This is a genomic window from Haloflavibacter putidus (assembly GCF_006546625.1).
GTDB classification, from domain to species: domain Bacteria; phylum Bacteroidota; class Bacteroidia; order Flavobacteriales; family Flavobacteriaceae; genus Mesonia; species Mesonia putida.
In genome coordinates, this window is record NZ_VIAR01000009.1 from 1 (window position 1) to 57,671 (window position 57,671).

Here is a 57,671-nt window from a genome sequence, read left to right on the forward strand (position 1 = left end):
CAAAGTCTATACTCCAAGTATCGTTGGGCTCGTGAGGAACTTCCAAGGGCTCTTTTATCCTGGCAGGCAGTCGTTTTTTTACCTTTCTTCTCAAAGGCAACCCCAAGGCGACATATACCCTGTGGACACGCTTGTGGTTCCAAGGTTTTCCTTCGTTGCGCAATCGGTTATAAGCCTTCCAAAACCCTTCTTCCGAATGATCTTCTGCTTTTTCTTTTAAGGCTTCTTCGATTGGACTATCATTTTTCGGTAGGGGTTTATAATAGAAAACACTCTTGCTCATATTCAGTACGCGGCACGCCCTGCTGATACCGTAATGGATAAGTTCTTTGGTGATCGCTCGCTTTCGGCAGGGCTTCAGAGCTTTTTTTTGATAATCTCTTTTGCCATGTCATAGTCCAGCGATAGGCTTGCATACATCTGTTTAAGCCTACTGTTCTCCTCTTCGAGTTGCTTTAGGCGTTTTAACTCCTTTCCATTCATACCGCCATAACGCTCTCGCCATTTATAAAAGGCAGCAGTACTGACGCCATGTTCACGGCTGATTTCAACGGCCGTTTTTCCGTTATCAAATTCTTTGAGGATCTTAGCGATCTGTTGTGGGGAAAATTTACTCTTTTTCATACTGTTTAAATTTAAGATAAATATTCTACTTTTAAACAGTTCGGTTTTAAGGGAAGCTTACAATTGCATTGGAGCTATAAATAAATTTGAACTAATTAACGAGCTTGGCAGTATTAATTTTCTTTCTTGCGAAAACGCAGAATTAACCGTACACTCCAACATAACTTCAGATAGTTTATCGTATAAGTACAAAATAGGATTAAAAGCGTTACAAGCCGGAGATTATATAATAAGCTGGCAAAACAGCAAACTTACCAACCATAATAGAAATACGTCTATTGCTCACAATTACCCTATAGAAGACCATCAAAATCAAATAGGATTTAATAAATGCGGAAATGTCTCGTGGCGATATTTAAACGAATCGGAAAGGGAATATTATTTTACCGTAGAATAAATAATAAAGTAAAATAGCAATAAAATGTTTATCTCGAAAGCCCACATTTATTAGAAATAAAAGTATAAGAAAGGTGTTTTTATCCGTAAATTACTATCTTTAAAAGATAAATAAAAAATAGTAGTAAAAGTCCTTTACGGAAATAATAAAGGCTTATTTAAAAAAAGTTGTACAAGTTTTAATAAGAACTTATACAACTTTTTTATATTTATTGTACAATATTTTATAAAACTGCTAAGAGGTTTCCGTAAAGAGCTTAGCAAAGCCAGAAAAGACCTTATCAGAATCATACAATATATAAGTGGTATGCCGTATAGATTAACTTCTATTTTAAAATATTCTGTGCATAATGACACAGAGTTTCTAAATGTGAAATTTTTCCTATCTTAGTTTTTAATCAATTAAAACTAACGCTTAAACCAAACTAAAAAACCTATGAAAAAGAGTTTACTAATTGCAATACTGGGAATTTTAATTTCTTCGTGCGCTACCACAAATAATTATGATAATCATTTGCAATATTTCGATGAGAATAATCAAGAGATAAGCAAGGCTAAATTCCAGCGAAAGCGGGAAACGAGAAAATTTTTAGCTATTCCGGGAGACTCTGTTAATCAGAAAAAATTGACGGTACGCGAAAAACGCGGAAAAATTACCAACCGCACTAATTTAGAAGCATTGTTAGAAAAAGAAATAGGGAGGGGAATAGCTGCCAACAAACCAATAATAATAGTTTATTATCCGGGTAAAGATCGTTGTAATTCTAGTGGTTCGGCCACCAAAGAATCTAGAAAAAAATGGTTTGGAGAATTAGAGGAAGGAACAGAGCAGTTAGTAAACACTACGCCTATTTATATTTATAAAGATAGTGAGGGTTTGGGCAAATATGATGGCGTCTTAACCTGGCATAAAGATCCGCAAGGGATGGTAGAAAATCTATTTTTTGAACATCATTATCCCTGTAATAGCTTTGTAGTTATTTCTAAAAATGGCGATTATATAAGCTATTTTGGAGAATTTAGTAAAGCATACCTTTGGGAAGCAGCAGAAATTATGGGGAGGTAAATAAACTTTTTAAGGGTTGAAGATTTTGAGAAACCTGCGCCTTTAAAAAAAACGCTAAAAACATTTTTAGATTTAAAATAAATAACTTTATATTTGTCCTGATGTTAAACAACGCGATAAATAAAAACAACTGGTGGCTTAAATATTTTACTATTTAAGGAAGCCGTTATATATAATAAAAAAAAGACCTGCTTCCTGCAGGTCTTTTTTTTAAAATAAATTTAAAATGAATACGATAAAAATTAACAATACTTGGTGGTGGTGCTTTTTAGAATTTGAATTCTGAGAAGTCGCTATAGAGTATATAATTATTTCTAAAAGCCTGCTTCTTGCAGGCTTTTTTTATTCCTAAACTTTAATAAAATGAAGTACACCATACAAACCCATTACAAAAAAATAGTAGCAGATTTGCATACGCCGGTTGCTATTTATAATAAACTTAGAGACCATTTTCCTAACGCCTTTTTGCTAGAAAGTGCAGACTATCACGACCGTACAGATAGTAAGAGTTTTATTTGCTTAGAGCCACTTGCCGGCTTTGAAGCCAAAGCAAATACTTACCGGTATAATTTCCCAAACGAAGAAATTGCAAGCAAGAAAGTAGAGCAACCTAGAGAGGTTTTTACGGCTTTTCAAGATTTTGTTTCGCAATTTGAAAACACCCCAACCAATTTGCCCTTTAACGTACAAGGTTTATGGGGTTATTCTGCTTTTGAAGCGGTACAATATATGGAAGATATTGTGCTGGAAAATCCTACCAGTACCTTAAAAGATAACCCCGATTTAAAGTATCAATTTTTTAAGTACGTATTGGTTTTTGATCACTTTAAAAACGAGCTCTATATTTCGCAAAACGAAGTAAACCAAGCGGAAATCTCTTATGATGGAATCGATTACATACTTCAACTATTGCAAATAAATAATTTACCAAATTTTAGTTTTGAAGTGGTAGGAAAAGAAACTGCCAACACGAGCAACGAAGAGTATAAAGAAATGGTTCGCACGGGAATAGAGCATTGTAAACTTGGCGATACGTTTCAAGTTGTTCTTTCGCGAGAATTTCAGCAAAAATTTAAAGGAGACGATTTTAACTTGTACAGAAGTTTAAGAAGCATTAATCCTTCGCCTTATCTTTTTTATTTTGATTATGGCAATTTTAAAATCTTTGGCTCTTCGCCAGAAGCACAACTGCAAATAAGCAAAGGCGTTGCGTCTATTAATCCAATTGCCGGCACTGTGTTGCGTAGCGGTAGTCAAAAAGAAGATGCAAAACGCGCAGAAAAATTAAAGCAAAACGCCAAAGAAATGGCGGAGCACGTGATGTTGGTAGACTTGGCCAGAAACGACTTGAGCAAAAATTCTGAACATGTAGAAATAGATAAGTATGCAGAAATTCAATATTTCTCGCACGTTATTCATATGGTAAGCAAAGTTTCCGGAAAAGTTTTTAAAGATAAAAACGGACTGGATATATATGCAGACACCTTTCCGGCCGGCACACTGTCCGGTGCTCCTAAATATAAAGCTTTAGAAATTATTGCTGAAAACGAAAACGTAAAAAGAAATTTTTACGGCGGTGCAATTGGCTTTATAGGTTTTGACGGCAGTCTTAACCACGCAATAATCATACGGTCTTTATTAAGCAAAAACAACACCTTGGTTTACCAAGCCGGGGCAGGAATTGTTACAGATAGTACGCCAGAAGGCGAATTGCAAGAGGTAGATAATAAAGTTGCAGCCATTAGAAAAGCCATTAAAAAAGCAAAAGAATTATGAGAATAGCAGTAATAGATAATTACGATAGTTTTACCTACAACTTGGTGTACATTTTACGGCAAGAGTCAGAAGAAGTTGAGGTGTTTAGAAACGACAAAATCACCCCGCAGCAATGTTTAGCATACGATGCTATTGTACTTTCTCCCGGACCGGGCATTCCTGAAAATGCCGGTAATTTAAGCGCAATTATAGCAACTTGCGCAGGTAAAGTTCCTTTGTTTGGCGTATGTCTGGGGCATCAAGCTATTGCAGAATATTTAGGCGGCAAGCTTAGAATATTAGATAAAGTTTACCACGGCGTGCAATCTGCCATTACTCTAAATGCGGAAAGCAGAATTTTTCAAAACCTCCCGCAAAGCTTTCAGGCGGGGAGATACCATTCTTGGGATGTGGCTACTGCCAGTAATCCAAATTTTGAGATTACGGCTGTAGCCGAAGATAAAAGCATAATGGCTATTCAAAATATAGAGCAAAACCTTTACGGAATACAATTTCACCCGGAGAGCGTCTTAACACCCGAAGGTATTTTAATCGTACAGAATTTTTTAAGCATTTGTAGAAACCAACAGCAATGAAGAAAATATTAGAAAAATTATTTAATCAGCAATATTTAAGCAAAGAACAAGCCCACACTATTTTGGGAGAAATTTCTGAAGGAAAATACAATCCATTTGAAATTACTGCTTTTCTAAGCGTATTTAAAATGAGAAATATAAGTGTAGAAGAGCTTACGGGCTTTAGAAATTGCCTGCAAGAACGCTGCATTAATATAAATTTGGAAGAATTTGACCCCATAGATCTATGTGGCACCGGCGGCGATAATAAGAACACCTTTAACATAAGTACTTTAGCTTCTTTTCTGGTTGCCGGGGCAGGATACAAAGTTGCCAAACACGGTAATTATGGCGTGAGCTCTACGTGCGGTTCTTCTAATGTGATGGAGTATTTGGGCTATCGTTTTACAAAAGATCAAGACAAATTAAAAACGCAATTAGATAAAAGCGGAATTTGCTTTTTGCACGCTCCGCTTTTTCATCCTGCTATGAAAGAGGTTGCTCCCATCCGTAAAGATATTGGCGTACGTACTTTCTTTAATATGCTTGGGCCAATGGTAAATCCTTCTTTCCCTAAAAGACAACTGGTAGGCGTTTTTTCGTTGCAATTGCAGCGTTACTACAAATATATTTATGAGCAAGAAGCTATTTCTTACCGTATTGTACATTCTTTAGATGGTTATGATGAAATAAGCTTAACAAATTCCGCCAAGGTTATAAGTCCGGAGAGAGAATATCTACTAAATCCTTTAGAAGTTGCAGAAAACAAACTAAGCGGCAACCAACTAAAAGGTGGCAGAGATGTTAGAGAATCTGCAGAAATGTTTGTTGCTATACTGAAGGGAGAAGGTACGCAACCACAAAACGCGGCAGTAATTGCAAACGCGGCAATGGCAATACAATGTTATCATAAAAACCAAGACTATGCGACTGCGCTAGACATAGCAACCCAATCTTTACAAAGCAAAGCAGGCTATCAATCTTTTAAAACACTACTAGCCTTATGAGTATTTTAGACACAATTGTAGCCTACAAAAAAACAGTAGTGCAAGAAGCAAAAGCACTAAACCCAACAAAACGTTTAGAGCAAAGTATCTTTTTTGACTCGCAACCTATTTCTATGAAATCTTACCTACAAAGAGAGGATAGGTTAGGAATTATTGCCGAAATAAAAAGGAGCTCTCCTAGCGCCAAAGTGATAAACGATAAAATTGATGTAGAAAAACTGAGCATTGCTTATATGCAGTCTGGGGCTTCGGCACTATCAGTGCTTACTGACACAAAATATTTTGGAGGCTCTAATAAAGATTTAGAAATAGCGCGAAAATTTAATTACTGCCCAATTCTAAGAAAAGATTTTATTATTGACGAATACCAAGTGCTAGAGGCAAAAAGTATTGGTGCAGATTGCATTCTGCTTATCGCTGCTTGTTTGAGTCCGCAACAGTGTAAAGAGCTTGGTGCTTTTGCAAAGAGTCTAAGTTTAGAAGTGCTGTTAGAGGTAAGCAATAAAGAAGAAATTGCTAGCCATACCAATGCGTATGTAGATATTATTGGCGTGAATAATAGAAACCTGAATAATTTTACTACAGATATCGCCAAGAGTATGCAATTGCTAAAACATTTACCTAAAGAGCTTTTAAAAATTAGTGAAAGTGGAATAGCAGAAGCCGGTCAGATTCAGGAATTAAAGGCGGCTGGATACGATGGTTTTCTTATAGGCGGTTTTTTTATGCAACACGAAGAACCGGGGAGAGCTTGCAAACAATTAATAGATAACTACAATTCTTTAGAAAAATGAAAATAAAAGTTTGCGGAATGAAATATCCGGTTAACATACAAGCAATTCAGCAAAGTGAACCGGATTTTATGGGGTTTATTTTCTTTACGGAATCTCCTCGGTATGTAGGAGAAAAACTCTCGGCTTCTCTTCTAAATAAAAGCGACTGCAAAAGTGTAGGGGTTTTTGTGAATAGTTCCGTAAAGGAAATTACAACTTTAGTAGAAAAGTATGATTTAGACTATGTGCAACTTCACGGAGATGAGTCGTTGAATTTTGTTAAGGAACTTTTTAAAACCGATATCAAAATTATTAAAGCAGTACGTATTCACACTGCTTTCGATTGGAGCAGTATTCGTCCATTTGCAGCTTTTGTACATTATTTTTTATTGGACACACAAGGAAAAAGCTACGGCGGAAATGGGTATAAATTTGATTGGCAAGTTCTAAAAAACTATAAAGAAACCAAACCCTTTTTTTTAAGCGGAGGCATAGGTTCTAATGATGTAAAAAGAATTAAAGCTTTAGAAATTCCGCAATTGGAAGCAATAGACATCAACAGCAAATTTGAAATAGACCCGGGCCTAAAAAATGAAGAATTAGTAAGTACAATGATAAACAAACTAAGAAATGAAACAGACCTATCAAGTAAATAAAGACGGATTTTACGGCGAGTATGGCGGAGCTTTTATCCCCGAAATGCTTTATCCTAATATTAAAGAACTGCAAGAATCTTATGAAACGATAATAGAATCGCAAGAATTTCAAAAAGAGTTAAAGCAACTTTTGCAAGATTATGTTGGCAGACCTACACCGCTATACTTTGCTAAAAGATTAAGTGCACATTACGGCGCAGCTATTTATCTTAAAAGAGAGGATTTATGCCATACGGGAGCGCACAAAATAAACAATGCTTTAGGACAAATACTTTTAGCTAAAAAGTTAAACAAAACCAGAATTATTGCAGAAACAGGAGCCGGGCAACACGGGGTAGCAACTGCAACGGCTTGTGCTTTAATGGGGTTAAAATGTTTTGTTTATATGGGGGCAAAAGATATTAAAAGACAAGCCCCTAACGTAGCGCGTATGAAAATGCTGGGAGCCGAAATAATACCGGTAAACAGCGGCAGCAAAACCCTTAAAGATGCTACTAACGAAGCTATAAGAGATTGGATTAACAATGCAACAGATACGCATTATATCATCGGTTCTGTAGTGGGGCCGCATCCATACCCGGATATGGTAGCACGATTGCAGTCGGTTATTAGTGAAGAAATTAAAAAGCAGTTAAACCAAAACCCTACGCATATTATTGCTTGTATAGGCGGCGGAAGCAACGCGATAGGTGCTTTTTATCATTATTTAAACGAAGAAAATGTACAACTTATTGGAGTAGAGGCTGCCGGAAAAGGAGTTGACACGCAGGCTACAGCTGCAACTTTAGCTTTAGGAAATCAAGGCGTATTGCACGCGTGTATGACTACCTTATTGCAAACCGCAGATGGGCAAGTTATAGAACCTTACAGTATTTCGGCGGGATTGGATTATCCCGGTATTGGACCACAACACGCGCATTTGCACAAAATCCAACGTGTAAACTATGATAATGTAACCGATAAAGAAGCTTTGGAGGCAGCACATTTTTTATCAAAAACAGAAGGCATTATTCCGGCGTTAGAATCTGCGCATGCTTTGGCTTACCTCAATAAAATGGAGATAAAACCAAGCGACAGGATTGTAATAAACCTAAGCGGTAGAGGCGATAAAGATTTAGAAACCTTAACTAAAAATATGTAGAGATGACTTTACAGGAATTATTCAACGATAAAAAAGAGGCTTTACTGAATATTTATTTTACAGCCGGCTTCCCGAAACTAAATAGTATGCCACAAATTTTATCTGCTTTAGAAGAAGCCGGAGTAGATATGGTAGAAATAGGATTGCCTTATTCAGATCCGCTAAGCGATGGACCAACAATTCAAGAAAGTAGTTCTATCGCTATAAAAAACGGAATTACAACAGATTTAATCTTTCAGCAATTAGAAAAATCTACTGCTAAAATTCCTAAAATAATGATGGGCTATTTTAATGCTGTATTGCAGTATGGAATTGAAGAGTTTTGTGAAAAATGTAAAAAAGCAGGAGTTGCAGGTGTGATTTTACCAGATCTTCCTATAAATATTTACCAAGAAAAATACCGAACAATTTTTGAGCAATATGGTCTTTCGGTAATTTTTTTAGTAACCCCGGAAACTAGCGAAGAACGTATTCGATATATAGATAAATGCAGTACTTCTTTTATTTATGCAGTAAGCAGTTCTAGCACCACCGGAAAAGAAACCGGTATACAAGCCGCCAAAGATTATTTAAGCAGACTTCAAACTATGAACCTCAAAAACCCGTTAATGGTAGGATTTAATATCAGTACCAAAAAAGATTTTGATTTTGCTGCAAGCTATACCGCCGGCGGAATTATTGGCAGCGCATTTATCAAGCATATAAAAAATAGTGACAATTTAATAGAGGATACAAAAACCTTTGTGCAATCTATCAGACCTAAAAAATAAATTATGATTATTCAGTTACAACAAAATATACAAGAAACAGAAAAACACACTCTTGAGCGAGCATTAGATAATTTGCAAATTGATTTTTATCCGGTGCAAACCCAAATAGGTATTTACTTTATTTGCACTCCTAAACAAGAATTTGACATTCGTAAAATAGGACATCTAAAAGGAATAAAAGACGTACATAGAGTAAGTGGAAAACACAAAATGGTAAGCCATAAATGGAAAGTAGACAGCACAATAATTAACCTGGGCGATGGCGTTAGCATTGGCAATGGTGACTTAACAATGATGGCCGGTCCTTGTAGTATAGAAAGCGAAGCGCAAATACAAAATACCGTAGATGCACTTGTGGCAAATGGCGTGCGCATTATGAGAGGCGGTGTTTATAAACCCAGAACGAGTCCTTATAGTTTTAGGGGACTTGGACTGGAAGGTCTAAAAATGTTCTATCAAGCCTGCCAAAGTAAAGGAATTAAAATAATTACGGAAGTGATGGAATCTGCTCAAATTAAAGATATGCTACCTTACGTAGATATTTTTCAGGTAGGCGCAAGAAACGCACAAAACTTTAATTTATTGGAAGCTTTGGGAGAAATAGACAAACCCGTTTTACTAAAAAGAGGCATTAGCGGCACCATAGATGAGCTTTTATACTCTGCGGAATATGTGTTTAAAGCCGGCAACGAAAAACTAATTCTTTGCGAAAGAGGCATAAGAACTTTTGAAACTTCGTACAGAAATACCCTAGATTTAAACGCGGTTCCAATTCTAAAAGAGAAATCGCATTTACCGGTTGTTGTAGATCCTTCGCACGGCATAGGTATTAGAAAACACGTCGCGCAAATGGCATTGGCAGGAGCTGCAGTAGGAGCAGATGGTCTGCTGGTAGAAATACACAAAACTCCCGAAAAAGCCGCAACAGACGGACAACAAACCCTTAATTATAAAGAATTTGAACAGCTAATGACTAAGCTTAATAAACTAAAAGAAGTACTCAATTAGGATAATATTCTTAGTCTTTACACTTACGTGGAATGATTTGTTGCGGAATCATACAAATACGAGTTCGATGTAAGTTTTTTTATTGAAAAATTTACAAAACGAGAAGAAACTTGCATTTTAAGAAGCTCTGTTCATTTTCTTTGCTCGTCCAAAGAAAACGAACCAATCCCCAAATCTATTTGGGGACTAAAATTTTTCACGGAAAAACTTAGCTATACTGAAGAAAAAGAAATAAAAAACTTTAAACTTTTATATCGAATTCACGTTACAAATACGAATGAGAAACATAGCTTCGGAATTTCCAAGATTTTTATACCTTTAAAGAGCAATTATAGGCTATATTTTAATTTTATTATTTTCTGAAATTCTTACAAAAATTATTATCCTAAATATCTAAAACGATGAAAATTTACCTATCTCTATTAAGCATTTTGTTAAGTCTCTTTTCTTTGCAAGCTCAAAACTTCGCGGGGAATTGGCAAGGACATTTAAATGCCGGCGGACAAGAGTTACAACTGGTTTTCCATATTAAAAAAGCAGCCGATGGTTTTTCTACCACGATAGATAGTCCTGATCAAAATGCCTTTGGTTTGGCTATGCAACAAACCAAAATTCAAAACGATTCCATAACAATAAAAGCAAACTTTATGGAATATCAAGGCCAATGGAAAAACGATACCATAAGCGGGATTTTTATTCAAAACGGAATGCAATTCCCCCTACAGTTAACAAAAGAAAAAAGTTTAGGAAAATCTAAAGATACCGCCAAATCTAAACGTCCGCAAACGCCCAAAGCTCCTTTTTCGTACACGGTAAAAGAAGTTAGTTTCTACAACGCCAAAGACAGCATTCAATTAGCGGGAACGCTTACGCTTCCTAAGAACAAAAGAGATTTTCCCACTTTAATTTTATTAACCGGCAGCGGTCCGCAAGATCGGGACGAAACTATAATGGGGCATAAACCTTTTCTTGTTTTAGCAGATTTTCTAACTAAAAATGGTATTGCCGTTTTGCGTTTTGACGATCGCGGAACAGCAAAATCAGAAGGTGATTTTATGCGATCAGATGCTGAAGATTTTGTAAACGATGCCACAGCAGCTGTTAATTTTCTAAAAAACCATCCGCAAATAAATAATGAGAGAATTGGCGTTTTAGGCCATAGCGAAGGGGGTTTGGTAGGTAGTATGCTTGCCGCAGAATCTAAAGTTGTAGCTTTTTTAGTTTTGCTCGCGGCACCGGGCGTTAGTGGCAAAAAACTGTTGCTTACCCAACTAAAAGATATAGCAATCGCCCAAGGAAGTAATCCAATGGCGCTTGCGCCGCAATATAATTTTAATCAAAAGGCTTTTGATATTATAATCAATACGTCAGATACAAAGGTTCGGGAGGCTTTAGTTACTTATTTTGAAGAACAAGGCATAACTTCAGAAAGTCAAATAGAACAACTTTTAAAGCAATTTAATTTGCCGTTTTTAAAATATTTGGTGCGCTCGCAGCCTTCTAATTATTTAGAAAAAATAAAGATTCCTGTTTTAGCCTTAAACGGCGAAAAAGACATGCAGGTAAATGCCGAAGAAAACCTTAGTGCTATTCAAACTGCCATGCAAAAAGCCGGGAACAAACAACTTACCGTAAAACGCTATAAAGATTTAAACCATTTGTTTCAAACAGCAGAAACCGGTTTACCCAAAGAATATGGCAAAATAGAAGAAACCATTGCGGCACAGGTTTTGGAAGACATAAAAAAATGGATTTTAAACTTGCAAACCGACTAATTTTAATTAAACTATATTTGCAAAAACAATTTGTAGCAATGAAAAAAATAATCTTTCTATTCTTAAGCATAGGATTGGTTGCAGCCTGCAAAAATAATCCGAAAGACGATTTAAAAGAGAGGTACAAAGAGCGTTTGCAAGAAGTGATAGATGTGCACGATGAGGTAATGCCTAAGATGAGCAAGATAAGTAGTTCTATTAGTACCTTAGAAGATCAATTGCAAACCGCCGAAAATCCGGAGAAGGTAGAAAAAGCTATTGCAGATTTAAAATATGGCTACGATTATATGATGCAATGGATGCGTGATTTCTCTAACGAATTTCCAGATGCTTTAGACCCTGAAGATTATACAGAAGAAGAATATAAAGAACGTTTCAAAATGCTGGAAAAGCAAAAAGAAGAGGTTTTAAAAATGCAAGAAGCCGTTAATTCCAGCCTAAAGCAAGCCAATAAATTAATTGAAAAAAACCAATAAAATGAGTGAAAAATATACGACCAATTTAAGTTTACAACGCCTGGATTTTGGTATTTTGTTTTTTCGGGTAATACTTTCTGGTTTAATGCTGGTACACGGAATTCCAAAATTATTAATGCTTTTTGGCGGTAACGAAATTCAATTTTTAGATCCTATTGGAGTAGGAGTAGGAGCGAGTTTGGCGCTTGCCGTCTTCGCGGAAATTGTTTGCTCTGTTTTAATTATTTTAGGTTTAGGGACCCGTTTTGCGGTAATTCCTTTAATAATTTTACTGGTAACCGCAGGAACTATTGTGCACGCAGAAGATCCTTGGATGCGGCAAGAACTACCGTTTTTATACACTTTGTGTTATTTATTTTTGTTCTATTCTGGCGCTGGTAGGTTTTCTTTAGATTTCTATTTTATGCGTAAAAAGAATTTAAAAGCTTAAACAAGAAGACTTTCTTTTTCTTCTATTTTTTTGGATAGATAGGCGGCATCTTTTTTTATTCCGCCCAAAGTGGCAGAACCGCGCGTGTGCAACCAAGGTAAGCCTATAAAATACAAACCTTTCATACTGCTAATGCCACGTTTGTGTTTAGGATAACCCTCGCCGGTCAATTCCAAACCTTTTATCCAACTAAAATTAGGACGGTAACCAGTTGCCCAAACAATATTTTTTAAGTCGGTTATTGTTTGTTTTTCGGTTTCTATTTTGGTGCCGTGTGCATCTGTAGACCTGCCAACGGCAATAACATTTTCTCTATTTAAAATGCCCTTTACATCAACGCCAATAACCGGTTGTCTATTTTGACTTATGTGTTTTCCTATAAAACCATGTTTGCTATAACTTAAAAATCCGGTTTTAGAAAACCACCACCAAAGCGTTTTTCCTAAAAATTCTTGCGGTAAAGTGGTAATATCTGTCTCTCCGGAAAAATAGGTTTTTCTGTTATCTTTAGACACTTCATCTAAAATTTGAAAACCGCTATCGCCATCGCCTACCACCATTGTGGGCCCGTCTTGCAATTGCTCCGGATTTTTATAATAATTACTGTGTACTTGAAATATACTTTTGTCTATAAGTTTGGCAAAAGGCGGCGTATAGGGAATGTGAAAAGGACCGGTAGCAATAATAACATTTTTTGCCTGTATGCTTCTATCTTCCGCGTAAAGCGTAAAATGCTCGTTCTCTTTTTCTATCCTAGTAATTAAGGTATTGAGTTGTATAGGGAAATCAAACTTTGCAGCATATTTTTTAAAATAGTCTGCTACTTCATATTTATTGGGATAATGTCCTTTGGGTGCTGGAAATTGCATGCCTTCCAAATGGTTAAATTCTGTTGGGGTAAAGAGTTTTAAAGAGTCCCAACGGTTAAGCCAAGAAGCGCCAATCTCTTCTTCTTTATCTACCACCAGAAAATCCAGTTTTTTTTGTTTTAAAAAATAAGCCATCGATAACCCGGCTTGGGCGGCACCAACAATTACAAAGTCTAACATAGTTTTTTTTCTGGGTAACAGTATAAACTATTTTGATATAGTATGCAAGAAAAAGCTTTTTAGATTACTTGCCGCGGAATGCTTTTGTCTAATCGTGTTAATAATTCGTAGTTTAATTGCTCACTTAAATCGCCAAAATAAGAAACATTAATAGCCTGTTCTCCATCTTTTCCTATAAGGGTTACGGTGTCGCCTATTTCTACGTCTATGTTGGTAACTTCTATCAAAAACATATTCATATTTACCGTGCCAATAACGCTAAGGCGTTTTCCGTTTACCAAAACCCGACCGGTATTGCTTAAACTTCGGCTAAAACCATAACCGTAACCAATTGGTACGCTGGCAATTTTCATAGCTGTTTCTGCCAAAAAAGAATTTCCGTAACCTACAAATTCGCCAGCTTTTACAGTTTTTACATCCACTATTTTAGAGCGCCAACTCAAAACACTTTTTAAGGTATTTTTCTTTTTAAAATCTGCGTTATACATTAATTCTATTTCTTGGCTTGGCCATAAACCGTATTGCAAAATACCTACGCGCACCAAGTTATGGTTGCACTCGGGGTAAGCAATTATACCTGCGCTACAAGACGTATGTTTATATTGCGGCTCGTGCCCTTTTTCTATAAAATAGTTTAAACCACTAGAAAAACGTTTTTTTTGGGTTTCTATACGTTTAAAATTTGCGCTACTTTCTGCGCCAGCGAAATGTGTGCAAATTCCTTTTAAGCAAATGTATTTTTTATTTTGGGCTAGTAAATTTTCTATTTCTTCGTATTGGTTTTCTAAAAGTCCGTGGCGGTTCATGCCGGTTTCCAGCTCTAAATGAATGTATAATTTACTTTCTGTCTTCTTAGCTAAAGCCAACATATCTTTAAAATGCTTTAGATTAAAAACAAAAAATTCTATTTTATTTTTAATTACCCATTCTTGGTCTTTTGCACTTATATCTCCCATAACCATAATCTTAGAAGCAGGTTTGGTGGTATACTGGTGTGCAATTTTAGCTTCAAAAGAGCTGTAAACTGCAAAATGATTTACGCCAAGCAATTCTAATTCCGGCAAAATTTGTTTTATGCCATGCCCGTAAGCATTGCCTTTAATAACACTGGAAAGTTGCACTTTTTCTCCAATCAAATTCCGAATAAACTTTAGGTTATTGGCAAGCGCATTTCTATCTATTTCTATGGTAGAACTGTGGTTAATTATCATTTTCAAATTGTTTTTGCAGGCTTAAAAATACTTGAATTCCTGTTGGTATAATCTCTTCGGGAAAATCATAATCTGGGTTATGCAATTCTGGAGTGTTTTCTCCTGCGCCCAAGCCAAACATAGCGCCTTTATATTTTTGTGTAAAAGTACCAAAATCTTCTCCCCAAGCAAATGGTTTTTCTTTTTCTATAAATTCTAAGTTTTTTTTGGCGGCGATATTTTTAATTGCTTGGTAAAGTTCTGGGGTGTTGTGGTGGGCTTCAAAAGCTTCTTTCCAAATCAGTTTGTATTCTAAACCGGGGGTTTTTTGTACCAAATGCTTAAGATCAATTTTTATTTTTTCCTTTACGGAAGTAAAATAGGCAGCATCAAACGAGCGTAAAGTATAACTTACCAAAGCCTCTCCTGCCGAAGTGCCATAAGCACTTTTACCCATTTTAATTTGAATTGGCGTAGCCAATAAGTGTTGGTTGCTGTTTGCTTTTTGATTTTCCAACTCGCTAAAATAAGCTATTATTGCGGCAACACACTTGGCCGGGTTTACGCCGTTTTGCGGCATTCCTGCGTGGCTGGTTTTTCCTTCTAAAATAATGTCTAAACTTTCTACCGAGGCCGTAAATGTATTAGGTTTACAAATAATACTGTTTTTTGGATATTTTGGAATGTTATGCAAAGCAAAAACATAATCTATCGGATAATTATCTAAAAAACCTGATTCTAAAATATTTTTTGCACCTTTTCCCGTCTCTTCCGATGCTTGAAACAAAAGCAAAACTTGGCCTTTAAAATCGCTTCTTTTTATTTCTTCCGCAAAGCCTAATAAAATAGTCATATGCCCATCGTGCCCACATTTATGCGAAACATTTTTGTTTACCGAAGCATGTGAAAAAGAATTGCTTTCTGTAATGGGCAAAGCGTCCAGCTCGCACCTAAATAAAAGGCAGTGGCCCGGTTTACCTGAATTGATTTCGGCTAAAACACTGTTTTCAGAAAAACCGGAATATATTTTTTTAACGCCTAAAGCTTGTAATTGCTCTTTTATATACGCTGCTGTTTCCTTTTCTTCTCCCGATACTTCCGGGTGTTTATGTAAATGTTTTCTAATTTGCGAGAGCTTCATATTATCTAAGTTACAATTTTTTTACAGTTTTTAAAACCGCCAAAATTTTAAGCCCAATAAAAAAAGCTGCCTGAAAATTCAGACAGCTTTTTTGCTTAGATTTTAGAGAAAACGAATTAATCGTCGCCTTCCATCAATTCAATTTGTGCTTTAATAGCTTCTTTTAAAGCTCCAGCCAATAATTGGTTACCGTCTGTGTCTTCTCCTTCTTCCGGACTAATAACAATTTCACCATCATTATTGCCATCTAAAGCAGTTGATAAATCTACAGAGCCGGCAGCACCAACTATTCCAGTAAGATCAAAATTAATAACCACGGTATTTTGGTCGTTATTAATTGTAATGTTCTGGTTGGTGTCTTCAAAGTCTATTTCTATTTCTTCCTCAAAGTCATGCCAGAAAACAAATGGCGTACCATCTATTTCTCCAGTCATACGGATACTTTGATTAAATAAATCTGAGTCTTGATTGGTACTTTTTTCAAACTCAAACTCAATTTCTTCATAAACCCCATTTGGTACTTCAAGGTTTACCAATTGAATTGGATTGTCTGCTAGTAAATCTAACTCAAAGGGACCTTGCAGCTCGATATCGTCGTCGCTATCGTAAAAGCCGTTATCGTCCCACTCTTCTTCATTTTCGTCTTCTACCTCTTGCAGCTCTAATTGTATTTCCTTAAAGTTTACCCAAAAAGAATTTACCGTGGTAGTTTCGGCCAACTTTCCGCTTGTGTTAGCGTTATAAGTGGCTTTTGCTGCAATTGTCATTTCCCCTTGCTCATTATTGCTAGGAGGGGTTACCGCATCGTCATCGTCTGAACAAGCGGCAAAAATGGTTGCGAATGATAGCGCATATGCGCCAAACTTAAATTTTTTCATTAAATTCATACTATTGCTTTTTTTGATTCGTGTTGTAATGATAACGGCTATTTTTTGAAATGTTATTTTATAGATATTAAACATTTCTTAAAATTCTGCTTTAGCAATGCTGAAAGTTAATATGCTCCATAATTTGTTTAGCATGAATCCTGGAGTTTTCTATAAACCATTTATGGGTTTCCATTCCGCCACAAATTACGCCTGCCAAGAAAACACCTTTAATGTTGGTCTCCATGGATTGAGGATTGTAAGAGGGGATGCAATTATCGTCTTCAGAGAGTTTAATTCCAATGTTTTTTAAAAACTCAAAATTGGGTCGATAGCCGGTTAAAGCCAAAACAAAATCGTTATTTAAGGTCTTTTTTTCGCCATCAGGCATTAAAATGTCTACTTCGTTTTCTCTAATTTGGGTAAGTTTAGTTTGAAAATAGGCTTTTATACTACCTTCTTTTATTCTGTTTTCTATATCGGGTTTAACCCAATATTTTACGCGTTCGCCAATGCTTTTTCCTCGAATTACCATGGTTACATTGCCCCCTTTTCTAAATACTTCTAAAGCGGCATCTACAGAGGAGTTGCTGGCACCAACCACAATTACATCTTGTCCGGAAAAATAATGCGGATTGTTATAATAATGAAAAACTTTTGGTAAATCTTCGCCGGGGATATTCATATAATTAGGAATATCGTAAAAACCGGTAGCAATTACCACGTGTGCTGCCTCATAAGTTGCTTTGTTGGTTTGCACTTTAAAAAAATTGTTTTGTTTTTTAATTTGTACCACTTTTTCAAACAAATTAATATCTAATTGATTGGAAGTAGCTATTCTGCGGTAATATTCTAAAGCTTCTTCTTTGGTGGGTTTTGGGTTTTTACTGATAAACGGAATGCTGTCTATCTCTAATTTTTCTGAAGTAGAAAAAAACGTCATGTTGGTAGGATAGTGGTATAGCGAATTTACTAAAGGTCCTTTTTCTACCACCAAATAGTTGAGGTTTTTCTTTTTTGCTTCTAAAGCACAAGCGATGCCTATTGGGCCGCCACCTACTATTAAAACATCTAATTTTGTCATACTAAGCGTTTGCAATTTCTTTTAAATGCTTAATAGTTTCTGAAGGATTAGCAGATTTAAAAACATAGCTTCCGGCAACCAAAACATCTGCGCCGGCATCTATTAATTGCTTGGCATTTTTATCGGTTACCCCGCCGTCTATTTGTATCTGCGTTGTAGCATTATTATCTAAAATAATCTCTTTTAACTGGTGTGTTTTTTTATAGGTATTTTCAATAAAACTTTGTCCACCAAAACCGGGATTTACACTCATTATGCAAACCAGGTCAATATCTGTAATTACATCTTCTAATAAACTAACATTGGTATGCGGATTTAAGGCTACGCCGGTTCGCATATTAGCATTTTTTATAGTTTGTAAAGTTCTGTGCAAATGCGTACAAGCTTCGTAATGCACGGTAAGATTATCTGTACCTAAGTTGGCAAAAGTTTCTATATAGCGTTCTGGTTGCGTAATCATAAGATGTACATCTATAACTTTTCCTGCGTGCCGATTTATGGCTTCTAAAACCGGCATACCAAAAGAGATATTTGGTACAAAAACGCCATCCATAATGTCTATATGAAACCAATCTGCTTCACTGTTGTTTACCATTTCTATGTCGCGTTGCAAATTGGCAAAATCTGCTGCCAAGATTGAAGGGGCAATTAATTTACTCATAAGTAGTTGCTTTGGTTGCAAAAATAAAAAGAATTGACCACAAATATAGTATAATTACAAGAGCATTAACATAGCTTAAAGTTGCGGTAATTTTTGTGGTTTTACCGAATAAATTCACTAGAAATCAGTAAAAAGTTTATATTTTAGTAGAGAATTTATCTAACATCACGCTATGATTTTTATAGAGAACGAAGGCAACACCAATCCGCATCTAAACCTTGCATTAGAAGAGTATTGCTTGCGCAATTTTACAGACCAAGATTATTTGTTGTTTTATATAAATAAGCCAAGTATAATAATTGGAAGAAACCAGAATACCTTAGAAGAGATAAACCACGAATATGTAGAGAAAAACAACATTAACGTGGTGCGCAGAATTTCTGGTGGGGGAGCGGTTTACCACGATTTTGGCAACCTAAACTTTAGCTTTATTACAGATTATGATGTAAAAAGCTTAAATAACTTTAGAAAATTTACCAAACCGGTAATTAAGGTACTGAATAAAATGGGTGTGCCGGCAGAGTTAAAAGGCAGGAATGATATTTTGGTAGACGACAAAAAAATATCTGGCAATGCACAATTTTCTAGTGTAAAGCGAATGTTTAGCCACGGTACTTTATTATTTGATTCTGAATTAAGCGAAGCGATGAACGCGCTAAACGTAAAGATGAGTAAAATAAAATCTAAAGGTCATAAATCTGCGCGAAGCCGCGTAGCCAATATAAGTGAGTTTTTAGATACTGCTATGACAATTGAAGAATTTCGGGCTAAGATTTTAAAAGGTTTGTACGACGAACGAGATGATTTTGAAACCTACCATCTTACTCCGGAAGAATGGAAAGGCGTACATAAACTCAAAGAAGAAAAGTACGATTTATGGGATTGGAATTACGGAAAATCGCCTAAATTTAATATTCAGCGAGAAAAACGCTTTCCAGTAGGCGAATTGGATCTGCGTATTTTTGTAGAGAAAGGTCGCATTAAAGATTTTAAAATCTATGGCGACTTTTTTGGAAAAGAGCCGGTAAGCGATATAGAAAATAGACTAATTGATACACGTTATGACAACCAAGAAATACGGGAAAAACTAAAAGATATAGATACTAAACTTTATTTTGGCGATTTGCCCAAAGAAGACTTTTTACAGCTTATCTACGGAGCCGATGAAGAGGAATAAATTGGTTTTAAAAGGCTTTTAAAATAAAAAATCCCGGTGCTTTAGCATCGGGATTTTTGTTTTGTATAAGAAACACTATTTTCTAACCCAAATAGGTTTTTAAAATTTTGCTTCTTGTAGTATGCTTTAAGCGTCTAATCGCTTTTTCTTTTATTTGGCGCACGCGTTCTCTGGTAAGATCAAAGGTTTCGCCAATTTCTTCTAAAGTCATAGGTTGTTGCTCTCCCAAACCAAAATACAAACGTACAACATCTGCTTCTCTTGGGGTAAGGGTTTCTAAAGCGCGTTCAATTTCTGTTTTTAAAGAATCGTGCAATAAATCTTTATCAGGATTTGGCGATTCTCCGGCGCGTATAACATCGTAAAGGTTAGAATCTTCTCCTTCTATAAGCGGAGCATCCATAGAGACGTGTCTCCCGGAATTTTTAAGAGATTCTTTTACATCGTTTACCGTCATGTCTAACTCTTTGGCAATTTCTTCCGGACTTGGTGGTCTTTCGTGCGATTGTTCTAAAAATGCAAAGGTTTTATTTATTTTATTGATTGAACCAATTTTATTAAGCGGTAAGCGCACAATTCTTGATTGCTCTGCCAGGGCTTGTAAAATAGATTGCCTAATCCACCAAACGGCGTACGAGATAAATTTGAATCCGCGGGTTTCATCAAAACGTTTTGCGGCTTTTATCAAACCTAAATTGCCTTCGTTTATTAAATCTGGCAAAGTTAAACCTTGGTTTTGGTACTGTTTGGCCACAGAAACCACGAAGCGCAAATTGGCTTGGGTTAATTTTTCTAAAGCCAAATCGTCTCCGGCTTTGATGCGCTGTGCCAATTCTACTTCTTCCTCTGCGGTAATTAGGTCTACTTTACCAATTTCTTGCAAATACTTGTCTAATGAAGCGGTTTCGCGATTGGTTACCTGCTTGGTAATTTTAAGTTGTCTCATGAAATTTCCTCTCGAAATTAATTTAGAAAAAGGGTTACATTATCTTATACGAGTGTTTTGTCTAAAATGTTACAAAAAACTTAAAATTATTTTAAAAGATTTTATTCTTCCCAGAATTCGGGCGGTTCCGGGTTGCCTAAAACGGCACAATCTCCGCACTCTGGTGGTACCATATAAAAATCTTGATAACCCAATTCGTCATTTATAAATCTATCTGTTTTCCATAAGATTAATTGGTTATTTCTAACAAACTTTTTTAGTATATTCATCATTGATTGGCTTCCGGGAGGGACCGGTCCGTATTTGTCTATTACTTTTACCGGGCATTCTCTAAAATACTCTGGAACAGTTTCGTTAGGGAAAAAATCTTGATGGTTAAAATAAATTCTTTTGGAAGAAGCCGATACAACTTCAAAAAAACCTACAACCTTTTTATCCGGAAAATTAACCGATTGAATATTGCCTTCTATAAAACCAGGCTGATTAGGCGATAAAATATTGCCTTCAGAAGATAAATCATTTAAGGTTTCATAAAACTTATAAGCTTCAAAACTCTGCGTATATTGTGTTACATGTATGCTATAGCGTTCGTTAAGCCTATAATCTGTTTTAGGAATAAATTTGATAGGAAAATTCTGTAAATTGGTTTCTGTCAAATCTTCTGTGTTGGCTAAAATTGCTTTTTTAGCGTACTCTGTTCTATAACATTTTTCATGGTAAATCTCCGGATCATAAACTTGTTTTATAATAATTTCGGGAGGGTACCAAGAATAATCTGGTGCTATGTTTACAAAATCTGCTTTAAAAGGAGAGTAATAGGGAGCTGTAATTTTATAAGTTTCTTCATATTTAAACCTGTAGTAGGTGTTGCTACCATTTGCGGTAGTAGAATTAACGGCTATTTGTAAACCTTCTATACCTTCTTCATTAGTAGCTTTTTGTACGCTAAGGCTATCAATTACAGAAGAGCTTTCAAACATTGAAGTGGCTGTGTAGATATCGTTGGCGGTTGCCACTTTTAAGGTGTATTGTACATTGGGCTCCGCTTGAAAAGCTTGATTAGAAACAAAAGTACTGTCTTCTTCTTGGTAGGAAAAAGTATATTCTGTGCTTTGGTCTTTTATTAACTTTACGCTAACACCATTTGCACTAGGTTGATAAGTTGTGCTATCTACAGGGTAAGTTTTGGCTACCTTTATACGCTGTTTTTCTAACCTATTGGTAATGCTGGCTTCTATTACTATATTTTCTTCAAAATATTCAGAATTTATAGGGTAGGGTTCTGTACAAGCTGTAAAAAAAGTAGTAAAACCTACTAGGATTAAAATTATGTATATTATTTTTTTCATATTTAATTTGAGTAGTTAAGATATTAAATTATTCTTGCCAAAATGGTGGCGGCTCGGGATTGCCTAAAACCGAGCAATCACCGCATTCGGGTTTAACCATTAGAAAATATTCATAACCTATATTATTATCGTAATAACCATAGTAGTCATATAGTATTAAAGAATTTTGTTGAACTATAGACACTAGCCGAATACCTTCATTAAGGCGGTCTTCTATTACTAATCCGGGCGGTTGTAGTTTCCAAAAATCTTGTACTTCACATTCTATGAAATATTCTGAAATAGGTTCGTTTGGGTAATAATCAGAGCGGTTGATAAATACTCTTTTGGAAGAAATAGAAACAATATCAAAAAAACCTATGACTTTTTTCTCCGGAAAGTTTACAGATTGAATGTTACCTTGTACAAAGCCAGGTTGGTTAGGAGATAAAGTTTCTTCATTATAGTTTAACTCTTGTAAAATTTTATAAAATGTATAGGCTTCACGACTTTGCGCGTATTGTGTGATTTTAATAGTATATCTGTCGTTAAGCTTATAATTTGTTTTGGGTATAAAACTTATTGTAAAATTTGATAAATCATCTTCTGAAAGGTTTTGCGTAGTTGTTAAAATTGGTTTATTATGGAATTCTGTTCTGTAACAATCTCTGTGATATATTGTATCATCGTAAGCACGAATTACTAGATAGTCTAAAAAAGAAAATTGCCCATAACCTAATGGCATCTCTGTTAAAATTGCTTTGTAAGGAGAATAGTAGGGTGCTGTTAATGTAAAAGTCTCTTCATATTTATAACGATAATATTTGTCATCTTCACTATTGCTGTTGGCATTAACTGTAATGTCTAAACCTTCTATTCCTTCTTTATTTGTGCTTTTTTCTATACCTATATTTTCAAGTGTTACTTCATTTTCAAAATAAGAATTAGCGGTGTATAAATCGTTAGCGGTTGCCACTTCCAATGTATATAAAATATTGGGTTGCGCTTTAAAAGCTTCATCAGAAACATAGGTACTGTCTTCTTCTTGGTAAGAAAAAGTAAATTCTGCTCCTTGTTCACTTTTCACTTTTACGCTTACCGCATTACCGCCCGGTTGATACGTTTCGCTGTCTATAGGATAAGTTTTGGAAACTTTTATGCGCTGTTTTTCTAATTTATTTGTGATGTTAGCTTCAATTACAATGTTTTCTTCAAAATACTCAGAATTTAAATTATAGGGTTCTATACAACCAAGTAAATTGCTAAGAGCAACTAGAAAGGTAATTATGTAAATTATTTTTTTCACTTACTATAAAGATATCAAAAAAATTACTTCCTTGATTATTAATTTTTTACCTCAAAATATTTTTCTACTAGAATAGGTTGTCCGTTTTCGGTAAAACCTTCAATGCTTACTTTAAATGTGCCATTTACATCTGCTGTGAAAAACATAAAATCCCTACTTTCATTCGGTAATTGGACCGTTGGCTCCCAATATAACTCGTACCGGTAATCCGGAATTTTGTTTAGATTATTTGCAGTTGCATAATTTGGCTGGTTTAGAACCTTTTTTGGCGCTGGCCGGTTTAAGTTTGTTTTAATTCTATACTTTTTATTCACCTCTAATTCGTAATTAAAATCTTTATTGACAAAGTTTACAACACCGCTAAAAATTCGTGGTCCAAAAACATAACCCTTGTTTACAAACTCTATCTTTTTAATGTTGCTCGCTGGTAACTCAAACAATCGGTTTGTGTTTTGCACCACCGCGCCATTAAAGAGTACCAGACTGCTGCCATAAACCTCTGTGGTGGTAAAATTATCTCTATCGCGCAAATAAATGTTATATTTCCCATCTTGTTTTCTTGCATAGAGCTCGTTCGGGATTTCAATAAGTGTTTCCGCCAAGGTAGAAAATCGCTTATATTCATCTAAGTTATATGCTTTTTTAAAAGGTTCGTAAAAAGGTTGAGTTGGCAGGTTTGAAAGAATACTATCTTTCTTATATTCAAAATAAGCGTTTTGAATTTGTAAAGCGACAGACCTAGCTTCTATAGTTTCTTGCATAGAAGAATGTAGTAAGGTGGGTTTGCGAAACTCTAAATTTTTATATTTAATTTCTATACTATCTAAGCTTATGGTATATGCTTGCCGGTCTTCTGCAAAAACTTCTATATAAGTGGTAGTATGCGTGGGATATTGGTCTAAGTTAAAATAAAACTTTCCTTGCTTATCTGTATTTACAAGTTTGGTTTGCGAACTCTCGCCTCCCGGAATAGACAAAGCAACCTTTTTTTCTGCAACCTTAGGTCCGCTAATATGGCCGCTAATTAGTTGTCCTCGTATTTCGGGCAGTATAGACTTGCCTGCATTACTACTGTTTTGCGTATTTTCTGCATTGCTAAAATCTTTTGGAGATATGCTTTTTGTTAAACTTAAACCGTCTACTTTTTTTACCGAAATACTTACTTGCATATTTTTAAATGCTTCTAAGTTTAGTTTTACTTCTTCACGGGGTTTAAACTTATCTTTAGAGAAATTAACTTGCAGATATGTAGAAGTAATTGGTTTTAATTGCGTTTCATTCAACCTAACCGAATCTTGGGCTGTGCCACTTACCAGTTCTTGTTTTGGGGTTTGAAACGGATTGATTATAAAAATATCTGTTTGAAATAATTCAGAAACCGGTTTGTTTAACATCCATCGCGTATAGCCTAGTAGTTTATAATTGCCGCTAGGGGTGTTAGTAGGAATATAAATACTACCGCTTCCTACAGAATGTTCTAAATCTATAGCTTGTTTTTTAAGTACTTCTCCGTCTGTATTTACCAATTCTACGTATCCAATCTTACTAATTGTGCTAAAGGTTTGATCTTTAGTATTTAGGTTAAAAAAATTATAGCGTAGGTTTTCTCCAGCCAATAAAGTTTGGTTATTAACAGAAACATATACTTTTTCTTTTACATTGCTCAACGCATTTTGATTGTCTTGCGCTTTCGCGGAAAGCATTGTGCAGCCTAAGATTAAAAGAATTGTTGTTTTTTGAAGAATATAGTGCATAGTGGTAAAAATCTTTGGTTGCTTAAAACTTAAAGTTGTAGGTTACTGTAGGAATAGGAATAGAGAAAATAGAGCTTTTATAGCCTTTTACTTTTCCGTCTTCAGTAACAAAATAAATGTTATAAGGATTGTTTCGGCCTAAAACATTATATACCGAAATATTCCAGAAACCGTGTGCCAATTTACCTTTTCTGTGGTTAGCTTCTATATTTACCCCAAGGTCTAAACGGTAATAATCAGGAATCCTAAAAGCGTTTCTATCACTATAAGTAACATATTCTATATTGCCGTACTGAAATTTCCCAACAGGATAAGTAATTGGTCTTCCGGTTTGGTAAACCGCGTTTGCCGAAAAGCTAAAGCGTTTTGTTAGTTTATAATTTAACACCAAGCTAAAATCGTGTGGCTTATCATAATTGGTAGGGAAAAAGTTACCGTTGTTTACTCGCTGTTCTTGATAAGCTCCGTCTAATTTTATTTTAGAACGCGAATAAGTATAGCCTAACCAACCGTTAAATTTGCCGGAGGTTTTTTTAATCAAAAATTCTACGCCATACGCCTTTCCTTCGCCTTGCAGTAGTTCGGTTTCTAAATTTTCATTCAGTAAAACTTCTGCGCCGGTTTTATAATCCAACATATTCTCCATGGTTTTATAATAGCCCTCTAAACTCACTTCGTACATATCGCTGGCAAAATTCTTAAAAAAACCAAGAGAATATTGTTTAGATTTCTGAGGTTCTATATTTAAATTAGATAACTTCCAGGTATCTGTGGGAGATTGCGTGGTGTTTGTAGACAATAAATGAATGTATTGGTTGTTGGTGTCAAAACCAGCTTTAACCGAGAAATCGTCTAACAAAAAATACCGCGCAGAAAAGCGGTATTCCAGTCCGCCGTAGGTTTCTATTGTTTCGTTGTCATCATAAGTTTCTACGCCTATTTGCGTTAATTCACTTAAAGGTAAACCGGGTTCATAAACATTTTGTGTGCCTGGCCCCAAAGCGCTATAAAAAGAATAACGTAAACCGGCATTCAACAATAATTTATCGCTTATTTTAAAGGCATCGCCAATAAAAACAGCTGTTTCCAAACCTTTTTCTTCGTCAATTTTTAAAGGCTCAATAACAGATGTGGGTCCGGATGGTTTTATTTCTCCGGGTTTAATATTGTAAAGTTTTCCCGTTACTCCGTACGTTATGGTATGTTTTGAGTTGTAATTATAATCAAACTTAGCCTTTACTTGTGTTTCATTAATATTATAGCCAAAATCAAAATTATTAGTGCCGCGCGATTCGTAATTAATATCAAAACCGTAATTACTATTATTAACAAAAAGGCTTGCGCGATGATCGTTATTAAAATCATGCTCCCATTTTAGGTTAAGCATCAAGTTGTCGTAGGTGTTAAGCGAGTCTGAGGTTATGCTAAACTTATCTCTGCTATAATAAGCATTGGCTTCTATGCTGTTGTCTTCGTCTAGTTTGTGGTAATATTTTATAAAAGCATCATAAAAAGAAGCTTCGCTGTTTTTTAAATCCTCGTTATCTAAGGCGTTCAAAATCCAATCTGCATAAGTTGCCCTGCCGCCAACGCTAATACCGGCTTTATCTTTTATTATAGGAACGCTGGCAGTTAAATTTCCGGTAACCGGACCAATGCCGCCTTCTCCAGAAAAATTCTTTAGGTTGGGTTTTTTTGTCTGAATATCAAAAACCGAAGATAATCTTCCGCCATATTCCGGGGGTATGCTGCCTTTGTATAAATCTGCTTTATCTACCAAATACGGGTTTACAGCAGAGAAAAATCCGAAGAAATGAAACGGATTGTAAATTACTCCTTCGTTAAGTAAAACCAAATTTTGATCTGTTTTACCACCACGAACATTAAAACCTTGCGAGCCTTCCCCAACATTAGAAATCCCCGGCAGGGTAGTGGCAATTTTTATAACATCGCGTTCTCCCAAAACCAAGGGAACAGTTTTTACTTCTTCCATCTTAATAGAAGAAACACCGGTTACGGCAGCTCTTATATTTCGTTTTTTCTCGCCAGATATTACTACTTCATCCAATAAATTTACATCGCGTAGCATACTAAAATCAAGAGAACCATCACTATAAACCATTATTTTTCTGGTTTGTTTTTGGTATTCTAAAGACGAAACTTGCAGCTCATTAGCGCCAACGGGCAGTTTAATACTGTAAAAACCATTGGCATCTGTGGCAACACTTTTGCTTTGGTCTACGGTGCTCACCGCAATAAATGGTATAGGGTTGCCGGTTTTTGCTGCTTTTACAACGCCTGTTATTTTATATACCTCGTTGGTTTTTTCTTTGTTTTCTTTACCTATAAAAGCCAGGGGTTTTTCTTGCGTAGCAGTGGTGTCTCTGGCGGTAGTTGCTGTTTGAAATTCCTGATAAAAAACCGGTTGGTTTACAATTCTATTCTGAGTATTAAGCGAATCTTTTCCGAAGAAATTACGTGGCAAATCTTTGTAGATAAAATTATTTTTAGAGAGAATAACAGATTGGTTATAAATCAAAAAGTTAATATTGGTTTCTTCTAAAAGCTCTTCTAGTACAAGGTGCAAAGAAGCATTGTTATAATATTTCTGAATTTTTACATCCTGTTCTTCCAGCCAATTTTGGTCGTAAAAAAAGTTTAAATCGGTTTTATTTTCCAATTGCGAAATGGCTTCTTTAACCGTAACATTATTAAAATTGATACTAACAGGATTGGTCTTTTGTTGTGCGAAAGAAAACTGAATCGTTCCAAATAAAACTAAGTAGAGTAAAAAATATCTCATTTATAGGTGTGAAATTTAAGTCGTGTTATTCCGATAAGTATTGTAGTAAATTGCTTATAAATCTATACTCGTTAGATTTACGTAAACTTTTATATATTCTGTAATATTCTTTAATCGTCTTTTTCTTGGAAGGAAAAATTGGGTAAAAATCACTACGGGAATTTATAGTATAAAACGCTTGACCTTTCTCTACGAAATAGCTTTTTTGTTTTGTAAACTCATAATATACAGAAGAACCTTTTATGCGGTCTCTTTTTCCTTTAGCGTGATGAACGTACAGAGTTAGATTATTATTTAATGCTATTTTTTCGGCAAAAACAATGTTTTTACTCTTAGCAAATTCTGGCTCTGTTTTTTTAATATTAATAAACTTGGAAGTGCCAAAAGCAAAAGAATCTATTTTGGTATTGGCGAGATTTACACCAAAATCTGTAGTAGAATTTTGCAGTTTTAAAACAAGTTGTTGCTCAAATTCATCAAATTTTAGCGGTACGTTGTAGTAAATACTACCGTCGTAATATAAGCTGCTCGAAAGATAGTCTTTGGAGTAATACCTAATCTTATCATTAATAGTTCTAAACGTGTTCGTGTGCAGAGGACCGTTATTAATCTTCAAGTTTCTTACACCAAATACTTGATTAAATTCTCTTAGTATTTCTTTTTTGTTTTGCGCTTGCGCGGAAAGATTCAGTAAAAAAAAAGCACTAAAGAAAGCTAGAAAAAGATTTCTTTGCATTAAAAAATGGGTTGGTTATCAAAATGAATTGTTAAAGCTACATTAATTTTTCCTTCTATCAAAAAAACCCACCTTAAAAGGCGGGTTTTTCTAAATAAAATTCATTTTATCAAAATGGTTACACGCGCACGTGGCCGTCACCATAAACATAGTATTTGTTAGTAACCAATTGCTTTAAGCCTAACGGGCCGCGGTGGTGCAATTTGTCTGTACTAATAGCCAATTCTGCGCCAACGCCCATTTGTCCGCCATCTGTAAATCTGGTAGATGCATTATGGTAAACGGCAGCACTATCTATTTGCTCCATAAACTTGGCTGCTTTTTCTTTGCTCTCGGTTAAGATAGAAGCGGAGTGCCCACCAGAATATTTGTTTATCGTGTCAATAACTTCATCTAAGCCATCTACTTCCGCCAGTAGTATTTTCATAGCCAAAAATTCTTCGTACCAAGTGTCTTCGTTTGGTATTTTTGAAGCATTGGTTAAGGTTTTTCCAATTTTTTCATCTACCACAATTTCTACATTTACACCGCTTAGGATTTCTTGTATCTCCTTAAGCTTGGCTTCATAATTCGGAATGTTTTTATCTATTAAAACTTTATCCAAGGCATTGCATCCAGAAATTTTTTCGGTTTTTGCATTAATGATAACCTTTACTGCTTTTTCCCAATTTGCATCTTCTGCAACATATAGAAAATTGTTTCCTCTACCGCTAATTAAAACAGCGCAAGTAGCGTGGTCTTTTACAAATTTTATAAGACGCTCGCTTCCTCTGGGTACAATCAAATCTATTTTTTCGGTAGGATTGCGTAAAAATTCTTGGGTTTCTTCTCTCTTTAAATGCAAGAGTTTTATCCAGTCTTTATCCAAATCATTTTCCGCTAAAGCTTCGTGCCAGCATTTTTCTAAAATAAGATTACTGTTTATAGCTTCTTTACCACCTTTTAGTAGTATTTTATTATTTGCCTTAAAGGCTAAAACAGCAGCTTCTATAGTTACATCTGGTCTAGATTCGTATATAATTAAAATAGTGCCAAATGGATCTGTCTTATTGGTAACTTTTAATCCGCTGTCTAAGGTGATACTGGAAATTTCTTTCCCTACAGGATCTTCTTGTTCTTTAACTTCTTTGATGGCTTGAATCATACCATCTATTTTGGCTTCATTTACCACCAAACGGTCGTAAAGAGCTTGATCGTCTCTATCAAAAGCTTCTAAATCTTTTTTATTTTCTTCAATTATTTCTGCTCGTCTTTTTTCGATAATATCCATCATCGATTGTAAGACTTGATTTTTTTTATTGGTATCTAAAAGTTTCATGTTTTTAATTTTTTTGATTTTTCTTTTTCACAAATTGTAAACTAACCGTTTATAAATTTAGTTCCAACTTCTTTCCCATCTACAATATCAACAATCACGTTTGCACGCTTGCCATTGGCTATATACGTTGGTATATCTTTGTTAGCGGTGCCTTTGGCAATTTTTAATTTAGATTCCATACCGCCGCGACCTTCGCCTTCTCCTTTTTCAGAAGCTTGTACGTATTTTTCTACGTCTTGGTTGGTAGTCACTTCGTTTAACTTTTCGGAATCATCGTCATCCGGATGCCCGGTAAAAAGCCCTTCTGTATCTGTTAAAATAATTAACCTATCGGCGTTTACCAACTCTGCCACTAAGCTTGCCAATTCGTCGTTGTCTGAAAACATAGACATAGTTAACGATACCGCGTCATCTTCGTTTGCGATTGGTATTATACCTTGCGAAAGCAGACCTTCATAACAGCTTATCATATTTTCGCGATATTTACCTGGCGCAAAATCACGTTTGGTTGCTAAAACCTGCGCGCATCGCATTCCGTAATCGTGAAAAATGCTATAATAGTGGCGCATCATTCTTGGTTGACCCACAGCTGAATATACTTGACGCCTAACCGACTTGTCTTCTAAACTACATTCTCCTAAAACTTCTCTTCCTGCTATGGCAGATCCTGAGGATACCAAGATTACCATGACGTCTCGTTCGTAAAGGACAGATATTTGACGAACCAATTCTTTTAAAACTGGTCCTAGAATCCTGTTGTCTTTATTGGTCAATACATTTGTACCAACCTTTACTACTACTCGTTTAGTTTGCATATTGTGTTTTTAGGGTTATTATTTGCCTAATTCTACAGCTCTGTCAAAAGCTGCATAGGCGGCTTCTTTAATTAATTCTTTTACATTATTGTCATCCATAGAATCTAAGGCGGCTCTGGTAGTTCCTCCTTTAGAGGCTACGCGGTCCATCCAAGATTCCGGCGTAAGATCTGATTGGTTAAAGAGTTCTACTGCTCCTTCAAAAGTGCTGCTTACTAATACTTTGGAGTCGTAATCTGAAAAGCCCATTTTTAGTGCGGCCTCTAGCATAGATTGCATAAAGTAGAAAACATAGGCAGGACCACTGCCGGAAATGCCGGTAGAGGCATCTACAAATTTTTCGGTATCTACGTGAATAGATTCTCCTGTGGTATCGAGTAAATTACGAATCATTAATAATTCTATACGCGATACTTCTTCAGACTCTGTATAAGAAGTTACACCTTTACCTACTTGTGCAGGCAAGTTGGGCATAGTTCTTACTACTTTTTTAGCGCCTAGCCTATCTTGTATAGATTTGATAGTTACACCTGCCATTAACGAAATGAATATTTGACTTTGGTTAATCATAGGTTTCATCTTTTCAAAAAGATCATCGCTATGGTAAGGTTTTACCGCTATAAATACTAAATCAGCGTTGGGTAAACAATCTTCTAAATTTGCAAACACATCAAAGTGCGATATTTCATCCAAAGCCAATCTTTTTTTGGGGTCGGTATCAAATATTCTTAAATTGTGGTTACTCAAAAGTGGCGAAGTTGCCATTCCTTCAGAGTAGGTTAATCCCATATTTCCGGCTCCAATAACTAGTATTTTCATTTTTTTGATTTATAGATTATCACTATTTAATTTTAATAGGTTACAAAAGCTGCAAGTTGTATGCAGAAAGCTGGTTTTTTCAAATTAATTTGTAAACGTTTCTAAATTACTAAATAATGTACGGAAGCATTAAGGCTTTTGCATTATTTTAGTATTAAAATCTATGTAATGTTATTATCTCGTAAAAAGAATAGGTGACAAGTCGTCTATTTTGTGCAGGTTTGTCAGTATAAAAAAAGCTTCCGTCAAATAGACGGAAGCTTTTTAAGGTAAAACCTCTTTAAAAACGTTATTTAGAAATTACTTTTTGTCCGGTCTTGGTAAAAGTGCCTTTCTAGATACTTTGTCTTTTTTGTTTTTAGGATCAAAACCAAAGTATTTTACGTCTATCACATCTCCAATATTTACAACATCTGTAACATTGTTGGTACGTTCCCAAGCTAGTTCAGAAATATGTAATAACACCTCGTTGCCTGGAGCGTCTAAATATTCTACTACAGCGCCAAAGTCTAAAACCTTGATAACTTTTACTTCGTAAACGCTACCTTTTTCAGGCTTAAAAGTAATAGAGTCTATTTTAGTCATTACCTTATCTATACCTTCTTGACTGGTACCCAAGATTTCTACAATACCTTCTTCGGTTTCCGGATCTTCGTTTATAACAATCTCTGTTCCAGTTGTTTTTTGTAGTTCTTGAATGGTTTTTCCACCCGGACCAATAAGACCACCAATAAATTCGCCTGGAATTCTTCTGGTTATAATTTTTGGAGCGTATGTTTTTACATTCTCGTTTGGTTCTGCAATAGTTTCTGTCAATTTATTTAAGATATGCAATCTGCCCTCTCTAGCTTGTTTTAGAGCTTTTACTAAAATTTCGTAGGACAAGCCTTTGATTTTTATATCCATTTGACAGGCAGTAATCCCATCTTCTGTACCGGTTACTTTAAAGTCCATATCACCTAAAGCGTCTTCATCTCCTAAAATGTCTGATAAAACTGCATAATCGTCTCCTTTAGAAATAAGTCCCATTGCAATTCCTGAAACCGGCTTTTTAAGCTGTATTCCGGCATCCATAAGCGCCATAGTTCCTGCGCAAACCGTTGCCATAGAAGAAGAACCGTTAGATTCTAAAACTTCAGAAACTACGCGAACTGTATAAGGGCAGCTTTCTGGAAGCATTCCTTTTAAAGCGCGCTGTGCTAAGTTACCGTGACCAATTTCTCTTCTGGAAGTACCGCGAATTGGATAGGCTTCTCCTGTAGAAAATGGTGGAAAGTTATAATGTAAATAAAACGTTTCTTCGCCTTGTACGGTTGGTAAATCTACTACGTTTGCTTCACGCGAAGTTCCTAAAGTAACCGTAGCTAAAGCTTGTGTTTCTCCACGGGTAAAGATAGAAGAGCCGTGGGTAGATGGTAAATAATCTACTTCACACCAGATAGATCTTACCTCGTCTGTTTTTCTTCCGTCTAAACGAATACCTTCTTTTATAGTTAAGTCTCTAATGGCTTCTTTTTTCGTGCTTTTGAAGTATTTGGAAATCAAGTCTCCTTTTTCTTCCAATTCTTCTTCGTCAAATAAAGCTTCAACTTCTTCTTTTACTTTATCAAAAGCATCTGTACGATCGTGTTTTCCTAGACCTTGTTTAGCGATGTCGTAAACTTTGTCGTAGGCAGCATCGTTTATCTTTTTCTCTAACTCCTCGTCGTTAGTTTCTTTTTCGTACTCTCGTGTTTCTTTTTTACCGAAAGCTTCGGCCAATTTTACTTGTGCCTGACATTGTTTTTTAATGGCTTCGTGTGCAAATTTGATAGCTTCTGCCATTTCTTCTTCAGAAATTTCATCCATTTCTCCTTCTACCATAGAAACGCTATCTTCTGATGCGCCTACCATAAGATCTATGTCTGCTTTTTTAACTTGCTCGCGGGTTGGGTTTATAACAAACTCGCCATCTATACGCGCTACTCTTGTTTCTGAAATAGGATATTCAAAAGGAATATCAGAAAGTTGAATGGCCGTAGAGGCAGCCAAACCTGCCAAAGCATCTGGCATAACTTCTTCGTCATGAGACATTAACTGAATCATAACCTGCGTTTCAAACTTATAATCACTTGGGAAAAGCGGACGCAAAACGCGGTCTACCAATCGCATGGTAAGTATTTCTTCGTTACTTGGTCGTGCTTCTCTTTTAAAAAATCCGCCGGGATATCTTCCTGCCGCTGCAAATTTTTCGCGGTAGTCTACCGTTAGCGGGAAAAAGCTCATTGTAGAAGGTTTGTAAGAAGATACAACGGTACAAAGCAACATGGCTTTGCCCATTTGTACAACAACAGAACCGTGGGCTTGTTTAGCTAATTTTCCGGTTTCGAGAGAGATGGTTCTGCCATCGCCTAAATCGATAACCTCTTTAAATGTTTTTGGTTTCATACTATTTTTTTCTAATTAAACAAAGGTCGTTGTTGTGTTGTGTGTAGTTGTAAGACCAATGAAAAACCGCCTTTTAGAATTGTAGCGAGACAATTTATTATAAAAAAAAGGGGCATAAAGCCCCTTAAAATTATTTTCTTAATCCTAATTCTTTTACTATTTCCCGGTAACGTATAATGTCTTTTTTCATTAAATAATCTAATAGTTTTCTACGTTTACCTACCAAGGCTACCAACGAGCGCTCAGAATTGAAATCTTTGTGATTTCCTTTTAAATGTCCAGAGATATGCGCAATACGCTTTGTAAATAAAGCAATTTGCCCTTCTGTAGAGCCGGTGTCTTGTTTACCTTGCCCGTACTTCTCGAACAATTGTTCTTTTTCTTCTTTTGTTAAATACATTCCAATATTATTTCAATGATTATTATGTACAGATAGTTTTTCTATCGAGCGGCAAATATACTATTTATTTTTATAACAGTCATGAAAATTTGTAGCAGTTTTTTGGGGTGGAATAATACCGCTAATAATTAAAATATAAGCCCTATTTTATTCATTCATTTTATTTTCTATTTTTGTGCTGTGAAAAATAGTACGCTTCATATTATTTTAATGCCAATTTTGGCTGTTTGCATTCTTGTTTCTACAAGCTCTTTTACAGTTAATAAACGCTTTTGCGGAGAGTCTCTAATAGAAGCGAGCCTTTTTGCAGAGCTACAAAACTGTAAACATACTTCTTGTACTAATCTTCAGACAGAAAGAAATCAAACTTTTAAAATAGCTAAAGATTGCTGTAAAGAAACGAGTAACGTTGTTTACGGAAAAGAGAATCTGGTTCTAAAAAAATTAGAGAGCAAGAAAATTAAGGTGCAAAAACAAGAGTTTTTAAGTACTACTTTTGCTACTAGTGTTTCTTTACGGAATTTTGATGCTAAGGTCGCCGCTGTTTTTTACGAACCACCCTTACTTGTTCAAAAGAATTTATTCCGGCATTACCAAGTATTTATCATTTAATGTTTGCGTCTACTTTTTGTAGATGATTTTCAATAATCTATCGCGTGTAATTATTTCAATTAGCATGCAATTCTCTATACCATTATTTACAAACATTATTTATGAAATATCTATTTTTTACATTATTTCTTAGTGTTTCTTTTTTAAGTTTTTCCCAAGAAAAAATTGAAGGAACCATTTATGAAAAAAACGAAAGCAGCAAATCTTTTCCGTTATTGGGTGCCAATGTTTATTGGTTAAATACAGAGGTAGGAACGGTAACTAATTTTGACGGCAATTTTTCTTTACCCTATAAAGATAATTATAAAAAAATCGTGATAAGCTATGTAGGCTTTAAATCTGATACCATTGCAATAAAAAACCCTTCAAAACCCATAACGCATGCTTTAACGCCTACCAGCTCTTTAGATGAAATAAAAGTAATTTCGCGAAAGCAAGCCACATCGCGTTCTTACCTTAATTCTCAAAATACGATGAACGTAAGTAGCGATGAGCTATTAAAAGCAGCCTGTTGTAACCTGTCCGAAAGTTTTGAGACCAATCCTTCTATAGATGTCAATTTTGCAGATGCTATTTCAGGAACGCGACAAATTAAAATGTTGGGATTAACAAGTCCGTATATTTTAATTGCAATGGAAAATATTCCTACAGTTCGAGGAGCCGCACAAGCCTACGGGTTAACTTTTACCCCGGGAACTTGGGTAGAAAGTATTCAAATAACCAAAGGCGCCGGTAGCGTGGTAAATGGGTACGAAAGTATTGCAGGCCAAATTAATGCCGAGTTGCAAAAGCCCACAAAAGACGATAACTTATTTTTAAATTTGTATGGCGCTAGCAGCCAGCGTTTAGAACTCAATGCACATTACAATACTAAAGTAAGCGAAAAGTGGAGCACAGGTATATATGTGCACGGCAATACACATCAAGAAAAACACGATGTTAATGACGATGGTTTTTTAGATATGCCACTTTACAATCAGATAAACGTGATGAACCGTTGGCAATATATTGATAATGAAAACGGATTTGTTGGCTTTTTAAATGTGCGATTTCTTGACGATTATAAGCAAACTGGAGAAGTAGATTTTGATCCCGATACCGACAAGCTGACCACCAATGCGTGGGGAAGCGAAATCGAAACACAACGTTACGATCTTTCTGGTAAATTTGGTTATGTAGATCCGGATTTGCCTTGGCGGAATTTAGGCGTTCAGTTTGCGCTAAGCAATCATCAACAAGATTCTTACTTTGGTTTAAGACGTTATAATATAGACCATACCAGCGTGTACTCTAATTTTATTTATAATTCTATTATTAGCGATTCTCGCCATAAAATAAAAACCGGTCTAAGCTTTACCTATGATGCGTATGACGAATTGGTAGAAACTACAAGCTATGAACGTATTGATAATTCTGTAGGTGCTTTTTTTGAATACCAATTTGATAATTTAGAAAAGTTAAATTTAACAGCTGGAGCCCGTATAGATAACCATAACCGCTTAGGATTATTTGTAACTCCTAGATTTCACATGCGGTATACCCCGTGGGAAAAATCTGCTTTTCGCGCTTCTTTTGGTCGCGGAAAACGCTCGGCTAATATTTTTGCTGAAAATCAAAATTTGTTTGCAACAGCTAGAAATATCAATATCATAGAGTCTAACGAAAGTGATATTTACGGATTAGAGCCGGAAATTGCGTGGAATTATGGTGTTTCTTATTTACAAGGCTTTAATTTATTCGGTCAAAAAGGAGATATTGCTTTTGATTTTTACCGAACAGATTTTAAAAATCAAGTAGTGGTAGATTGGGAAAATCCGCAAGAAATCAATTTTTATAATTTAGAGAACAATAGTTTTGCCAATAGTTTTCAGACAGAATTAAATTATAACATCTTAAAAGGATTGGATACCCGCTTGGCTTATAAATATTATAATGTAAAAACAAAATATTTAACCGGTGAGAAAATAAAACCACTTACTGCACAACATCGTTTTTTTGCCAATGCGTCTTATGCTACTCCAATAAAAAATAATAGTAGATGGAAATTTGATATTACTTATAATTGGTTAGGAAAACAACGTTTTCCGTCTACCGTTGGTAATCAGCCCCAATATCAAAAGCCAGAATATTCGCCAGAAGTAAATACGCTTAATGCACAAGTTACCAAAATATTTTCTCCTAAATTTGAAGTCTATGCTGGCGGCGAAAATATTACAAATGTGCGACAAAGAAAACCTATATTAGGAACCGATAATCCTTTTGGTTCAAATTTTGACAGTACATTTGTATACGGACCAATTTTTGGTAGTTTGTATTATATTGGATTACGATATAGAATAAAATAATAATTTAAATAAATATAAAATATGAAAAAATTACTTGTAGTTTTAGTGTTGCTAGTAACCTCTTTTGGCTTTTCGCAAAATAGAAATGCCAAAGCTTCTTTAGAGGTAGATGGCGTTTGCCAGATGTGTAAAGAACGAATTGAAAAAGCATGCATTAAAGCAAAAGGCGTAAAATTAGCCGATTGGAATGTAGAAACCCACGAGCTAAAATTGATTTATAACGAAAAGAAAACAAGCTTAGATGCTATTAAAAAAAGCATTGTTGCTGTAGGGCACGATGTTAGCGATATGAAAGCTACAGACGAGGCTTATAATAGCGTGCACAAATGCTGCAGATACAGAGACGAAGCGATTAAGGAAGATCATAAAACCGGTAAAATGGAATAGTGCCTCAAAAAATGATAAATAAAAAAAGTCCTCGTTAATTTTAACGAGGACTTTTTTATAGATAACTATTTTAAGCCCTAATCGGTTGATTTAAAATCAAGTCTATATACATATTAACTTTGTTTTTTAAATCTCTTCTATGGGTTATAAAATCTAAAAAGCCATGCTCTTCTAAAAATTCTGAAGTTTGAAAACCTTCCGGCAATTCTTTTCCTGTGGTATCTCTAACTACACGTGGTCCCGCAAAACCAATTAACGCGCCTGGTTCTGCTATATTAATATCGCCCAACATTGCAAAAGAGGCTGTAGTGCCGCCCGTTGTAGGATCTGTACATAAAGAAATATACGGGATTTTGGCTTCTGCCAATTGCGCAACCTTTACGGAAGTTTTAGCCAACTGCATTAACGATAAAACAGCTTCTTGCATTCTTGCGCCGCCTGATTTAGAAATTATCATTAAAGGTATTTTCTTTTCCATGGCATAATCTGCCGCTCTGGCTATTTTTTCGCCAACTACAGAACCCATCGAGCCGCCAACAAATCTAAAATCCATACAGGCTACTACCAAATCTTTTCCTTTAGACTTACCAACAGCAACACGCATCGCGTCTTTAAGACCGGTTTTTTTCTGGGCTTCTTTTATACGATCTGGATACTTCTTTTTGTCTTCAAATTTAAGTGGATCTTTTGCCGTAAGGTTTTTGTCGAGCTCTTTATATTTATTCTCGTCAAAAAGTATTTCAAAATATTCCTGGCTGCCAATTCTTACGTGGTAACCGTCTTCCGGACTTACGTAATGGTTTTTTGCCAGTTGTTCTGCATCTACAATTTTACCGGTAGGAGATTTGTACCACAAACCTTTTGGTACATCTTTTTTATCTTCTGTAGCGGTTTGTATTCCTTTTTTTGTTCTTTTAAACCAAGCCATAATTTAGGGGTTTGTTAATAATTAAGTTAGAAAAGGATAATTTTATAAAGTATTCACGTTGTTTAAATCTTCAAAAGCTTTTTTGAGTCTTTCTTTAAAGCTTTTTTCTCCTTCTCGTAACCATTTTCTTGGGTCGTAATATTTTTTGTTTGGTGCATCTTCACCTTCAGGATTACCAATTTGGCTGGCAAGGTAATCTTTTTTCTCCATCATATAATCTCTAACGCCGGCTGCAAATGCATATTGAAGATCTGTGTCTATATTCATTTTTATAACGCCATAACCAATAGCTTCTCTAATTTCTTCTACAGAAGAGCCACTACCACCGTGAAATACAAAATCTATATGATTTTTTTCTACATTATATTTTTCAGTAATATACTCTTGCGAATTTTTAAGAATTTTTGGGGTCAATTTTACGTTACCCGGTTTGTATACACCGTGTACGTTACCAAAAGCTGCAGCAATAGTAAATTGGTCGCTTATTTTGCTTAATTCTTCGTAAGCATAAGCAACTTCTTCGGGTTGGGTGTAAAGTTTAGAAGAGTCTACGCCTGTGTTGTCTACGCCATCTTCTTCGCCGCCGGTTATGCCTAATTCTATTTCCAAAGTCATTCCCATTTTTTCCATACGGGAAAGATATTTTTTACAGGTTTCTATGTTTTCTTTTATTGGTTCTGCGCTTAAATCTATCATATGCGAAGAATACAAAGGTTTACCGTGTTCTTTGTAATATTTTTCGCCTTCGTCTAAAAGACCGTCAATCCAAGGTAATAATTTTTTGGCACAATGGTCCGTATGTAATATTACAGATGCTCCGTATGCTTTTGCCAAATCGTGAATGTGTTTTGCGCCGGCAACACCACCTAAAACCGCTGCTTGCTGCTTGTCGTTAGGCAAGCCTTTACCTGCATTAAAATGTGCTCCGCCGTTAGAAAACTGTATAATTACCGGTGCGTTTAACTCTGCGGCAGTTTCTAAAACCGCATTTATACTATTGGAGCCAACAACATTTACGGCCGGTAAAGCATAGTTGTTTTTCTTTGCGTGATCAAATATCTCTTGAACTTCTTTGCCGGTTGCAACTCCTGGTTTGATAGTGTGTGCCATGGTTTACTTTTAATTGATTTTTAAATACAAAATTAATAAAATATTATTGCTAGAAAGGATAATTGATCCCAACATTATAAACAGCGTGTGCAAAGTTATAGTTTGTAAACCATTTCTGGTCATAATATGCTGGATTGTAGGTTTTAAATCCTAAATCTAAACGAATTACGAAAAAATCTAAATCATAGCGTAAACCAAAACCAGAACCAACGGCCAATTGTTTTAAATCTGCAAATTCGGTAAAAGTAGATTGTGGGTCTTCTACATTATCTAAAACGTTCCAAATATTTCCTACATCTACAAAAACCGCGCTGTGTAACGAGCCAAATAGATTAAACCGGTATTCTGCGTTAAAGCTTAACTTCATATTTGCCTCGTTAAACTCATTTATACTACCGCTGCTGCCGGGTCCTAAATCATAAGCTTGCCAGCCACGATTATCGTTCGCGCCGCCGGCAAAAAAACTTCGGGCAAAAGGTATGCTGTTAGAATTGCCGTATGGAATAGCAATTCCCGCTAAAGCCCTAACGGCTATAATGTTTTGTTGACCAAGATCCCAATGTTTTATAAAATCTGTTTCAATTTTTGCATATTGCGAAAACTGAACACCAAATAAATTATAATTATCGTTTCTGTTCTTTTTTAAACCAATTACAGGTGCCAATAGAGACAGCGTATTTCCTGCAGCTTCTATCTTAAATCTAAATTGCGAAAACTCTTCATCATAAATATTTTCGCGGGTGTTATGCATATAACTAAAGTTAGAAGCCAGAATCAAGTTGTCTTCTGTAAGCCTATCTTTGCGTTCTATAATGTTACGGGTAATACTGCGCTCGTCTTGGTTTAAATTGTATGTGTTATTTTTAAAATCGTTTATAAATGCAGTTGTACCTTCGGGAATTTTTAAGTTTGGTGAAGTGTTGCTGTTTGGGTCTTGGGCTTCAAAATACTCCGGATTTATTTGGTCATAATTATCTTGTGCAACTTCGTTAAGACGATCGTAAGAATTTCGGTAAATATTAAAGTAATTTGCTACGTTTAAATTGCGTACATACTGCAAGTCTAAAAGTTCAAATCTATGCGATAATTCTTTAGAAGGATACCAGCGATATGCAAACTTACCCGTTACGTTTTGTTTATCTAAACCTATGTTTTTCTGCGTGCTAAAACCAACGCTCAAATTGGTAAATGGCGACATGGATTTAGGAATTATCCCTGTTGTTTTTATAGGAAATGCAATTTTTGGAAAGGTAAGATTGAGATTTCCGCCAATTTCGGAAATATTAAAAAATGTATTTTCTTTATCTTTTGCGGCATCTTTAGAGTTACCTATACTTCCGCGGCCGCCAATTTCTAAAATTTCGGCACCGCCAAAAATATTACGAATTAAGAGAGAACCGCCAAAACCCAAACCAAATTCTTGAATATTACTGCGCGAAACATCAAAATTAAAATCTACTCCAAATTTAGGTTTTGGGGTTAAAAATATATTGGTAATCAAACTGGTTTTGGTGCTATCGCGAGGATCTTCCATATATTGAATATTGGGATACTCAAACATTTGCAATTCATTAAACCGGCGGTAGGTTAAAGATCGGTCTCGGTCGCGATACACGTTTCCTTTTTTTATAAAAACAGCATCGGTTATGGCTTTGGGTTTAAATTTTAAATCTTCAAAACTGTATAAATTATAGCCTTTATGCTTGGCAGAATCTAAGAGTGGGTAGTCTTTAAACTTGTAACGATAATCTGTAAAAATGTTTACCTGGCTTATGCGGTGAACGTTAAAATCTTCTACCGCCGTACTGTCTTCTTGGTTGCGTCTATCTGCAATTACAACATCTATATTTACTTTGTGGTTAGTGTTTATGGTGTCTGCATCAAAAGAAACGTACTCTTGCTCAAAATGATATAAACCGTTGTTTCTAAAAAGAGTGGTAAGCCTTTCCCGCTCTGTCTCAAAATTGTTGGTTTCAAATTTTTGTCCGTCTTTTATTATAGCTTCTTTTTTGTGTAATTGGTAGATAGAGTCTGCCACAGAAGAAGGTATTCTAGAAGAAATAGAATCTATTATATAAGGTTGTTTGGGTTTTACATAATAGTCTACCGTAGCGCGTTTATTGTCTTTTTTGTTTATTTTAAAATCGGTTTCGGCGTTAAACCAGCCGTGATTCCAATACCAAGATTTTAATCGGTTAGCAGAATTTTCTGTTTTCTGTTCGCTAAAAATTGTAGGAGCCTCTCCGGTTTCTTTCAAAAAATTATTAAAACCAACATAGGCATTTCCCATACGCTCTACTTGTTTTTCCGAAAAGAAATTAATTAAGCGTTTTTTGCGTTTTGGTTTTTCTTCTAACCAAGTATAAAAAGTAGAGTCGGGCTCTGGTTTCGCCATATTATAAATAAAAAGGCGTAAGGGCATTCTCACCAACGGTAAACGTACATTTGGTTTTTGAAATAATTGATTGTAAACTTCACTATCAGAAATTTTTTCACCATTTTTAAAAATGGTATTTTGCGTGAGCAAATGCTCATCGTTTCCTACTCGTTTTACGGCGTTACAAGACGCTAGTAGAATTACTAATAGAAATAATGCTATTTTTGTCGATGTCAATTTCAAATACAAAAATTCTGTTTCAAAAATACATTAATTTATGCTTAGCAAAAGCCAAATAAAGCTAATAAACAGCCTAACTCAAAAAAAATATAGACAGAAACACCAACTTTTTTTTGCCGAAGGTGTAAAAGTTATCAAAGAGCTCTTAAATTCTAGTTTTGAGTTAGAAATGCTCTTTACGGAAGTAGACCTGTTTTATACACCCAAAAATAAAATTCAACTATTAAAACCGGGAGAGTTGCAAAAAATTTCTAAACTTTCTACTCCGCAAACTGCCTTGGCTTTGTTTAAAATACCCGAAAACTCCGAGACCTTAAAAAAAGGCTTGATAGTGGCTTTAGACGGCGTTAGAGATCCCGGAAATTTAGGAACAATTATAAGACTGTGCGATTGGTTTGGAATAGAAAATATTATATGCTCTAAAGATACGGTAGATTGTTATAACCCAAAAGTAATTCAGGCTACAATGGGCTCTATTGCCCGTGTAAGAGTAAGCTATACCAATTTAGAAGAGAGCTTGCCCAATTTAGGATTACCGCTTTACGGAACTTTTATGCAAGCAGAGTCAGTTTATAGCGCTGTATTGCCAAAAGAAGCTGTCTTGATTTTAGGCAACGAAGCAAACGGTATTTCGTCAACAATAGGAAATATCGTAACAAACAGCATTAGTATTCCGCAATTTGGCGCACACCAAAAAACAGAAAGTTTAAACGTGGCTACTGCAACTGCTATAAGTTTAAGCGAGTTTAGGCGTCGCTAATATTTTTACTGAAATTTAAAGTTAAGAAAAACCCCGCGCGTAGACATTTGATTAATGTTAGAAGTATACGGGCTGTTAGGATCTTTATCGCGTTTTAACTCATCGCTTAAAGCGAAAACCCCACGAATGCTAGGTGTAAATTTAAAGAAGAATAAATAAAAATCTATTCCAAAACCAACCTCATAATAATAAGTGCTAGTTTTCATTCTAAATTCGCCCACACTGTTATCGTCTGGATTATCTTCGTTGCTCGATAAATTTATAGAAGTAGAAACCCCGCCAATAATAAAGGGTTTAAAATTGTTAAGACGCTTGGTAGAAAATTTAACCAAAAGCGGAATATGAACATAAGTAGATTTTACCTCTCTAAGATTGTCTTCCGGTATATCGGGATAGGTTAGGTTTCTGCCGGCAAAAATAACACCTGGTTCTAAACGGAGATCTATATAATCGTTAAGGCGTAAGTTACCAATAAGTCCTATATTAAATCCAATGTTTTTTTCTACCAGTACATCCGGTGCTTCTTCTTCATAATCAAATTTAAAATCGTAGGAGTTAAAGCCTAAATAATACCCCCAGGACCAACGTTGTTTATCAAAATTATCTAAGTTTCTAAGCTTATCTCCAGATCTAAAAAAACCTTGAGCGCTAAGGCTTTGAAACCCTATGCAAAGCAATAAAACTAAAAAGATTTTTCTCATATAATTATTTTGATGCGGTATAAATGGTGGCTACACCAAAAGTTTGTGGTTTGTTTTCTATAGATGTAAACCCAATTTTTTGTAAAATATTGTTGAATTTCTTTCCGTAAGGAAAAACTGCAGCGCTATCACTCAAATATTGGTACGCCACTTTATCTTTAGAAAAGATTTTGCCAATAACCGGCAACATGTATTTAGTATATAAGCTATAACCTTGTTTAAAAGGAGTTTTGGTTGGTACCGAAGTTTCTAAAACCACAAAAATACCCCCGGGTTTTAACACGCGATAAATTTCTGCCAGACCCTTTTGTAAATTTTCAAAATTCCGTACACCAAAGGCTACGCATATAGCATCAAAATGATTCTCTTCAAAAGGTAAAGCTTCTGAATCGCCTTGCACCATTGTAATTTTATTCTCTAGTTTTTTTTCTTTTATTTTTTTTCGGCCAACACTAAGCATCCCTTCAGATAGGTCTAAACCGGTAACATTATCAATACCCGCTTCTGCCAAACTAATTGCCAAATCGCCTGTGCCAGTAGCAATATCTAAAGCATTTAGCGGGTTGGTGGCTGCGATAAGTTTTATAACCTTTTTGCGCCAAGTAGTGTCTATTCCAAAAGAAATAACGCGGTTAAGACCGTCATAATTTTCAGAAATGGTGTCAAACATTTTCTCCACCTGTTTTTTCTTGTTCAGTTTAGAATCTTTATACGGAATAACCTTTTTAGCCATGGCTTAATTTTTTGTAAAGATACGTTTTATGCAATATATTTTGGCTTATGCTCAAAAAAAAATGCTAAAGGCTTGCGGTTCAAATTATAGGAAAAAACTACCTTTGCCGAGTAAATTTTGTTTCATTATGAAGATTTTAATTGCTGGAGCCGGAGAAGTTGGTTTTCATCTTTCTAAACTATTATCGTACGAATCGCAAGATATCACCCTTATAGATCCGGATGCAGTAAAACTAGAATATGCAGATAAAAACCTAGACATTAAGGCGTTAAAAGGGGATGCGACTTCTATGGCTATTTTGCACGAAGCCCAAGTAAAAGGTGCAGATTTGGTTATTGGCGTAACCAATAGTGAGACAACTAATATAACCATCTGTGTTTTGGCTAAACAACTAGGCGCAAAACGCACGGTTGCCAGAGTGTCTAATTCAGAATTTTTGGAAAATAGAGAAGAGCTGGGTTTTAAGAAATTTGGGATAGATGAACTTATTTCGCCAGAGGCTTTGGCTTCTAAAGAAATTGCCCTCCTTTTAAACCAATCTGTTTTTAACGATAGTTTTCAGTTTGACGAAGGACTTTTAAATATGGTAGGTTTTAAACTTTCTGTAAGCGCTCCTTTCGTTGGTAAAACCGTGCAAGAAGCGGCCGGAATGTTTTCTTCAATACAATTTGTTTGCATAGCAATACAACGCTACGGTACGCAGTATACGTTAATTCCTCGAGGAGATACGCAATTTAAAAAAGGCGATCAGGTATATTTTATTACACCAGAAGACGGGGTTTCGCAATTATATAAACTTACCGGTAAAGTAAAGCACGATATTAAAGACATCATGATTCTTGGCGGAAGTAAAATTGGTCGAAAAACAGCTAAAAATTTAAGCGAAGCAAGATTTAATGTAAAGCTTATCGAAATAAACAAAGAAAAAGCCCTTGAGCTGGCAGACGAATTGCCGGAAGTTTTGATAATACACGGCGATGGTAGAAATGTAGATTTATTAGAAGAAGAAAACATTCATAATATGGATGCTTTTATTGCCGTAACTGGAAACTCCGAAACAAATATTATGTCTTGTTTGGTGGCAAAATCCAAAAGTGTAACCAAAACCATTTCTTTGGTAGAAAATATGGATTATTTTCAACTCAGTCACTCTATTGGTATCAACACTTTAATCAATAAAAAACTTTTAGCGGCCAATAATATTTTTAGGTATGTACGCAAAGGCGAAGTGGTGGCAATGACCAAATTAAATAATATGAACGCAGAACTTTTAGAGTTTAAGGTGCGCGAATCTTCTAAAGTAGCCAACAAAAGAATTGTAAACCTTAATTTTCCGCGTTCTGCGATTATAGGCGGTGTTATTAGAGACGGCGAAGGTATTATTACTTTAGGAGATTTTGTAATAAGACCGGGAGATAGAGTGGTGGTAGGTTGCTTGCCACGATCTATTCATAAGGTAGAAAAATTGTTTTTGTAATGCCAAAACTCAATACAAAACTGGTATTTTATATTATGGGGCTGCTGTTGGTTTTTAATGGCGGTTTTATGGCTATTGCAAGTTTGGTAAGCTGGTATTACCAAGAAGCTGCAGCAATGCAACTTTCTGGAGCATCGGGGTTAACTATTTTAAGTGGTTTACTGATGATGCTCGCTACAAAAACCCACCTTAAAGATATACGCGGCAGAGAAGGTTATTTAATCGTAACCTTGGGATGGATAGTTATGAGTATAAGCGGCATGCTTCCTTATTTATTTACTAATTCTATTACCACAATTACCAAAGCTTTTTTTGAAACAATGTCCGGTTATACCACTACCGGAGCCACAATTTTACAAGATATAGAAATCTTACCGCGAGGTGTTTTGTTGTGGCGAAGTTTAACCCATTGGATTGGCGGAATGGGAATTATTGTTTTGGCAGTCGCAATTTTGCCGCTCTTAGGTATTGGCGGTATGCAACTTTTTTCTGCTGAAGCACCCGGCCCGAGCGCAGATAAACTAAAACCCCGTATTACCGATACTGCAAAAAGACTTTGGCTAATTTATTTTGGTTATACCGTAGCCGAAACAGTTTTATTAAACGTTGCCGGAATGGGACTTTTTGATGCCGTAAACCACGCGTTAAGTACCTTGTCTACCGGTGGTTTTTCTACAAAAAATGCTAGCGTGGCCTATTGGAATGACCAGCCGCTAATACAATATATTATTATTGTTTTTATGTTCTTGGCCGGTATGAATTTTATCATGAGTTATTTTGCCTTTAAAGGAAATTTTAAACGAGTTTTTCGAGATGAAGAATTTAAATGGTATGCCATTTTTGTAACAGGCTTTACTGCAATAGCTGCCTTAATTATATACTTTAGAGCAGATTTAGGACTTTCGTCTATCACACATACTTTAGAATTTGGTCGAGCAGAAGCTTCTTTTAGACACGCTTTATTTCAAGTGCTTTCTGTAATTACCACAACCGGTTTTGTAACTGCAGATTTTACTTTATGGACGCCTTTTCTTACAATTCTATTTTTCGGGTTGTTTTTTATGGGCGGTTCTGCGGGTTCTACTGCCGGGGGTATAAAAATAGTGCGACATATTATTATGATACGAAATGGCATAACAGAGTTTAAACGTTCTTTGCATCCTAACGCTATTTTGCCCGTACGTTATAATAAGCTGTCTATCAAACACGAAATTGTTTTTAATGTACTGGGCTTTTTTATAGTTTATATGTTGGCCTTTATAATTGGAGCGGTTGGTTTTGCTGCTTTAGGATTAGATTTTCCGTCTGCTTTAGGGGGCGCAGCTTCTTCTTTAGGAAATATAGGTCCGGCTTTTGGAGATTTGAGTCCCGTAGATAATTTTGCCAGTTTGCCTGCCGCCGGAAAATGGTGGAGCTCTTTTTTAATGCTTATTGGTAGGTTAGAATTATTTACCGTACTTATTGTTTTAACACCTTTCTTTTGGCGAAATAGATAAGTTAACTTTACGGAAAACACAACTCCTATAATAATTATTTTACCGAATAAATCCGTAAAGCATTTTTGCTTATAGATAAACGAAATAAAAAACGCTAGAAACAGTAAATTCCCGAGCGTTTTTTACGTTGTCAAACAAGTTGCCTAATTCAAGGCTTGTTTTATGCGTTTTATGGCTTCTTTAATTTCAGTTTCGCTGGCCGCGTAGCTTAATCGTAAACAATCCGGATTGCCAAAAGCATCGCCGGTTACGGTAGCCACGTTAGCTTCTTCCAACAAATACATTGCTAAATCTGTAGCGTTGTTGATTTTTTGATTATTAAAAGTTTTTCCAAAAAAGTGCGATACATTAGGAAATACATAAAAAGCACCTTCTGGTTGGTTGCATTCAAAACCTTCTACGTCTTGTAGTAATTCCAAAATAAGACTTCTTCTTTCCTTAAAAGTATCTATCATATGTTGTATTTTGCTCACCGGCGCTTCTAATGCAGCAATGGTAGCACGTTGAGCAATACAATTTGCGCCGCTGGTAATTTGGCCTTGCATTTTGGTACAAGCTCTGGCAATATAAGTTGGTGCGCCAATATAACCAATACGCCATCCGGTCATAGCAAAAGCTTTAGAAACACCATTTACAGTAACCGTACGGTCGTACATATCTTCAAATTGCGCCATAGACGCGTGTGCTTCTCCGGTAAAATTAATGTGTTCGTAAATCTCATCACTAACAACAATAATATCCGGATGTTTTTGTAAAACATCTGCTAAAGCCCGTAACTCTTCATTGCTATATAAAGAGCCACTTGGATTGCACGGCGAACTAAACCATAGCATTTTGGTGCGTGGCGTGATTGCCTTTTCCAGCTGCTCTGGTGTCATTTTAAAATCGTTTTCTATAGACGTTTTTACTTCTATGCTAACGCCTTCGGCAATTTTCACAATATCTCTGTAACTCACCCAGTAGGGGCAAGGTAAAATAACTTCGTCCCCAGGATTTAAACTTACCAATGCAATATTTGCTAAAGCTTGCTTTGCACCGGTACTTACCACAATTTGAGAAGCCTCATATTCTAAGCTATTATCACGTTTAAACTTGGTACGGATAGCTTCTTTTAAATCTGCATAGCCGTCTACCGGCGTATACGAATTATAATTGTCGTTTATGGCTTGTATGGCTGCTTCTTTAACAAAATCTGGCGTGTTAAAATCTGGTTCCCCCAGGCTTAAACTAATAATCTCTTTTCCTTGACTTTTTAACTCTCTAGCTTTGGCAGCCATTGCAAGGGTTGCAGAGGTTTCTAATCTATTTATTCTGTCTGAAAGATGTTGCATAATAAATTTTTTAATTATACCGATAAGGCAGGTTTAGCCCCCATTTCTTTTAAATGCTTAAAGTGAGCAATAATAGCTGCTCTGGTAGTTTTATACTCGTGGTACGGCAAATTAAATTCGTTAGCCGTTTCTTTTACAATGTTCGCAATTTTACTGTAATGAATATGACTTATATTAGGGAAAATATGATGTTCTACTTGGTGGTTTAATCCGCCGGTAAACCAGTTTACAATTTTATTATTGGTAGAAAAATTGACCGTGGTAAACAATTGGTGTATTGCCCAAGTATTTTCCATAGAGCCTTTTTTATTTGGTAGAGGCATCTCTGTAGCTTCTACAACATGTGCTAATTGAAAAACAATACTTAAAATTAAACCTGCAGTATAATGCATTACAAAAAAACCAATTAAAATTTTCCACCAAGCAATGCTTAAAATTAACATTGGGATAATAATCCAAATGGCAATATATAAAGCTTTGGTAATGGCTAGGGTGCTCCACTGTTTTAGAGGACTTGGTTTTTTACCATACGCTAAATTACGTTTTAGATAACGTCGAGTTTGTTTAAAATCTGTGGTAATTACCCAGTTAAAAGTTAATAAACCATATAACAAGATAGAGTAATAGTGCTGAAATTTATGAAATTTTCGCCATTTGCTGTGTTTGCTGAATCTAATAATTCTTCCGGCTTCTAAATCTTCGTCGTGCCCATGTATATTGGTATAAGTATGGTGTAAAACATTATGTTGCACTTGCCAATTATAAACATTACCGGCCAAAATATACATACTGCCGCCCATTATTTTGTTAATCCATTTTTTAGACGAATACGAGCCGTGGTTGCCGTCGTGCATCACATTCATTCCTACGCCGGCCATACCAACTCCCATAACAATACTAAGCAACAATTTCCACCATTGCGAAATATCTAACGTAAGAATTAGAAAATAAGGTGTAAAGAATAAAGAAAACATGATAAGTGTTTTCACGTGTAATTTCCAGTTTCCTGTTTTAGGAAGTTTATTTTCCTTAAAGTAAGAGTTTACCCGTTTATTTAAAGTTCTAAAAAACTTTGCAGAGTCTACTCGGGAGAAACGAATTTGTTTGTGTTCCATTAAATTTGCAATAAAAGTCAAAGATAAAGATTAATGATTTATTTTAGAGCTTTGTTTTCATAATTCTCTCTTTTGCTTATCTTTTAAAAAAACAAAACAATGATTGCCGCAATTTCTTTATTTCTAATTGTTAGTTTATCTTTATTGCTTACCAAAATAGCTACTTTGGCTTTGGTGCATACCGGTTTGTCTACACAATCTGCAAGTTTTCAAGCCAGATCTGCCTATACAGGTACCGGATACACCACCAGCGAAGCAGAAAAAGTAGTTAACCATCCCGTACGGCGGCGTATAATTTCTATGTTAATGATTATTGGTAATGCCGGTATAGTTACAGCAATGTCATCGCTTATTCTAACTTTCTTGATTCCAGATAAAACCAGTTCTCTATTATATAGTATAGGAGTAATTGTTTTTGGAATCGTTTTTTTGTGGTGGGCAGTACGCAGCAAATGGGTAGACCGCTATCTTTCTAAAATAATTAATAAAGCCTTAGACAAATACACTAGTTTAGATGTAAAAGATTATGCGGCAATTTTACATTTGGAAGGAGGCTATCAAGTAACAGAGTGGCGTGTAACAGAAGATAGTTATCTGCGCGAAAAAACGTTAAACCAGTTGCAGCTTATCCGTAAAGGCATAATAGTTCTGGGTATACAAAAAGCAACTTCAGAATATATTGGCTCTCCTTACGGAAAATCTATGATAGAAGAAGGAGATACCTTAACTTTGTACGGCAAAAAAGATTCTTTCCAACTGTTGCGGAAAGAATAACGCTTTATTCTCTTTACGGAATAGAAAAGCGATAATTTATTTAAAACAAATCGATTTGGAACAAATTTTAAAATACTTTCAAAACCTTAGTCCGTTGCAAATAGAACAGATGGAAGAAATAGGTGTTTTGTATAAAGACTGGAATACCAAAATAAACGTGGTTTCCAGAAAAGACATAGAAGAAATTTATTTACGCCATGTCTTACATTCGCTGGCTATCGCAAAATTTCAAAAATTTAATCCCGGCGCAAAAATTTTAGATGTTGGTACAGGTGGCGGTTTCCCCGGAATACCGCTTGCCATTATGTTTCCCGAAACAGAATTTCATCTAGTAGATAGTATTGGTAAAAAAATTAAGGTAGTAGAAGAAGTGGTACAAAGTTTAGCTTTACGGAATGTAAAAACCAGCAATTGCAGAGTAGAAGAAATAGACGGGCATTACGATTTTATTGTGAGTCGCGCTGTAGCCCAAATGGAAACTTTTGTACGTTGGGTAAAAGGTAGAATAGCCAAGAAAAACCAACACGAACACAGAAACGGAATTTTATATTTAAAAGGGGGTGATTTGCACGAAGAATTAAAAAAATATGCTACGGCAAAAGTCTATCCGTTGCGCGATATTTTTGAAGAAGAGTTTTTCGAAACCAAAAGTTTGGTACATTTACCTATGAAATATAAAGGTTAAAAAAATCTTGTTTTAACCAAAACAAAAAAAGGCTGTTTCAAATTAAGTAATTTTTGAAACAGCCTTTATCAATTTCGTAAAGTTATAAACAAACTTTTACTCACCCATAAACGGATATCTGTAATCTGTTGCGGGTACAAAAGTTTCTTTAATTAAACGTGGGCTAACCCAACGTAACAAGTTTAACTTAGAACCTGCTTTATCGTTAGTTCCACTTGCTCTGGCACCGCCAAAAGGTTGTCTTCCTACAACGGCTCCGGTTGGCTTGTCGTTTATATAAAAGTTTCCTGCTGCATCTTGCAAAATATCGGTTGCTTGAGCTGCGGCGTATCTATCTTGTGAGAAAATACCGCCGGTAAGCGCATACGGACTTGTTTCGTCTACCAAATGCAAGGTTTCTTCCCATTTTTTATCGTCGTATAAATAGATGGTAACTACTGGTCCAAACAATTCAGTAACCATTGTAGTATATTTAGGATCTGTAGTTAAAATTACCGTTGGCTCTATAAAGTAACCTTTAGATTTGTCGTAATTACCGCCAATAACTACTTCTGCTTTTTTATCTTTCTTGGCTTGATCTATATATTTTGCCAATTTATCAAATGCTCTTTCGTGAATTACGGCATTAATAAAATTGCCCATATCTTCTGGAGAACCCATTTTAAAAGAAGACAAATCTTCTTCTAACTGTTCTTTTATGGTAGGCCACATACTTTTTGGTAAATACACACGCGAGGCAGCACTACATTTTTGACCTTGGTACTCAAATGCACCACGAGAAATTGCGGTAGATACTTGCTTTGCTCTAGAACTTGGGTGAGCAATAATAAAATCTTTTCCGCCTGTCTCTCCAACAATTCTTGGGTACGATTTATATTTATCTATGTTGTTTCCTATTTTAGACCACATACCTTTAAATACGTCTGTACTTCCGGTAAAGTGAACGTCGGCAAATTCCGGACTGTCTAAAACAATGTCTGTAATCATGGCGGGATCTCCCATTACCATATTGATTACACCATCTGGTACACCAGCTTCTTTAAATACATCCATCAATACTCTGGCAGAAAACATTTGGCTGGCACTTGGTTTCCAAATTGCTACGTTGCCCATCAATGCGGCGCTCGAAGGTAAGTTACCGGCAATTGCAGTAAAGTTAAAAGGCGTTACTGCATAAACAAAACCTTCTAAAGGTCTATACTCAACACGGTTCCAGGCTTCTGCATCAGATTCTGGTTGGTCTTCGTAGATTTCTGTCATATATTCTACGTTAAACCGAATAAAATCTGCAATCTCACAAGCAGAGTCTATTTCTGCCTGATAAATGTTTTTAGACTGGCCAATCATTGTGGCAGCGTTTAATTTATAACGGTAAGGTCCGGAAATTAATTCGGCTGCTTTTAAAAATACGCCGGCGCGTTGCTCCCAAGGTAATTTTGCCCATTTTTTTCTGGCTTCCATAGCTGCATCTATGGCTTGGGTTATATGTTTTTTCTCGGCCAAATGATAAACACCTAAATCGTGTTGGTGATCGTGTGGCGGATGAATGCTTTTGGTTTTTCCGGTTTTAATTTCTTCTGCACCAATATAAAGCGGAATGTCTACTTTTTTGTTGTATAAATCTTTGTACGTTAATAGTACTTCTTCTCTTTCAGGTGTTCCCGGGGCGTAGCTTTTAACAGGCTCGTTAACCGCTGGGGGAACTCTAAAAAATCCTTTACCCATAATTTTTATATATTTTGTTGTTGTTTTGAATTTGCGTAAATATACTTAAAAATAACCGACTTTAGTTTACGGCATTTACAAAGGTTTTATTAATTTGTGTTAAGTTTTTTAAAAGTCTAACTTGCTTAAAATAAATGCAATGTGTACCCTAAGTTTTATTCCTCTATGCCATAGTTCAGAAAGTTTTATTCTTACTTCTAACAGAGATGAAGCAGCAGACAGAAAAACCATTCCGCCAAAAATTTATAAAGAAAACGCATGTACGTTATTATACCCAAAAGATGCTGTTGCAGGCGGCACTTGGATTGGCGCCAGCAGTAAAAAACGCTTAATTACTTTAATGAACGGAGCCGAGAAAGCGCATGTATCTAAAGATTCTTATAGATTAAGTAGAGGCGTAGTGGTAAAAGACTTTTTAACTGCAGACGATGTTTTGCATCGTTTAGAAACTTATGTTTTTGAAGAGATAGAACCTTTTACTATGATAATTGTAAGCTGGAAAGTGGGCTTAGAATTGTATGAGCTTATCTGGAACGGTACAAAAGTACTTTTTAAAAAGCTAAAAACCCAACCCCATATTTGGTCGGCTTCTATGACGTATTCGCAAGAAATGAAAGAAAAGCGGCACCAATGGTTTTACGATTTTTTAGAGCGTGAAAATTGGCAAGACAATCCGAAAAAGAAATTATGGGATTTTCACCATTCGGCTGGAGCCGAAGACAAAGACCTTGGGTTTATTATAGATAGAGGGAAATTAAAAACCACCAGTATCACACAGTTTAGTTTAGAAAACACTGAAAAAACCATGCGTTTTGATAATCTAATTACGCAAGAAGAAAGTTTGGTCTCTTTTTAATTTAAAGCAAAAGGCGCGCTTAGGTTAAAAGTAGGTATAAGCACTTTAAACCTATTGGTAGAGGTAAAGTTTATCATATTAAAATGCCCTTTCATAGCCCCAAATGGCGAAGTTAAAAAGCAACCGCTGCTGTAAGTATGGGTTTCGCCTGGCTTAAGCACGGGTTTTTTGCCAACTACACCTTCGCCGCGTACAATTTCGTTGCGGTTTAACGCATCTTTAATACGCCAAAATCTAGAATTTAGTTGTACAGAATCGTTGCTTTGGTTCTCTATGGTAATTTCATAACTAAAGGCAAAAAACGCTTTATAGTTTTTTAAAACCTTGCCCCGAAACCGCGTCCGAACCGAAATCTTAATGCCTTTTGTAATTTGTTGTACCATAATTTAATATATAACGAAAGTACCTAAAATAGAGAATAAGATACTGATAGCGGCTAAAATATAAAATATTACATTTAAAAGCACAGTTTTTACAATAGTTTTAAGGGTTTTTTGTTGGTAAAAATTCCGTAAAGATTTATAAAAGTACCAACAGTAAATTAGTAAAAAGAAAAACCACGGAAAATCAGCATTAATTATAACTGTCAACAAGCTAAAAAAACCAAACAGAATCAAGTTAAAGGCTTGTAAATAGTAATTAAACAACAAATGCTCCATATAATTGTAAGCTGTTTTATAATAGATCAACCATAAGGCTAATGTTAATAAGGGTACAATTATAAAGGCAAAAAGCGGAAGTTTAGCATATAAATACGACTCAAATGACTTGGAGTTTTCGGTTAGCTCGATAAAATTTTTGCTTTTGTTAAATAAAAATTTGTTCCAAGTAGTAGAGGCATGATCTAAATTCTTTAAAACTATACTCGGGCCGTGTTCTTTATTGTGCTTATGATAAACGTAATATATATTAAGACGTCGTTTGGTAGCTTTGGAGAATGAAAGATTGGCAAGCTCTTTTTCTGTCTTATAAAGGTCTGTACTTTTAAAATTTGTAGCAGCAAAATCTATTTCATCGGTTTTGTTTGCTTCTTTTAAGTTTAGGAATCCACTCTCTTCTGTTGGGAAATAATCACTTTGAAAACTTTGTAAAATAAAAAACAATATAGCTAGACTAAAGAAAAACCGAAAGGGGTTTACATAGGTTTTACGTTTGCCTTTTACATAGTCTAAAGCTAATCTTCCTGGTTGGAATAAAAGCTTTCTAAACGTCTTATAAATACGGGAGTCGTAGGCAAATAAACCTGCAAAAAATTCTTTTAGTACAGATTTGAGCGATAATTTCTTTACCGAATTAAGCTGACCGCAATAATGGCAATACCTATCTGTTTTATAAAGTGGGACTCCGCAATTTAAACATTGCTCTCCGCGGTATTTAAAATTAGGTTTATTCTTTTTCACGCAGATTTAGTTACTTATATTTCTGCTGTTGGCGCTTCCTACACCAATTATTCTATCGTAGCGGCCACCAACCTCGCGATAATAGGCTAAAATGGTGTATTGATTTTCGGTCTCTTCAAAATTTCCAGAAAAGAAACCTTCGTCTATACTGCCATCTGGTCGAAGTAATACGTATTTATAGTTGTAAAAACCTTGCTTAAAAAGGCGTTTGGTTTCGTATAATTTGGTTGTAGGGTTGTAGGTTAATTCCGTGCTATCGTCTAAAGTGAAATTATTGAATTTTCCGTAAAGATGAATTTCGCCTCCATTTAATTTTTCATAATTTTCTAAGGCAAAATGCACCCAAGTATACTCTGCTTCTATAGTTGCTTTTTCGCCTTGTAGCGTGCGTACGGTAAAATTACCATTAATGTCAGGATAATAAGTATAAGGATCAAAAGCCCTAATGCCATCTGGAAATAAATAGGTGTTATAAATGTCTATTAATTCTATGCGTTGAATGTTCATAGAAGAGGCACGCACATCTTTGGTGTCAAAGTTTAAATACTCGTTGCCGGCCCAAAATGCTGCTTTTTGATCGTATTTATAAATAAGCTTACTGCCTAAATTGTATTGTGGTTTTAGATTGTAAATACCGTTTTTTAAATTATTATTTTTTAAGATAAGTGTGTTTAAATTTCTATCAGGATTTCTAAAAATTATATTTTCTGCGCCATCAATAGAAAAGTTAACCACTTGTTTGGTTTTAATAAATTTTAGGTCACGCGATCTTTTAATTTCGGCACGTACAATGGCTAAATCTTCAAAAACAATAAATTTTCTAGAAAACACTAACTCTTTATTACTGTTAAAAACCTTCAGTAAATAGTTGCCGCTTACTTTAAGTCCGCGTGTATATGCATTTGGTATGTTTAGCCGGTAATGCGAAAAAATTTGTAGGGTATTAAAAGAGTTCTCATAAGTACGAATTCTTGTATCGTCATAACCATCCAAAAACTCACTTTGCGCTAAACCAGATGGAGTCCAATCAAAATTATAATGTTCTATAGTATAATAGTAATCTGCTTCATCACCAATTAAATCGTCAAACTCCAATTGTATAGATTCTCCCAAAGCGACTATGGGGGTTCCACTAAACTCTATGCCTCCTTTAAACTCTATAGTTTTGATGTAATCTGGTGGTGGGGTTTCATATACTTGTGCCTGTAAAAAGACTGAACAAAGAAAAGCGCAAAGTAGCAAAATTTTTCGCATAACAAATTAATAGGTTTAGCTGCTAAATATACGTAAATTTCTTAGTAAATTTGTAAACTTAAACAAGAAAACAGCTTATTATTTAGAAGCGTTATAAATAAGGAACTTCCAATTGAGTTCTCTTAAAGATGAAGATTTAATTATTAAATTTGCAACCGCAAATATTAACGGATACTATTAATTATGTCAAAAGGCATTAAAGTTAAAAAAGGTCTTGATATAAAGCTGAAAGGCGAAGCTGAGAAAACCAAAGTACCAGCACCAAAATCAAAGACTTTTGCAGTAAAACCTCCAGAATTTCATTCGGTTGTACCTAAAATGGTAATCAAAAAAGAAGGAGCTAAAATCCTTGCCGGAGAAGAACTTTTCTTTTCAAAATATAACGAAGGCTTGCGCTTCACCTCGCCGGTAAGTGGTACGCTGAAAGAAATAGTGCGTGGGGCAAAACGCAAAATATTGGAAATAGTAATTGAAGCAGACGTAGAAAATAACTACAAAGACTTTGGAAAGATGGATGCAGCTGCATCTAGCTCGCAAGAAGTTAAAAAGCGTATTTTTGAAAGCGGTTGCGGAGCCTTTATTATGCAGCGGCCGTACGATATTGTGGCGAATCCTGAAGATACACCAAAAGCAATTTATATCTCTGCATATAATTCTGCACCTTTAGCGGCAGATTTGGAGTTTGTGTTAGAAGATAAGAAAGATGCTTTTCGTGCCGGTATTCAAGCTTTAAATAAATTAACCGAAGGGAAGGTTTACTTAGGTGTTAAGAAGGCTTCTAATTCTTTCCTTAAAGAGGTGAGTGGTGTGGAACTTCTAGAGGTTTCTGGGCCCCATCCTGCTGGCAATGTAGGTGTGCAAATTGCTAAAACCGAGCCTATGAATATGGGAGAGCGTGTTTGGACAGTTGGTGCAGAAGATGTAGCAATAATTGGCAACTTGTTTTTAACCGGGCAATTTAGAGCAGAAAGAACAATTGCGGTTGTTGGTACAGCGGCGCAAAATAAACAATATTATACAACCTTTATTGGGGCTAAGGTGTCAGATTTGGTTGGTGAGATAAATACGAAAGAAAACAGGATAATTTCTGGCG

At 35.5% G+C, this 57,671-nt stretch carries 51 protein-coding genes and 1 pseudogene (1 of these 52 running past the window's edge); 23 read left to right on the top strand and 29 right to left on the bottom strand.

Annotated features, from left to right (window positions below):
• Positions 1-624: pseudogene (locus FKR84_RS09265) on the bottom strand (transposase); the annotation flags it as partial.
• A gap of 832 nt (positions 625-1,456) precedes the next feature.
• Here FKR84_RS09265 and FKR84_RS09270 point away from each other — a divergent pair.
• The 12 genes from FKR84_RS09270 (at position 1,457) to FKR84_RS09325 (ending at position 12,452) form a co-directional block, all read left to right on the top strand.
• On the top strand, positions 1,457-2,086 hold the full coding sequence (locus tag FKR84_RS09270) for a hypothetical protein (RefSeq protein ID WP_141422027.1): 630 nt from the start codon (positions 1,457-1,459) through the stop codon (positions 2,084-2,086).
• Positions 2,087-2,449: 363 nt separating this feature from the next.
• The gene (locus tag FKR84_RS09275; RefSeq protein WP_141422028.1) at positions 2,450-3,862 is read left to right on the top strand and encodes an anthranilate synthase component I family protein; all 1,413 of its coding nucleotides are present in this window, start codon (positions 2,450-2,452) and stop codon (positions 3,860-3,862) included.
• Positions 3,859-4,437: an anthranilate synthase component II gene (locus FKR84_RS09280; protein ID WP_141422029.1), complete on the top strand. Its 579-nt coding sequence runs from the start codon at positions 3,859-3,861 to the stop codon at positions 4,435-4,437. Before FKR84_RS09275 ends, FKR84_RS09280 begins: the two co-directional genes overlap by 4 nt.
• A complete protein-coding gene (gene trpD, locus FKR84_RS09285; protein ID WP_141422030.1) occupies positions 4,434-5,423 on the top strand; it encodes an anthranilate phosphoribosyltransferase in 990 nt (329 codons plus the stop codon). Before FKR84_RS09280 ends, trpD begins: the two co-directional genes overlap by 4 nt.
• Positions 5,420-6,217 (top strand): indole-3-glycerol phosphate synthase TrpC, encoded by a 798-nt coding sequence (gene trpC / locus FKR84_RS09290; RefSeq protein ID WP_141422031.1) that lies wholly within the window; start codon positions 5,420-5,422, stop codon positions 6,215-6,217. The genes trpD and trpC overlap by 4 nt, the downstream gene beginning before the upstream one ends.
• The gene (locus FKR84_RS09295) at positions 6,214-6,852 is read left to right on the top strand and encodes a phosphoribosylanthranilate isomerase (RefSeq protein ID WP_141422032.1); all 639 of its coding nucleotides are present in this window, start codon (positions 6,214-6,216) and stop codon (positions 6,850-6,852) included. The genes trpC and FKR84_RS09295 overlap by 4 nt, the downstream gene beginning before the upstream one ends.
• Positions 6,827-7,993 (top strand): tryptophan synthase subunit beta, encoded by a 1,167-nt coding sequence (gene trpB, locus FKR84_RS09300; protein ID WP_141422033.1) that lies wholly within the window; start codon positions 6,827-6,829, stop codon positions 7,991-7,993. The genes FKR84_RS09295 and trpB overlap by 26 nt, the downstream gene beginning before the upstream one ends.
• Positions 7,994-7,995: 2 nt before the next feature.
• The gene (gene trpA / locus FKR84_RS09305; protein ID WP_141422034.1) at positions 7,996-8,763 is read left to right on the top strand and encodes a tryptophan synthase subunit alpha; all 768 of its coding nucleotides are present in this window, start codon (positions 7,996-7,998) and stop codon (positions 8,761-8,763) included.
• Between the two features lie 3 nt (positions 8,764-8,766).
• Positions 8,767-9,771 carry a 3-deoxy-7-phosphoheptulonate synthase gene (aroF, locus tag FKR84_RS09310; RefSeq protein ID WP_141422035.1) on the top strand — a complete coding sequence of 335 codons (1,005 nt, stop codon included), beginning with the start codon at positions 8,767-8,769 and terminating at the stop codon, positions 9,769-9,771.
• A 401-nt stretch (positions 9,772-10,172) separates the two neighbouring features.
• A complete protein-coding gene (locus FKR84_RS09315; RefSeq protein WP_141422036.1) occupies positions 10,173-11,546 on the top strand; it encodes an alpha/beta hydrolase family protein in 1,374 nt (457 codons plus the stop codon).
• Between the two features lie 38 nt (positions 11,547-11,584).
• On the top strand, positions 11,585-12,022 hold the full coding sequence (locus FKR84_RS09320) for a hypothetical protein (RefSeq protein ID WP_141422037.1): 438 nt from the start codon (positions 11,585-11,587) through the stop codon (positions 12,020-12,022).
• 1 nt (position 12,023) lies between these two features.
• The gene (locus tag FKR84_RS09325; RefSeq protein WP_141422038.1) at positions 12,024-12,452 is read left to right on the top strand and encodes a DoxX family protein; all 429 of its coding nucleotides are present in this window, start codon (positions 12,024-12,026) and stop codon (positions 12,450-12,452) included.
• On the opposite strand, the gene FKR84_RS09330 is transcribed toward FKR84_RS09325, so the two are convergent.
• The 6 genes from FKR84_RS09330 to rpe all read right to left on the bottom strand — a co-directional run bounded on the left by FKR84_RS09330 (position 12,449) and on the right by rpe (position 18,443).
• Positions 12,449-13,501: a flavin-containing monooxygenase gene (locus FKR84_RS09330; protein WP_141422039.1), complete on the bottom strand. Its 1,053-nt coding sequence runs from the start codon at positions 13,499-13,501 to the stop codon at positions 12,449-12,451. The two genes, FKR84_RS09325 and FKR84_RS09330, sit on opposite strands and share 4 nt — an antisense overlap.
• A 59-nt stretch (positions 13,502-13,560) precedes the next feature.
• Positions 13,561-14,712 (bottom strand): alanine racemase, encoded by a 1,152-nt coding sequence (gene alr, locus FKR84_RS09335; protein WP_141422040.1) that lies wholly within the window; start codon positions 14,710-14,712, stop codon positions 13,561-13,563.
• Positions 14,702-15,832: a M20 metallopeptidase family protein gene (locus tag FKR84_RS09340; RefSeq protein WP_141422041.1), complete on the bottom strand. Its 1,131-nt coding sequence runs from the start codon at positions 15,830-15,832 to the stop codon at positions 14,702-14,704. The genes alr and FKR84_RS09340 overlap by 11 nt, the downstream gene beginning before the upstream one ends.
• A gap of 116 nt (positions 15,833-15,948) precedes the next feature.
• Positions 15,949-16,710, bottom strand: coding sequence for a DUF4382 domain-containing protein (locus FKR84_RS09345; protein WP_233357725.1), 762 nt, complete (start codon positions 16,708-16,710; stop codon positions 15,949-15,951).
• A gap of 100 nt (positions 16,711-16,810) precedes the next feature.
• The gene (locus FKR84_RS09350) at positions 16,811-17,782 is read right to left on the bottom strand and encodes a YpdA family putative bacillithiol disulfide reductase (RefSeq protein WP_141422043.1); all 972 of its coding nucleotides are present in this window, start codon (positions 17,780-17,782) and stop codon (positions 16,811-16,813) included.
• 1 nt (position 17,783) lies between these two features.
• Positions 17,784-18,443 carry a ribulose-phosphate 3-epimerase gene (rpe, locus tag FKR84_RS09355; RefSeq protein ID WP_141422044.1) on the bottom strand — a complete coding sequence of 220 codons (660 nt, stop codon included), beginning with the start codon at positions 18,441-18,443 and terminating at the stop codon, positions 17,784-17,786.
• Positions 18,444-18,615: 172 nt separating this feature from the next.
• Here rpe and FKR84_RS09360 point away from each other — a divergent pair, with 172 nt between their 5' ends.
• Positions 18,616-19,620: a lipoate--protein ligase gene (locus FKR84_RS09360; RefSeq protein WP_141422045.1), complete on the top strand. Its 1,005-nt coding sequence runs from the start codon at positions 18,616-18,618 to the stop codon at positions 19,618-19,620.
• A gap of 82 nt (positions 19,621-19,702) precedes the next feature.
• Here FKR84_RS09360 and FKR84_RS09365 read toward each other — a convergent pair whose 3' ends face one another.
• The 11 genes from FKR84_RS09365 to rpsO form a co-directional block, all read right to left on the bottom strand.
• The gene (locus tag FKR84_RS09365; RefSeq protein ID WP_141422046.1) at positions 19,703-20,566 is read right to left on the bottom strand and encodes a sigma-70 family RNA polymerase sigma factor; all 864 of its coding nucleotides are present in this window, start codon (positions 20,564-20,566) and stop codon (positions 19,703-19,705) included.
• Positions 20,567-20,667: 101 nt separating this feature from the next.
• Positions 20,668-21,915 (bottom strand): DUF4249 domain-containing protein, encoded by a 1,248-nt coding sequence (locus FKR84_RS09370; protein ID WP_141422047.1) that lies wholly within the window; start codon positions 21,913-21,915, stop codon positions 20,668-20,670.
• 28 nt (positions 21,916-21,943) lie between these two features.
• Positions 21,944-23,200, bottom strand: coding sequence for a DUF4249 domain-containing protein (locus tag FKR84_RS09375; protein WP_141422048.1), 1,257 nt, complete (start codon positions 23,198-23,200; stop codon positions 21,944-21,946).
• A gap of 38 nt (positions 23,201-23,238) precedes the next feature.
• Positions 23,239-24,954, bottom strand: coding sequence for a hypothetical protein (locus FKR84_RS09380; RefSeq protein ID WP_141422049.1), 1,716 nt, complete (start codon positions 24,952-24,954; stop codon positions 23,239-23,241).
• Between the two features lie 22 nt (positions 24,955-24,976).
• Positions 24,977-27,757, bottom strand: coding sequence for a TonB-dependent receptor (locus FKR84_RS09385; protein WP_141422050.1), 2,781 nt, complete (start codon positions 27,755-27,757; stop codon positions 24,977-24,979).
• 25 nt (positions 27,758-27,782) lie between these two features.
• Entirely contained in the window at positions 27,783-28,493 is a 711-nt protein-coding gene (locus FKR84_RS09390; RefSeq protein WP_141422051.1) for a hypothetical protein, read from the bottom strand.
• A gap of 118 nt (positions 28,494-28,611) precedes the next feature.
• A complete protein-coding gene (locus tag FKR84_RS09395) occupies positions 28,612-29,811 on the bottom strand; it encodes a glutamate-5-semialdehyde dehydrogenase (protein ID WP_141422052.1) in 1,200 nt (399 codons plus the stop codon).
• A 41-nt stretch (positions 29,812-29,852) separates the two neighbouring features.
• Positions 29,853-30,626, bottom strand: a complete 774-nt coding sequence (gene proB, locus FKR84_RS09400; protein ID WP_141422053.1) for a glutamate 5-kinase — start codon at positions 30,624-30,626, stop codon at positions 29,853-29,855.
• Between the two features lie 18 nt (positions 30,627-30,644).
• On the bottom strand, positions 30,645-31,445 hold the full coding sequence (gene proC / locus FKR84_RS09405; RefSeq protein WP_141422054.1) for a pyrroline-5-carboxylate reductase: 801 nt from the start codon (positions 31,443-31,445) through the stop codon (positions 30,645-30,647).
• Between the two features lie 300 nt (positions 31,446-31,745).
• Entirely contained in the window at positions 31,746-33,872 is a 2,127-nt protein-coding gene (locus FKR84_RS09410) for a polyribonucleotide nucleotidyltransferase (protein ID WP_141422055.1), read from the bottom strand.
• Positions 33,873-34,002: 130 nt separating this feature from the next.
• Complete coding sequence (gene rpsO, locus FKR84_RS09415) at positions 34,003-34,272, bottom strand: 30S ribosomal protein S15 (RefSeq protein WP_141422056.1); 270 nt, start codon at positions 34,270-34,272, stop codon at positions 34,003-34,005.
• A gap of 210 nt (positions 34,273-34,482) precedes the next feature.
• On the opposite strand from rpsO, the gene FKR84_RS13565 reads away from it, so the two are divergent.
• From FKR84_RS13565 to FKR84_RS09425, 3 genes are all read left to right on the top strand, one after another.
• Entirely contained in the window at positions 34,483-34,884 is a 402-nt protein-coding gene (locus FKR84_RS13565) for an HYC_CC_PP family protein (RefSeq protein ID WP_407925299.1), read from the top strand.
• A 101-nt stretch (positions 34,885-34,985) separates the two neighbouring features.
• Complete coding sequence (locus FKR84_RS09420; protein ID WP_141422057.1) at positions 34,986-37,229, top strand: TonB-dependent receptor; 2,244 nt, start codon at positions 34,986-34,988, stop codon at positions 37,227-37,229.
• A 21-nt stretch (positions 37,230-37,250) separates the two neighbouring features.
• Complete coding sequence (locus tag FKR84_RS09425) at positions 37,251-37,616, top strand: heavy-metal-associated domain-containing protein (protein ID WP_141422058.1); 366 nt, start codon at positions 37,251-37,253, stop codon at positions 37,614-37,616.
• A 70-nt stretch (positions 37,617-37,686) separates the two neighbouring features.
• Here the strand turns inward: FKR84_RS09425 and accD are convergent, their stop codons facing one another.
• The 3 genes from accD to tamL are packed head-to-tail and all read right to left on the bottom strand — an operon-like array spanning position 37,687 to position 42,274.
• Positions 37,687-38,544, bottom strand: a complete 858-nt coding sequence (accD, locus tag FKR84_RS09430; protein WP_141422059.1) for an acetyl-CoA carboxylase, carboxyltransferase subunit beta — start codon at positions 38,542-38,544, stop codon at positions 37,687-37,689.
• 42 nt (positions 38,545-38,586) lie between these two features.
• A complete protein-coding gene (gene fbaA / locus FKR84_RS09435; RefSeq protein ID WP_141422060.1) occupies positions 38,587-39,654 on the bottom strand; it encodes a class II fructose-bisphosphate aldolase in 1,068 nt (355 codons plus the stop codon).
• Positions 39,655-39,703: 49 nt separating this feature from the next.
• Entirely contained in the window at positions 39,704-42,274 is a 2,571-nt protein-coding gene (gene tamL, locus FKR84_RS09440) for a translocation and assembly module lipoprotein TamL (RefSeq protein ID WP_141422061.1), read from the bottom strand.
• A 34-nt stretch (positions 42,275-42,308) separates the two neighbouring features.
• Between tamL and FKR84_RS09445 the strand changes: the two genes are divergently transcribed.
• Entirely contained in the window at positions 42,309-43,031 is a 723-nt protein-coding gene (locus tag FKR84_RS09445; protein ID WP_141422062.1) for a TrmH family RNA methyltransferase, read from the top strand.
• A 5-nt stretch (positions 43,032-43,036) separates the two neighbouring features.
• Here FKR84_RS09445 and porT read toward each other — a convergent pair whose 3' ends face one another.
• Together porT and ubiE are read right to left on the bottom strand one after the other, a co-directional pair.
• Positions 43,037-43,732 (bottom strand): type IX secretion/gliding motility protein PorT/SprT, encoded by a 696-nt coding sequence (porT, locus tag FKR84_RS09450; RefSeq protein ID WP_141422063.1) that lies wholly within the window; start codon positions 43,730-43,732, stop codon positions 43,037-43,039.
• A 4-nt stretch (positions 43,733-43,736) separates the two neighbouring features.
• Positions 43,737-44,465 (bottom strand): bifunctional demethylmenaquinone methyltransferase/2-methoxy-6-polyprenyl-1,4-benzoquinol methylase UbiE, encoded by a 729-nt coding sequence (ubiE, locus tag FKR84_RS09455; protein WP_141422064.1) that lies wholly within the window; start codon positions 44,463-44,465, stop codon positions 43,737-43,739.
• 127 nt (positions 44,466-44,592) lie between these two features.
• Here ubiE and trkA point away from each other — a divergent pair, with 127 nt between their 5' ends.
• Together trkA and FKR84_RS09465 are read left to right on the top strand one after the other, a co-directional pair.
• Positions 44,593-45,942 (top strand): Trk system potassium transporter TrkA, encoded by a 1,350-nt coding sequence (gene trkA / locus FKR84_RS09460; protein WP_141422065.1) that lies wholly within the window; start codon positions 44,593-44,595, stop codon positions 45,940-45,942.
• Positions 45,942-47,438, top strand: a complete 1,497-nt coding sequence (locus tag FKR84_RS09465) for a TrkH family potassium uptake protein (protein ID WP_141422066.1) — start codon at positions 45,942-45,944, stop codon at positions 47,436-47,438. Before trkA ends, FKR84_RS09465 begins: the two co-directional genes overlap by 1 nt.
• A 143-nt stretch (positions 47,439-47,581) precedes the next feature.
• Here the strand turns inward: FKR84_RS09465 and FKR84_RS09470 are convergent, their stop codons facing one another.
• The gene (locus FKR84_RS09470) at positions 47,582-48,769 is read right to left on the bottom strand and encodes a pyridoxal phosphate-dependent aminotransferase (RefSeq protein ID WP_233357726.1); all 1,188 of its coding nucleotides are present in this window, start codon (positions 48,767-48,769) and stop codon (positions 47,582-47,584) included.
• 14 nt (positions 48,770-48,783) lie between these two features.
• Positions 48,784-49,884: a fatty acid desaturase family protein gene (locus tag FKR84_RS09475; protein WP_141422068.1), complete on the bottom strand. Its 1,101-nt coding sequence runs from the start codon at positions 49,882-49,884 to the stop codon at positions 48,784-48,786.
• 99 nt (positions 49,885-49,983) lie between these two features.
• Between FKR84_RS09475 and FKR84_RS09480 the strand changes: the two genes are divergently transcribed.
• Both FKR84_RS09480 and rsmG read left to right on the top strand, forming a co-directional pair.
• The gene (locus FKR84_RS09480) at positions 49,984-50,658 is read left to right on the top strand and encodes a TrkA C-terminal domain-containing protein (protein ID WP_141422069.1); all 675 of its coding nucleotides are present in this window, start codon (positions 49,984-49,986) and stop codon (positions 50,656-50,658) included.
• Between the two features lie 55 nt (positions 50,659-50,713).
• Positions 50,714-51,343, top strand: a complete 630-nt coding sequence (rsmG, locus tag FKR84_RS09485; protein WP_141422070.1) for a 16S rRNA (guanine(527)-N(7))-methyltransferase RsmG — start codon at positions 50,714-50,716, stop codon at positions 51,341-51,343.
• A 96-nt stretch (positions 51,344-51,439) separates the two neighbouring features.
• Here the strand turns inward: rsmG and pruA are convergent, their stop codons facing one another.
• Entirely contained in the window at positions 51,440-53,068 is a 1,629-nt protein-coding gene (gene pruA, locus FKR84_RS09490; protein WP_141422071.1) for an L-glutamate gamma-semialdehyde dehydrogenase, read from the bottom strand.
• Between the two features lie 139 nt (positions 53,069-53,207).
• On the opposite strand from pruA, the gene FKR84_RS09495 reads away from it, so the two are divergent.
• Complete coding sequence (locus tag FKR84_RS09495; protein WP_141422072.1) at positions 53,208-53,924, top strand: NRDE family protein; 717 nt, start codon at positions 53,208-53,210, stop codon at positions 53,922-53,924.
• On the opposite strand, the gene apaG is transcribed toward FKR84_RS09495, so the two are convergent.
• From apaG to FKR84_RS09510, 3 genes are read right to left on the bottom strand one after another with little or no spacing between them, the layout of a single operon-like run.
• Entirely contained in the window at positions 53,921-54,307 is a 387-nt protein-coding gene (gene apaG, locus FKR84_RS09500) for a Co2+/Mg2+ efflux protein ApaG (RefSeq protein ID WP_141422073.1), read from the bottom strand. The genes FKR84_RS09495 and apaG overlap by 4 nt on opposite strands.
• A 3-nt stretch (positions 54,308-54,310) precedes the next feature.
• Positions 54,311-55,324 (bottom strand): DUF3667 domain-containing protein, encoded by a 1,014-nt coding sequence (locus FKR84_RS09505; RefSeq protein WP_233357727.1) that lies wholly within the window; start codon positions 55,322-55,324, stop codon positions 54,311-54,313.
• Positions 55,325-55,330: 6 nt separating this feature from the next.
• Complete coding sequence (locus FKR84_RS09510; RefSeq protein ID WP_141422075.1) at positions 55,331-56,578, bottom strand: type IX secretion system plug protein; 1,248 nt, start codon at positions 56,576-56,578, stop codon at positions 55,331-55,333.
• A gap of 183 nt (positions 56,579-56,761) precedes the next feature.
• On the opposite strand from FKR84_RS09510, the gene FKR84_RS09515 reads away from it, so the two are divergent.
• Positions 56,762-57,671 carry the 5' portion of a Na(+)-translocating NADH-quinone reductase subunit A gene (locus FKR84_RS09515; RefSeq protein WP_141422076.1) on the top strand. The gene runs 440 nt beyond the window's last position, so only the first 910 of its 1,350 coding nucleotides appear in the window; the start codon lies at positions 56,762-56,764; the stop codon falls past the right edge of the window.

Excerpts from the sequence above, each read along its gene's own strand:
- FKR84_RS09270 (WP_141422027.1), top strand. The coding sequence starts at position 1,457 with ATGAAAAAGAGTTTACTAATTGCAATACTGGGAATTTTAATTTCTTCG.
- FKR84_RS09275 (WP_141422028.1), top strand. The coding sequence starts at position 2,450 with ATGAAGTACACCATACAAACCCATTACAAAAAAATAGTAGCAGATTTG.
- FKR84_RS09280 (WP_141422029.1), top strand. The coding sequence starts at position 3,859 with ATGAGAATAGCAGTAATAGATAATTACGATAGTTTTACCTACAACTTG.
- trpD (WP_141422030.1), top strand. The coding sequence starts at position 4,434 with ATGAAGAAAATATTAGAAAAATTATTTAATCAGCAATATTTAAGCAAA.
- trpC (WP_141422031.1), top strand. The coding sequence starts at position 5,420 with ATGAGTATTTTAGACACAATTGTAGCCTACAAAAAAACAGTAGTGCAA.
- FKR84_RS09295 (WP_141422032.1), top strand. The coding sequence starts at position 6,214 with ATGAAAATAAAAGTTTGCGGAATGAAATATCCGGTTAACATACAAGCA.
- trpB (WP_141422033.1), top strand. The coding sequence starts at position 6,827 with ATGAAACAGACCTATCAAGTAAATAAAGACGGATTTTACGGCGAGTAT.
- trpA (WP_141422034.1), top strand. The coding sequence starts at position 7,996 with ATGACTTTACAGGAATTATTCAACGATAAAAAAGAGGCTTTACTGAAT.
- aroF (WP_141422035.1), top strand. The coding sequence starts at position 8,767 with ATGATTATTCAGTTACAACAAAATATACAAGAAACAGAAAAACACACT.
- FKR84_RS09315 (WP_141422036.1), top strand. The coding sequence starts at position 10,173 with ATGAAAATTTACCTATCTCTATTAAGCATTTTGTTAAGTCTCTTTTCT.
- FKR84_RS09320 (WP_141422037.1), top strand. The coding sequence starts at position 11,585 with ATGAAAAAAATAATCTTTCTATTCTTAAGCATAGGATTGGTTGCAGCC.
- FKR84_RS09325 (WP_141422038.1), top strand. The coding sequence starts at position 12,024 with ATGAGTGAAAAATATACGACCAATTTAAGTTTACAACGCCTGGATTTT.
- FKR84_RS09330 (WP_141422039.1), bottom strand. The coding sequence starts at position 13,501 with ATGTTAGACTTTGTAATTGTTGGTGCCGCCCAAGCCGGGTTATCGATG.
- alr (WP_141422040.1), bottom strand. The coding sequence starts at position 14,712 with ATGATAATTAACCACAGTTCTACCATAGAAATAGATAGAAATGCGCTT.
- FKR84_RS09340 (WP_141422041.1), bottom strand. The coding sequence starts at position 15,832 with ATGAAGCTCTCGCAAATTAGAAAACATTTACATAAACACCCGGAAGTA.
- FKR84_RS09345 (WP_233357725.1), bottom strand. The coding sequence starts at position 16,710 with ATGAAAAAATTTAAGTTTGGCGCATATGCGCTATCATTCGCAACCATT.
- FKR84_RS09350 (WP_141422043.1), bottom strand. The coding sequence starts at position 17,782 with ATGACAAAATTAGATGTTTTAATAGTAGGTGGCGGCCCAATAGGCATC.
- rpe (WP_141422044.1), bottom strand. The coding sequence starts at position 18,443 with ATGAGTAAATTAATTGCCCCTTCAATCTTGGCAGCAGATTTTGCCAAT.
- FKR84_RS09360 (WP_141422045.1), top strand. The coding sequence starts at position 18,616 with ATGATTTTTATAGAGAACGAAGGCAACACCAATCCGCATCTAAACCTT.
- FKR84_RS09365 (WP_141422046.1), bottom strand. The coding sequence starts at position 20,566 with ATGAGACAACTTAAAATTACCAAGCAGGTAACCAATCGCGAAACCGCT.
- FKR84_RS09370 (WP_141422047.1), bottom strand. The coding sequence starts at position 21,915 with ATGAAAAAAATAATATACATAATTTTAATCCTAGTAGGTTTTACTACT.
- FKR84_RS09380 (WP_141422049.1), bottom strand. The coding sequence starts at position 24,954 with ATGCACTATATTCTTCAAAAAACAACAATTCTTTTAATCTTAGGCTGC.
- FKR84_RS09385 (WP_141422050.1), bottom strand. The coding sequence starts at position 27,757 with ATGAGATATTTTTTACTCTACTTAGTTTTATTTGGAACGATTCAGTTT.
- FKR84_RS09390 (WP_141422051.1), bottom strand. The coding sequence starts at position 28,493 with ATGCAAAGAAATCTTTTTCTAGCTTTCTTTAGTGCTTTTTTTTTACTG.
- FKR84_RS09395 (WP_141422052.1), bottom strand. The coding sequence starts at position 29,811 with ATGAAACTTTTAGATACCAATAAAAAAAATCAAGTCTTACAATCGATG.
- proB (WP_141422053.1), bottom strand. The coding sequence starts at position 30,626 with ATGCAAACTAAACGAGTAGTAGTAAAGGTTGGTACAAATGTATTGACC.
- proC (WP_141422054.1), bottom strand. The coding sequence starts at position 31,445 with ATGAAAATACTAGTTATTGGAGCCGGAAATATGGGATTAACCTACTCT.
- FKR84_RS09410 (WP_141422055.1), bottom strand. The coding sequence starts at position 33,872 with ATGAAACCAAAAACATTTAAAGAGGTTATCGATTTAGGCGATGGCAGA.
- rpsO (WP_141422056.1), bottom strand. The coding sequence starts at position 34,272 with ATGTATTTAACAAAAGAAGAAAAAGAACAATTGTTCGAGAAGTACGGG.
- FKR84_RS13565 (WP_407925299.1), top strand. The coding sequence starts at position 34,483 with ATGCCAATTTTGGCTGTTTGCATTCTTGTTTCTACAAGCTCTTTTACA.
- FKR84_RS09420 (WP_141422057.1), top strand. The coding sequence starts at position 34,986 with ATGAAATATCTATTTTTTACATTATTTCTTAGTGTTTCTTTTTTAAGT.
- FKR84_RS09425 (WP_141422058.1), top strand. The coding sequence starts at position 37,251 with ATGAAAAAATTACTTGTAGTTTTAGTGTTGCTAGTAACCTCTTTTGGC.
- accD (WP_141422059.1), bottom strand. The coding sequence starts at position 38,544 with ATGGCTTGGTTTAAAAGAACAAAAAAAGGAATACAAACCGCTACAGAA.
- fbaA (WP_141422060.1), bottom strand. The coding sequence starts at position 39,654 with ATGGCACACACTATCAAACCAGGAGTTGCAACCGGCAAAGAAGTTCAA.
- FKR84_RS09445 (WP_141422062.1), top strand. The coding sequence starts at position 42,309 with ATGCTTAGCAAAAGCCAAATAAAGCTAATAAACAGCCTAACTCAAAAA.
- porT (WP_141422063.1), bottom strand. The coding sequence starts at position 43,732 with ATGAGAAAAATCTTTTTAGTTTTATTGCTTTGCATAGGGTTTCAAAGC.
- ubiE (WP_141422064.1), bottom strand. The coding sequence starts at position 44,465 with ATGGCTAAAAAGGTTATTCCGTATAAAGATTCTAAACTGAACAAGAAA.
- trkA (WP_141422065.1), top strand. The coding sequence starts at position 44,593 with ATGAAGATTTTAATTGCTGGAGCCGGAGAAGTTGGTTTTCATCTTTCT.
- FKR84_RS09465 (WP_141422066.1), top strand. The coding sequence starts at position 45,942 with ATGCCAAAACTCAATACAAAACTGGTATTTTATATTATGGGGCTGCTG.
- FKR84_RS09470 (WP_233357726.1), bottom strand. The coding sequence starts at position 48,769 with ATGCAACATCTTTCAGACAGAATAAATAGATTAGAAACCTCTGCAACC.
- FKR84_RS09475 (WP_141422068.1), bottom strand. The coding sequence starts at position 49,884 with ATGGAACACAAACAAATTCGTTTCTCCCGAGTAGACTCTGCAAAGTTT.
- FKR84_RS09480 (WP_141422069.1), top strand. The coding sequence starts at position 49,984 with ATGATTGCCGCAATTTCTTTATTTCTAATTGTTAGTTTATCTTTATTG.
- pruA (WP_141422071.1), bottom strand. The coding sequence starts at position 53,068 with ATGGGTAAAGGATTTTTTAGAGTTCCCCCAGCGGTTAACGAGCCTGTT.
- FKR84_RS09495 (WP_141422072.1), top strand. The coding sequence starts at position 53,208 with ATGTGTACCCTAAGTTTTATTCCTCTATGCCATAGTTCAGAAAGTTTT.
- apaG (WP_141422073.1), bottom strand. The coding sequence starts at position 54,307 with ATGGTACAACAAATTACAAAAGGCATTAAGATTTCGGTTCGGACGCGG.
- FKR84_RS09510 (WP_141422075.1), bottom strand. The coding sequence starts at position 56,578 with ATGCGAAAAATTTTGCTACTTTGCGCTTTTCTTTGTTCAGTCTTTTTA.